This window comes from Empedobacter tilapiae, assembly GCF_004785645.1.
In the GTDB taxonomy this organism is placed as follows: Bacteria; Bacteroidota; Bacteroidia; order Flavobacteriales; family Weeksellaceae; genus Empedobacter; species Empedobacter tilapiae.
Genome location: NZ_SRPE01000008.1, coordinates 115,343 through 173,013, shown reverse-complemented (window position 1 = coordinate 173,013; position 57,671 = coordinate 115,343). Strand labels below are relative to the sequence as shown.

The 57,671-nt window shown below is 30.6% G+C and carries 59 protein-coding genes and 1 pseudogene (2 of these 60 running past the window's edge); 24 read left to right on the top strand and 36 right to left on the bottom strand.

Features of this window, described 5'->3' with window-relative positions; genetic code table 11:
• The 4 genes from E4J94_RS12470 to E4J94_RS12455 all read right to left on the bottom strand — a co-directional run.
• Positions 1-113, bottom strand: the 5' portion of a protein-coding gene (locus tag E4J94_RS12470) for an RNA polymerase sigma factor (RefSeq protein WP_168801873.1). The gene continues 451 nt to the left of window position 1, outside the view; the window shows 113 of its 564 coding nt (coding positions 1-113); its start codon is at positions 111-113; the stop codon falls past the left edge of the window.
• Positions 114-296: 183 nt separating this feature from the next.
• Complete coding sequence (locus tag E4J94_RS12465) at positions 297-1,319, bottom strand: AMP-binding protein (protein ID WP_135836127.1); 1,023 nt, start codon at positions 1,317-1,319, stop codon at positions 297-299.
• 1 nt (position 1,320) lies between these two features.
• On the bottom strand, positions 1,321-1,932 hold the full coding sequence (locus E4J94_RS12460) for a DUF1684 domain-containing protein (protein WP_246034326.1): 612 nt from the start codon (positions 1,930-1,932) through the stop codon (positions 1,321-1,323).
• On the bottom strand, positions 1,932-2,969 hold the full coding sequence (locus E4J94_RS12455) for an o-succinylbenzoate synthase (RefSeq protein ID WP_135836126.1): 1,038 nt from the start codon (positions 2,967-2,969) through the stop codon (positions 1,932-1,934). The genes E4J94_RS12460 and E4J94_RS12455 overlap by 1 nt, the downstream gene beginning before the upstream one ends.
• A 118-nt stretch (positions 2,970-3,087) precedes the next feature.
• Between E4J94_RS12455 and E4J94_RS12450 the strand changes: the two genes are divergently transcribed.
• From E4J94_RS12450 to E4J94_RS12440, 3 genes are all read left to right on the top strand, one after another.
• Positions 3,088-3,528 (top strand): RrF2 family transcriptional regulator, encoded by a 441-nt coding sequence (locus E4J94_RS12450; RefSeq protein WP_135836125.1) that lies wholly within the window; start codon positions 3,088-3,090, stop codon positions 3,526-3,528.
• A gap of 39 nt (positions 3,529-3,567) precedes the next feature.
• Positions 3,568-4,284, top strand: a complete 717-nt coding sequence (gene ric, locus E4J94_RS12445; RefSeq protein WP_135836124.1) for an iron-sulfur cluster repair di-iron protein — start codon at positions 3,568-3,570, stop codon at positions 4,282-4,284.
• A 458-nt stretch (positions 4,285-4,742) separates the two neighbouring features.
• Positions 4,743-7,127, top strand: coding sequence for an outer membrane beta-barrel family protein (locus E4J94_RS12440; protein WP_135836123.1), 2,385 nt, complete (start codon positions 4,743-4,745; stop codon positions 7,125-7,127).
• A gap of 57 nt (positions 7,128-7,184) precedes the next feature.
• On the opposite strand, the gene E4J94_RS12435 is transcribed toward E4J94_RS12440, so the two are convergent.
• Positions 7,185-7,682, bottom strand: coding sequence for a MarR family winged helix-turn-helix transcriptional regulator (locus tag E4J94_RS12435; protein ID WP_135836122.1), 498 nt, complete (start codon positions 7,680-7,682; stop codon positions 7,185-7,187).
• Positions 7,683-7,783: 101 nt separating this feature from the next.
• On the opposite strand from E4J94_RS12435, the gene E4J94_RS12430 reads away from it, so the two are divergent.
• Positions 7,784-8,161: a RidA family protein gene (locus E4J94_RS12430; protein WP_135836121.1), complete on the top strand. Its 378-nt coding sequence runs from the start codon at positions 7,784-7,786 to the stop codon at positions 8,159-8,161.
• 2 nt (positions 8,162-8,163) lie between these two features.
• Entirely contained in the window at positions 8,164-9,105 is a 942-nt protein-coding gene (locus E4J94_RS12425) for a threonine/serine dehydratase (protein WP_135836120.1), read from the top strand.
• A 61-nt stretch (positions 9,106-9,166) separates the two neighbouring features.
• Here the strand turns inward: E4J94_RS12425 and E4J94_RS12420 are convergent, their stop codons facing one another.
• The 7 genes from E4J94_RS12420 to E4J94_RS12390 all read right to left on the bottom strand — a co-directional run bounded on the left by E4J94_RS12420 (position 9,167) and on the right by E4J94_RS12390 (position 17,050).
• Positions 9,167-9,826: a YggS family pyridoxal phosphate-dependent enzyme gene (locus tag E4J94_RS12420; RefSeq protein ID WP_135836119.1), complete on the bottom strand. Its 660-nt coding sequence runs from the start codon at positions 9,824-9,826 to the stop codon at positions 9,167-9,169.
• Positions 9,827-9,831: 5 nt separating this feature from the next.
• Positions 9,832-11,079: a DUF1015 domain-containing protein gene (locus tag E4J94_RS12415; protein WP_135836118.1), complete on the bottom strand. Its 1,248-nt coding sequence runs from the start codon at positions 11,077-11,079 to the stop codon at positions 9,832-9,834.
• 30 nt (positions 11,080-11,109) lie between these two features.
• Positions 11,110-12,060 carry a D-2-hydroxyacid dehydrogenase gene (locus E4J94_RS12410; RefSeq protein ID WP_135836117.1) on the bottom strand — a complete coding sequence of 317 codons (951 nt, stop codon included), beginning with the start codon at positions 12,058-12,060 and terminating at the stop codon, positions 11,110-11,112.
• 88 nt (positions 12,061-12,148) lie between these two features.
• Entirely contained in the window at positions 12,149-13,219 is a 1,071-nt protein-coding gene (serC, locus tag E4J94_RS12405) for a 3-phosphoserine/phosphohydroxythreonine transaminase (RefSeq protein WP_135836116.1), read from the bottom strand.
• A 160-nt stretch (positions 13,220-13,379) separates the two neighbouring features.
• Entirely contained in the window at positions 13,380-14,639 is a 1,260-nt protein-coding gene (locus E4J94_RS12400) for an aminotransferase class I/II-fold pyridoxal phosphate-dependent enzyme (RefSeq protein ID WP_135836115.1), read from the bottom strand.
• A gap of 92 nt (positions 14,640-14,731) precedes the next feature.
• Entirely contained in the window at positions 14,732-15,769 is a 1,038-nt protein-coding gene (locus tag E4J94_RS12395; RefSeq protein WP_135836114.1) for a PLP-dependent cysteine synthase family protein, read from the bottom strand.
• Between the two features lie 132 nt (positions 15,770-15,901).
• Positions 15,902-17,050, bottom strand: a complete 1,149-nt coding sequence (locus E4J94_RS12390) for a GlmU family protein (RefSeq protein WP_135836113.1) — start codon at positions 17,048-17,050, stop codon at positions 15,902-15,904.
• 160 nt (positions 17,051-17,210) lie between these two features.
• Here E4J94_RS12390 and aroB point away from each other — a divergent pair, with 160 nt between their 5' ends.
• The 4 genes from aroB to E4J94_RS12370 all read left to right on the top strand — a co-directional run bounded on the left by aroB (position 17,211) and on the right by E4J94_RS12370 (position 20,561).
• Positions 17,211-18,263 carry a 3-dehydroquinate synthase gene (gene aroB, locus E4J94_RS12385; protein ID WP_135836112.1) on the top strand — a complete coding sequence of 351 codons (1,053 nt, stop codon included), beginning with the start codon at positions 17,211-17,213 and terminating at the stop codon, positions 18,261-18,263.
• Entirely contained in the window at positions 18,251-18,787 is a 537-nt protein-coding gene (gene msrB, locus E4J94_RS12380) for a peptide-methionine (R)-S-oxide reductase MsrB (protein WP_135836111.1), read from the top strand. Before aroB ends, msrB begins: the two co-directional genes overlap by 13 nt.
• A gap of 121 nt (positions 18,788-18,908) precedes the next feature.
• Positions 18,909-19,220: a hypothetical protein gene (locus E4J94_RS12375; protein ID WP_135836110.1), complete on the top strand. Its 312-nt coding sequence runs from the start codon at positions 18,909-18,911 to the stop codon at positions 19,218-19,220.
• A gap of 18 nt (positions 19,221-19,238) precedes the next feature.
• On the top strand, positions 19,239-20,561 hold the full coding sequence (locus tag E4J94_RS12370) for an MATE family efflux transporter (protein ID WP_135836149.1): 1,323 nt from the start codon (positions 19,239-19,241) through the stop codon (positions 20,559-20,561).
• Between the two features lie 244 nt (positions 20,562-20,805).
• Here E4J94_RS12370 and E4J94_RS12365 read toward each other — a convergent pair whose 3' ends face one another.
• The 9 genes from E4J94_RS12365 to E4J94_RS12325 form a co-directional block, all read right to left on the bottom strand.
• Positions 20,806-22,080, bottom strand: a complete 1,275-nt coding sequence (locus tag E4J94_RS12365) for a TolC family protein (RefSeq protein ID WP_135836109.1) — start codon at positions 22,078-22,080, stop codon at positions 20,806-20,808.
• Between the two features lies 1 nt (position 22,081).
• Positions 22,082-25,189 (bottom strand): efflux RND transporter permease subunit, encoded by a 3,108-nt coding sequence (locus tag E4J94_RS12360; RefSeq protein WP_135836108.1) that lies wholly within the window; start codon positions 25,187-25,189, stop codon positions 22,082-22,084.
• Between the two features lie 13 nt (positions 25,190-25,202).
• The gene (locus E4J94_RS12355; protein WP_135836107.1) at positions 25,203-26,333 is read right to left on the bottom strand and encodes an efflux RND transporter periplasmic adaptor subunit; all 1,131 of its coding nucleotides are present in this window, start codon (positions 26,331-26,333) and stop codon (positions 25,203-25,205) included.
• 41 nt (positions 26,334-26,374) lie between these two features.
• Positions 26,375-27,064, bottom strand: coding sequence for an MgtC/SapB family protein (locus tag E4J94_RS12350; RefSeq protein ID WP_246034325.1), 690 nt, complete (start codon positions 27,062-27,064; stop codon positions 26,375-26,377).
• Positions 27,065-27,315: 251 nt separating this feature from the next.
• The gene (locus E4J94_RS12345) at positions 27,316-28,686 is read right to left on the bottom strand and encodes a HAMP domain-containing sensor histidine kinase (RefSeq protein WP_135836105.1); all 1,371 of its coding nucleotides are present in this window, start codon (positions 28,684-28,686) and stop codon (positions 27,316-27,318) included.
• Positions 28,670-29,359, bottom strand: coding sequence for a response regulator transcription factor (locus tag E4J94_RS12340; protein WP_135836148.1), 690 nt, complete (start codon positions 29,357-29,359; stop codon positions 28,670-28,672). The genes E4J94_RS12345 and E4J94_RS12340 overlap by 17 nt, the downstream gene beginning before the upstream one ends.
• A 122-nt stretch (positions 29,360-29,481) precedes the next feature.
• Complete coding sequence (locus E4J94_RS12335) at positions 29,482-30,171, bottom strand: SDR family NAD(P)-dependent oxidoreductase (protein WP_135836104.1); 690 nt, start codon at positions 30,169-30,171, stop codon at positions 29,482-29,484.
• Positions 30,140-31,129 carry an ABC transporter ATP-binding protein gene (locus tag E4J94_RS12330; RefSeq protein WP_135836103.1) on the bottom strand — a complete coding sequence of 330 codons (990 nt, stop codon included), beginning with the start codon at positions 31,127-31,129 and terminating at the stop codon, positions 30,140-30,142. The genes E4J94_RS12335 and E4J94_RS12330 overlap by 32 nt, the downstream gene beginning before the upstream one ends.
• Positions 31,126-32,130 carry a FecCD family ABC transporter permease gene (locus tag E4J94_RS12325; RefSeq protein WP_135836102.1) on the bottom strand — a complete coding sequence of 335 codons (1,005 nt, stop codon included), beginning with the start codon at positions 32,128-32,130 and terminating at the stop codon, positions 31,126-31,128. The genes E4J94_RS12330 and E4J94_RS12325 overlap by 4 nt, the downstream gene beginning before the upstream one ends.
• An 85-nt stretch (positions 32,131-32,215) precedes the next feature.
• On the opposite strand from E4J94_RS12325, the gene E4J94_RS12320 reads away from it, so the two are divergent.
• The 3 genes from E4J94_RS12320 to E4J94_RS12310 are packed head-to-tail and all read left to right on the top strand — an operon-like array spanning position 32,216 to position 34,185.
• On the top strand, positions 32,216-32,578 hold the full coding sequence (locus tag E4J94_RS12320) for a hypothetical protein (RefSeq protein ID WP_125350607.1): 363 nt from the start codon (positions 32,216-32,218) through the stop codon (positions 32,576-32,578).
• Positions 32,579-32,629: 51 nt separating this feature from the next.
• The gene (locus E4J94_RS12315; RefSeq protein WP_168801872.1) at positions 32,630-33,604 is read left to right on the top strand and encodes a TQO small subunit DoxD; all 975 of its coding nucleotides are present in this window, start codon (positions 32,630-32,632) and stop codon (positions 33,602-33,604) included.
• Between the two features lie 2 nt (positions 33,605-33,606).
• Positions 33,607-34,185 (top strand): TlpA family protein disulfide reductase, encoded by a 579-nt coding sequence (locus E4J94_RS12310; protein WP_168801874.1) that lies wholly within the window; start codon positions 33,607-33,609, stop codon positions 34,183-34,185.
• 76 nt (positions 34,186-34,261) lie between these two features.
• On the opposite strand, the gene E4J94_RS12305 is transcribed toward E4J94_RS12310, so the two are convergent.
• The 5 genes from E4J94_RS12305 to E4J94_RS12285 all read right to left on the bottom strand — a co-directional run bounded on the left by E4J94_RS12305 (position 34,262) and on the right by E4J94_RS12285 (position 40,562).
• The gene (locus tag E4J94_RS12305; protein WP_185145644.1) at positions 34,262-36,511 is read right to left on the bottom strand and encodes a multicopper oxidase domain-containing protein; all 2,250 of its coding nucleotides are present in this window, start codon (positions 36,509-36,511) and stop codon (positions 34,262-34,264) included.
• A 13-nt stretch (positions 36,512-36,524) separates the two neighbouring features.
• A complete protein-coding gene (locus E4J94_RS12300; RefSeq protein WP_135836100.1) occupies positions 36,525-36,953 on the bottom strand; it encodes a hypothetical protein in 429 nt (142 codons plus the stop codon).
• A 63-nt stretch (positions 36,954-37,016) separates the two neighbouring features.
• The gene (locus E4J94_RS12295; RefSeq protein ID WP_135836099.1) at positions 37,017-39,149 is read right to left on the bottom strand and encodes a heavy metal translocating P-type ATPase; all 2,133 of its coding nucleotides are present in this window, start codon (positions 39,147-39,149) and stop codon (positions 37,017-37,019) included.
• Positions 39,150-39,154: 5 nt separating this feature from the next.
• Complete coding sequence (locus E4J94_RS12290) at positions 39,155-39,979, bottom strand: DUF3347 domain-containing protein (RefSeq protein WP_135836098.1); 825 nt, start codon at positions 39,977-39,979, stop codon at positions 39,155-39,157.
• A 10-nt stretch (positions 39,980-39,989) separates the two neighbouring features.
• Positions 39,990-40,562, bottom strand: a complete 573-nt coding sequence (locus E4J94_RS12285; RefSeq protein WP_114999350.1) for a helix-turn-helix domain-containing protein — start codon at positions 40,560-40,562, stop codon at positions 39,990-39,992.
• Between the two features lie 226 nt (positions 40,563-40,788).
• Here E4J94_RS12285 and E4J94_RS12280 point away from each other — a divergent pair.
• Together E4J94_RS12280 and murI are read left to right on the top strand one after the other, a co-directional pair.
• Positions 40,789-41,349 (top strand): annotated as a pseudogene (locus tag E4J94_RS12280) (DUF4256 domain-containing protein).
• Positions 41,350-41,619: 270 nt separating this feature from the next.
• Positions 41,620-42,429, top strand: coding sequence for a glutamate racemase (gene murI / locus E4J94_RS12275; protein WP_135836097.1), 810 nt, complete (start codon positions 41,620-41,622; stop codon positions 42,427-42,429).
• Positions 42,430-42,491: 62 nt separating this feature from the next.
• On the opposite strand, the gene E4J94_RS12270 is transcribed toward murI, so the two are convergent.
• The gene (locus E4J94_RS12270) at positions 42,492-42,869 is read right to left on the bottom strand and encodes a GreA/GreB family elongation factor (protein ID WP_135836096.1); all 378 of its coding nucleotides are present in this window, start codon (positions 42,867-42,869) and stop codon (positions 42,492-42,494) included.
• Between the two features lie 523 nt (positions 42,870-43,392).
• On the opposite strand from E4J94_RS12270, the gene E4J94_RS12265 reads away from it, so the two are divergent.
• From E4J94_RS12265 to E4J94_RS12240, 6 genes are all read left to right on the top strand, one after another.
• A complete protein-coding gene (locus tag E4J94_RS12265; protein WP_135836095.1) occupies positions 43,393-43,707 on the top strand; it encodes a hypothetical protein in 315 nt (104 codons plus the stop codon).
• A 49-nt stretch (positions 43,708-43,756) separates the two neighbouring features.
• On the top strand, positions 43,757-44,152 hold the full coding sequence (locus tag E4J94_RS12260) for a hypothetical protein (RefSeq protein ID WP_136527205.1): 396 nt from the start codon (positions 43,757-43,759) through the stop codon (positions 44,150-44,152).
• Positions 44,153-44,236: 84 nt separating this feature from the next.
• A complete protein-coding gene (locus E4J94_RS12255; protein WP_135836093.1) occupies positions 44,237-45,079 on the top strand; it encodes an MbnP family protein in 843 nt (280 codons plus the stop codon).
• A gap of 44 nt (positions 45,080-45,123) precedes the next feature.
• Positions 45,124-46,164, top strand: a complete 1,041-nt coding sequence (locus tag E4J94_RS12250; RefSeq protein WP_135836092.1) for a cytochrome-c peroxidase — start codon at positions 45,124-45,126, stop codon at positions 46,162-46,164.
• A gap of 10 nt (positions 46,165-46,174) precedes the next feature.
• Positions 46,175-47,140, top strand: a complete 966-nt coding sequence (locus E4J94_RS12245) for a hypothetical protein (protein ID WP_246034324.1) — start codon at positions 46,175-46,177, stop codon at positions 47,138-47,140.
• A 2-nt stretch (positions 47,141-47,142) separates the two neighbouring features.
• On the top strand, positions 47,143-47,370 hold the full coding sequence (locus E4J94_RS12240; protein WP_135836090.1) for a YHS domain-containing protein: 228 nt from the start codon (positions 47,143-47,145) through the stop codon (positions 47,368-47,370).
• A gap of 70 nt (positions 47,371-47,440) precedes the next feature.
• On the opposite strand, the gene E4J94_RS12235 is transcribed toward E4J94_RS12240, so the two are convergent.
• The 7 genes from E4J94_RS12235 to E4J94_RS12205 all read right to left on the bottom strand — a co-directional run bounded on the left by E4J94_RS12235 (position 47,441) and on the right by E4J94_RS12205 (position 52,266).
• Complete coding sequence (locus E4J94_RS12235; protein WP_135836089.1) at positions 47,441-47,749, bottom strand: thioredoxin family protein; 309 nt, start codon at positions 47,747-47,749, stop codon at positions 47,441-47,443.
• Positions 47,750-47,774: 25 nt separating this feature from the next.
• On the bottom strand, positions 47,775-48,044 hold the full coding sequence (locus E4J94_RS12230; protein ID WP_246034323.1) for a rhodanese-like domain-containing protein: 270 nt from the start codon (positions 48,042-48,044) through the stop codon (positions 47,775-47,777).
• A gap of 25 nt (positions 48,045-48,069) precedes the next feature.
• A complete protein-coding gene (locus tag E4J94_RS12225; RefSeq protein ID WP_135836087.1) occupies positions 48,070-49,464 on the bottom strand; it encodes an MBL fold metallo-hydrolase in 1,395 nt (464 codons plus the stop codon).
• 115 nt (positions 49,465-49,579) lie between these two features.
• On the bottom strand, positions 49,580-50,497 hold the full coding sequence (locus E4J94_RS12220) for a YeiH family protein (RefSeq protein WP_246034322.1): 918 nt from the start codon (positions 50,495-50,497) through the stop codon (positions 49,580-49,582).
• Positions 50,498-50,667: 170 nt separating this feature from the next.
• Entirely contained in the window at positions 50,668-51,297 is a 630-nt protein-coding gene (locus E4J94_RS12215) for a Crp/Fnr family transcriptional regulator (RefSeq protein WP_135836086.1), read from the bottom strand.
• Positions 51,298-51,299: 2 nt separating this feature from the next.
• A complete protein-coding gene (locus E4J94_RS12210; protein ID WP_135836085.1) occupies positions 51,300-51,713 on the bottom strand; it encodes a YeeE/YedE family protein in 414 nt (137 codons plus the stop codon).
• Positions 51,714-51,717: 4 nt separating this feature from the next.
• Positions 51,718-52,266: a YeeE/YedE family protein gene (locus E4J94_RS12205; protein WP_135836084.1), complete on the bottom strand. Its 549-nt coding sequence runs from the start codon at positions 52,264-52,266 to the stop codon at positions 51,718-51,720.
• Between the two features lie 128 nt (positions 52,267-52,394).
• Between E4J94_RS12205 and E4J94_RS12200 the strand changes: the two genes are divergently transcribed.
• On the top strand, positions 52,395-53,528 hold the full coding sequence (locus tag E4J94_RS12200) for an MBL fold metallo-hydrolase (protein WP_135836083.1): 1,134 nt from the start codon (positions 52,395-52,397) through the stop codon (positions 53,526-53,528).
• A gap of 162 nt (positions 53,529-53,690) precedes the next feature.
• Positions 53,691-54,902, top strand: a complete 1,212-nt coding sequence (lysA, locus tag E4J94_RS12195; RefSeq protein WP_135836082.1) for a diaminopimelate decarboxylase — start codon at positions 53,691-53,693, stop codon at positions 54,900-54,902.
• Positions 54,903-54,975: 73 nt separating this feature from the next.
• Here the strand turns inward: lysA and E4J94_RS12190 are convergent, their stop codons facing one another.
• Both E4J94_RS12190 and E4J94_RS12185 read right to left on the bottom strand, forming a co-directional pair.
• Positions 54,976-55,281, bottom strand: a complete 306-nt coding sequence (locus tag E4J94_RS12190; RefSeq protein ID WP_135836081.1) for a helix-turn-helix domain-containing protein — start codon at positions 55,279-55,281, stop codon at positions 54,976-54,978.
• Positions 55,282-55,292: 11 nt separating this feature from the next.
• Positions 55,293-55,718, bottom strand: coding sequence for a transposase (locus E4J94_RS12185; protein ID WP_135836080.1), 426 nt, complete (start codon positions 55,716-55,718; stop codon positions 55,293-55,295).
• A 148-nt stretch (positions 55,719-55,866) separates the two neighbouring features.
• Here E4J94_RS12185 and fabV point away from each other — a divergent pair, with 148 nt between their 5' ends.
• Together fabV and E4J94_RS12175 are read left to right on the top strand one after the other, a co-directional pair.
• A complete protein-coding gene (fabV, locus tag E4J94_RS12180) occupies positions 55,867-57,069 on the top strand; it encodes an enoyl-ACP reductase FabV (protein WP_135836079.1) in 1,203 nt (400 codons plus the stop codon).
• A gap of 309 nt (positions 57,070-57,378) precedes the next feature.
• A protein-coding gene (locus E4J94_RS12175) for an amino acid permease (protein WP_135836078.1) crosses the window boundary here: on the top strand, positions 57,379-57,671 show its 5' end (the start). Its footprint extends 1,117 nt past the window's final position; only the first 293 of its 1,410 coding nucleotides appear in the window; the start codon lies at positions 57,379-57,381; the stop codon falls past the right edge of the window.

The following is a 57,671-nucleotide window of genomic DNA, read 5'->3' as shown; positions in this document are numbered from 1 at the left end:
TTATAAACTTGTTTTGAATATTTTTGATAAAGTTTTGAATACCCCAACTCCTGACCTGCTTCGCACAAATCAAGTAATTCCTTATCGTTATATGGAGTATTTTCAATTTTCAAAATATATTAGTTTTCATGTGTTTCTATTCTAAAGACGCATTAAGTTAATCAATGTTGCAATCTTTTTTCATTTTTTATAAAAATACACTTCAAAAATTTCATAAACAGCCTATTTTTCAAGCTAATAACGATATAGATTAATAAAAAAATCATCAAACTAGTTTGATGATTTTCTTCTATAGATTAAAATTTTTGTCTTTTTATTTTTCCACTTTCAGTTCGAGGAAATTTATCTATAAAAATAATTTCCTTTGGATACTGATATTTTGTTAAGTTAGCAGAAGAAAAATTTAAGCTTCTCTCCTCGCCTTCTACAATCAATATAAGTTTTTGTCCTAACAGCTCATCTAATTTTGATGTAATATAAAATTCTGTATTAATAAAAGGCTTTAATTTCTCTTCTATTTGTTCTGGAAAAAGTTTTATTCCACCCGAATTAATCACATTATCTGCTCGCCCAATCCAGTTAAATTTACGTGAATCAATGATTTCAACGATATCATTCGTTACAACTTGCAAACCGTCATAAGGCGTATCAATCACCAAACAACCGCGATTATCTTGCGAAATCGTTACCTCATCAAAAGCTTCAAAAACTTGATCTGCATTCGGATATTTTTTATTCGCAACTTGCTTAAAAGCAATATGAGTAATAGTCTCTGTCATTGCATATGTTTCGTACACTTCATTGTCAAAAGCATATAATTCTTGTTTCACTTTCTCCGAAAGAGGAGCACCACCAATAATTAACTTCTTACATTTCGAAACAAATTTCAGAGAGTTCTCTACTTGCATTGGCGTTAATGCAACAAAATCAATCGAAGTAAAATCTTGAGAAATTCCATGATTGATTTCATCCAAAGAAATATGCGAAGTTGGTTGCATACAAATCAATTTTAAACCTATTTCTACTGCACGAACCAACATCAGTTTTCCCGCAATATAAGTTACAGGCATTGCCAATAATGCCAAATTTTCTTTTTCTAACTGCAAATATTTTCCTGTCATATTTGCACTTTTACGCATATTCTCTTTGGTCAAAATAATCTCTTTCGGAGTTCCTGTTGAGCCCGAAGTATGCGCAATCATTATCTCAGAATCAGAAAACCACTCAACTAAAAAATCTTTGACTGATTGCTCAAATTCATTCGTTGATTGAATTGAATTAACATCAAAAATAGGTTGAGAAAAATCTAAATATAACATCTTATTTATGATAACTTACACCTGCATTAATTTCTACATCCAATACATTATTCGCTGGTGGAATCGGACAATTGTAATGTTTACTATATGCACAATAAGGATTATACACCTGATTAAAATCTAATATAATTTCATTGACTTTTCTACCTAAATCCCTTGTGCTCAAATCCAAATATCTTCCTCCTCCATAAGATGTTACACCGTTCGTTTCGTCCATAAAAGGTAAAAACAAACTATCCTCATATTTCTCCATAATTGGGTAAGATTGATAAATCGTCAATGTTTGTTCTATATCATCTAATATAAAAGTTACAGTTCCGTATTCTTTATAATTTTTAATCTTCTTCGCTGAAGTGGGAAACGGAATTACTTTTCCATCTTTAATAGATGTAAATTTAGCTTTTACAATGTACTTTTCACTAATCGGAAAAAAAGTAATTCCTTTAAAATTAGTATTTTCTTCATCAACTAAAGGTGTCGTTTTAGGATCAGTGTAAAAAGTAGCTAATTCGGTTTGATATTTTTGAATCGCCACTAAATCAAAATTCTTTTTGGTTGTTTGACAACTCATTAAAATAATAGTTGTTATAATTGCGATAATTATTCTACTCATCATAATTTGTTTCTAAATAAATATTCTCCTCTTAATTCTAAACGGCTTGGGAAATTATTTGTAAATAAACCTCCTGTTCCCAACCCTTGGGGCATTTCTGGATATAAAATAGCCGTCCATTGTGCAATAGCATTCAGTCCTATGTTACTTTCCAAGGCAGAAGTTATCCAAAATGGAATTTCGTAAGTATCAGCAGCATTTATCCATTCTAGAGAACCTCTAATTCCTCCAACTAAACTAGGTTTTAAGATAATATATTGGGGTTTTATTTGTTCTAAAAGTCTGAATTTATCTTCTTGATGAACAATTCCGATTAATTCTTCATCCAATGCGATTGGTGCTGGTGTACTAGCACATAACTCTGTCATCAACTCGATTTGTCCAGCTTTGATAGGTTGTTCAATCGAATGTATTTTTAATTCAGCCAATTGTTGCAATACCACTTTTGCTTCTTCAAATGTAAAACCTCCATTCGCATCTACTCTCAATTCTAATTGATCCGCAGAAAAATCTTGTCTTAATTGTTGAATAATCTTGTGTTCATTTTCCCAATCAACGCCAATCTTGAATTTGATACATTTGAAACCAATTGCTAATTTTTCTTTGATTTGTTCGCGCATAAAATCAATAGAACCCATCCAAATTAATCCATTAGTCTGAATACCTTTATCTCCTGTAGAGAAAGCCGATTCGTACAAATCTGGATTCAATTTATCTGAATAACTATCATTATATCGATTAACAGAAAGATTCTGAAAAGCCTGCTCGACACCAAATTGAATAGAAGGCCATTCGCGTAATTCGCGCCATAATTCATCAACTCCTAACTCAATATGATCACAAACCCATTGTAACTTTTCTTCATAATCAGGTCTATCATCATAGCTTAATCCTTTAAATAGTCCACATTCACCAACATATTCTTTTCCATCTTCTTCTATTTTAAAAAGATAAGTTAATTTTTCTGTCAAAACTCCACGTGATGTTCCACTTGGATTTTTAAATTTTAATATATAAGGTTCAAAACTTGCTTTCATACTTCAAATTTAGTCAAATATGATTACCTTAAAAAGTAGATTTAGTATAAAAAAAATAAAACACCTATTACTCTTTTATTAAATATTAATGTATATTTGCCATGTTAATGAACACCAAATGTTATCAAAAACTTGCGAATATGCTATTAGAGCATTAATATATATTGCTCAACAAACAAAGGAAGGAAATAGAATTGGGATAAAAGAAGTTGCCAAAGGAATTGACTCTCCCGAATATTTCATAGCAAAAATTTTACAAGAAATGACAAAACGGAATCTATTACAATCAACAAAAGGTCCTAATGGTGGTTTTCATTTGAACGACACAAATTTAGACAACTCATTGGCTTTGATTGTAAGAGAATTTGATGGTGATAAAATTTTTAATGGATGTGCATTAGGATTAAAACAATGTTCAGAAAAGAATCCTTGCCCACTACACGATCAATTTAAAGGAATACGAAATAATCTAAAACAATTATTAGAGTCTACCACAATCAGAATGTTGGTTGATAAATTAGAAACAAAGAATGTTTTTTTAAAACTAAATATTGAGTAAAAAAATTTAAACCAATAAAGGACAAAAAAGTATTTTATTATGAACACAAAAACAGATTTAATAGGAGAAATGGTTGCAGAAGACTTTAGAACTGCTGCCGTATTCAAAAAATATGGTATTGATTTCTGCTGTCGAGGAGGAAGAACAATTGAAGAAGCCTGCGAAAGCAAATTAATAGATACTAAAAAAATCTACCAAGAACTGGAAAACTTACCTACGAAAACAGACAATAGCATTGATTTTAAATCTTGGCCTTTGGATCTTTTAACAGAATATGTTGAAAAAACACATCATTTATATGTTGAAGAAAAAACTCCTATTCTTTTAGCATTTCTAGATAAACTTTGCAAAGTACATGGAGAAAAACACCCTGAGCTTTATGAGATAAATAAACTCTTCAATGAAACAGCAAAAGAATTAAGTGCACATTTAAAAAAGGAAGAATTAATTCTTTTTCCATTCATAAAAAAAATGGCAAATGCAAAGAGAAAAGGAACAACTTTAGAACACGCTCCCTTTGGTACTGTGGAAAATCCGGTTCATATGATGGAGCATGAACATACTACAGAGGGAGATCGTTTTGCTAAAATCGCAAAATTAACTAACGATTATAATCCTCCTGCAGATGCATGTAACACTTATAGAGTTGCATTTGCAATGCTACAAGATTTCGAAAACGATTTGCATACACATATTCATATAGAAAATAATATTCTTTTTCCTAAATCAATTCAGTTAGAAAAAGAATTCAATTAACTTACATCACAGAAAATATTTTTCTTTAATCATATTAACAAACTGTATCTATTTCGTTAGTACTTAATCCCAATAAAAATATTAATTGGGATTTTGTATTTATAAAAATTATATCATTTTCCTGCTTTCTAAATACGCATACTATCCCTTCATTTATCCGATGGGCATCGGAGAGTTAACGGATGCCCATAGAATGATCGACGGATGGGCATCGGAGAAGTGACGGATAGGCATCGGATAAAAGTTCCCTCACTTTCCGCCATTTTTTCTATTTAATAATAAATTTTACACATCAAATCTTATCGCTTAAAACCTTTCTTTACTCTAGACGAACAAATTGTTTGTCAATAGAAAAGCAATAACCTATTGATATAAAACCTAATCTTTTTTGAAAAAAATAAAATTTGATGATGTAACTTTTCAATACGTCGCGCGTCTTAAAAGTAAAATAAGCTAATATGAAAAAAATATTATTTCCAATAATTTTCTGTGTTGCAGCTATTCAAACCTATGCTCAACAAGAAATAAAAGGAACTATTCTATATACTAATCAAACCCCTGTAGCTTTAGCTGATGTTGTAATTTTTCAAGATGATAAAATTATTGATGAGGTATCAACTAATGAGAATGGACTTTTTACTTCTACTTTAGAAAACGGTACATATGTACTAAAAGTTGAAGAATCTGGACTTCTTTTACATTCACAGCAAATCATTATTCAAGATAACCAAGAGATTGGAGTTATCATTGTTCCTATAAAAGAAACAGAAGTTTCGTTAAATGAAACTATTGTAACAGGACAAAAAAAAATGATTGAGAAAAAAGTTGATCGTCTTATTTTTAATGTTGATCAAGCTGAAGGTGCAAAAGGCGGTAATGCTTTAGATGCGCTAAAACTAGCTCCTCGTGTAAAAGTTGATGAAAATTCTGACGCTATATCTATCATTGGAAAAGGCTCGATTACAGTTATGATTGATGATCGATTAATGCAAATGAGTAGTGATCAATTAGCTAATTACCTAAAGACAATTCGTGCAGAAGACATCGAAAAGATTGAAATCATTACAAATCCTCCTGCAAAATATGATGCCACTGGAAATAGTGGAATAATCAATATTGTTCTGAAAAGTGCAAAAGGAGAAAGCTTGAATGGGTCTTTATCTTCAACTTATAATCAACAAAAATATCCAGGATACAATTTGAATGGAAACATCAATTTTAGAAAAGACAAATGGACTGTAACGGCAAATGTTTACAACGGATCAGGACGTTGGTATAACAAATCAAACGAGAAAACATATTATCCTGATGAAACATGGAAAAGCAACGGCGTTAATAAAAATAAAAACGCCTATATCGGAGGAAAAGTAGGTGTTGATTACCAGATAAATAATAAACTCATCACAGGTTTTAATCTTAATTTAGCAAAAGGAGATGGTGAATACAATAATTTTTCAACAACAAATGTTGTCAAAATTAATCAAGATCAACCTTATCGATATATAACAATGGATCGTAGTGGATCTAATTGGGATTGGAGCTACCTTGGTTTGAATTATCATATCATCAAGAAATTTGATACTGATGGAAAAAAATTAACGTTCGATTTTGATTACTCTAATAATCCTTTCTCAGAAGAATCGAAAACAATAAGTAAAGAGTATAACAGTTCTTGGGAAGAAACAACTAGTAAATACCAAAACAATATTTCTAATGCTGACCAAAAATCTAATCGTTATAACGCTAGTTTAGACATGGAGCATCCAATCAATTCATGGAAAATGAATTACGGAACGCGTTTACGTTGGGCGAAAGATGAGGCAGATAATAACCGTTTGACTAAAACAAATACAAATGAAACAAATAATATCAATGGATTTCAATACAACGAAAACATCTATGCCTTATATTATTCTATAGAAAAACAATTTGCAGAAAAATGGACAGCAAAAGCTGGTTTACGTTATGAACATGCAGAAGTAAAAGGATTAATGAAAAACGAAAATTTTGAGTATTCAAAAAAGTTTGACGGTTTATATCCTACAGCTTATTTAATGTATCAAGCAGCAGAAAATCATTCGTTTACTTTAAACTATAGTCGTCGAGTAGACCGCCCTTTTATTTGGTATTTAAATCCTTTTGAAACAAAAGAAAATGATTATAATATATCACTTGGTAATCCTAATTTAACACCTTCTAACTCGAATAACTTTGAACTTGAATATGCTTATAAGGATTTAACTGTTACAAGTATTTATTATAAAAATTCTAATGATATTTTTGAACAAGTAAGTATTTATGATCCAGAAACTAAAATAAATACCACTAAACCATATAATATTGGAAAATCATATAGTTTCGGATTGAGTGAAAACTTAAATATAAAACCTACAAAATGGTGGAAGTTGAATGCTACAGCAGATATTTACTATAGTAAAACAACTAGTTCTATTCCAGAAATGAAAGATATTGATGGTTTAAATTCAGAATTTAGGTTAACTAATAATTTGGATTTAAACAAAAAGAAAACATTGTTTGCTAATTATTCTTTCAATTACTACGCTAAAGGTTACGATAACTTGCAAACAACTGGAGACTTTATGCGTCATAATATAGGATTTCGCGCAATGGTTTTTGATAAAAAATTACAATTATCATTAAATATCAGCAATCTATTTGAAAATAAAAACCCATATTATTCTTCAATTTCAAATGATATAAAAAATACAAGAGAATATTCCGCTTATAGAATGTTTCGTTTCGGAATCACATATAATTTTGGAAAGCAATTTAATATAGAGCGTTCTAAATCTAACCAAGAACAAGGTGGAGGAAAAGGTTAGAATTTATTCCTGAAAAAAAACCTGAACGAGTTATGTTCAGGTTTTTTTTATAAAACTTTACTCATCTAATTCTATCAATAATTTTCTTAATAAAACTGATAAATCACTTCGTTCCTTTTTACTCAAAATTTTTATTGATTTTTTAGCTTCATCAAACCTTTTATGAATCGCATCATCTATAACTTCCTTTCCTTTTTCAGTAAGACCTGCTAAGCTAATTCGTCCATCATTTTCATCTGCTGCGCGATAAATTAATTCTAATTTTGTTAAGCGATTCAAAAGTGCTGTCATTGCTCCAGAAGTAATCACAACAGATTGCATCAATTGTTTTGGAGTTAATTGATAAGGAAATCCTGAGCGTCGAAGCGTTGCTAACACATCTAAATCAGTATAATAAATTCCATTGTCTTTTAAAGCCATACTTGCTCTATTTTCGAAAATCTTTCCTAATTTCATAATTCTACCTACAATCTGCATTGCATCAACATCCAACTCTGGGCGCTCCAAATTCCATTCTGTAATTAATACATCTATTAAATCTTTTTCTTTTTTCATCACAATTGATTGAAAAACAAATGTACAATTTATCTTGATGTAAAGATAAATTGTACATTTGTAATATGTCTTTATATAAAGATATATTTAAAACAATAAAAATGAATATAATTCACACTGAAAGTATGCCAATTGCAAACGGACATTATTCACAATGTATTGAGCACAATGGCATTTTATATCTATCTGGACAATTACCAATTGATCGCGAAACCAAGAAAATTCCAACAACAATTTCAGAGCAAACTAACTTAGTTTTAAAAAACATCGAAACTATATTACATCAAGCTAATAGTGATAAAAAGCATGTATTACAAGTTCGAATTTACATTCCGAATATTCAATTATGGGATGAAGTAAATGCTGCTTACAGTAATTTTTTTGAAGATCATAAACCAACACGATGTATTATTCCAACAAATGAATTGCATTATGATGCATTAATCGAAGTTGAAGTAACTGCAATCTCAAAACTATAAATATGTACAAACAGGCTATGATAGAAACACATCAACGTATTAAACCTTTTATTCACAATACACCTATTTTAACCTCTACTTTACTAAATGAAATACTTGGAGCGAATTTGTTTTTTAAATGCGAAAACTTTCAAAAAATGGGTGCCTTCAAAATGCGTGGTGCAACAAATGCTATCATACAACTTACAGACGAACAAAAGCAAAAAGGTGTAGTTACGCATTCTTCTGGAAACTTTGCACAGGCTTTAGCGCTTGCAGCAAAAAGCTTGGAAATTGAAGCTTTTATTGTGATGCCAACTACAGCTCCACAAGTTAAAAAAGACGCTGTAAAAGGATACAATGGACAAATAATCGAGTGTGATCCAACTTTAGAAGCTAGAGAAAAAGCAGCAAAACAAATCGAAATACAAAAAAGTGCAACGTTTATTCATCCTTCAAATGATTTCAATGTTATTCTTGGACAAGGAACTGCAGCGAAAGAATTATTAGAAATACATCCAGACCTGAATTATATATTTACTCCTGTTGGTGGTGGAGGCTTAATTGCTGGAACAACCATTGCTGCCGAAAATTTTGGTATAAATTGTAAAGTAATCGGTGGAGAACCTTTTGAAGCAGATGATGCCTATCGTTCGTTAGAAAGTGGTAAAATAGAATCTAACACTACAACAAATACAATTGCAGATGGTTTGAAAACAGAACTAGGTGATATTAATTTTCCAATCATTCAGAAAGGTGTAGAAAAAATAATTCGTGTAACGGAAGAAGAAATAATTGCAGCAATGAAATTAATTTGGGAACGTTTGAAAATTGTTTGCGAACCTTCTTCTGCTGTGGCTTTAGCCGCATTAATCAAAGAAAAAGAAAATTATCAGAATACAAATATCGGGATAATCATTTCTGGTGGAAATGTCAATTTAAAGACTTTGCCTTTTTCGAAATAATAAAAAAGTAAACCCCTAAAAACATAAATTTTAGGGGTTTTTATATTGTAAAAATATTCTGTTAAATCGAATAATTACGATGTCCAAAGATCGAACTTCCGATGCGAACCATTGTACTACCTTCTTCTATCGCGATTTGGTAATCACCTGACATTCCCATTGATAAAATAGAAATATTTTCATAAATAGATTTTAAAGAATCAAAGTTAGATTTTAAAGAACGAAACTCTTCACGAATTTGATTTTCATCTTCAGTAAACGTTGCCATTCCCATCAATCCTACAACTCTAACATTTGGTAAATGCTGAATTTCTTCTTGCATGATATGTTGAATTTCTTCTTTATCCAAACCAAATTTTGTTTCTTCATCGGCTATAAATTGTTGCAACAATACATCAATAACACGATTATTTTTTTCGGCTTGTTTATTAATTTCTTTCAACAATTTCAAACTATCAACGCCATGTATTAAATATACAAAAGGCGCCATATATTTCACTTTATTGCTTTGTACATGCCCAATCATGTGCCAACGAATATCCTTTGAAAGAACTTCATATTTATCGCACATTTCTTGAATCTTATTTTCACCAAAATCGCGAATTCCAGCTTCATATGCTTCTTGCAAATCTTCAACAGGTTTTGTTTTAGAAACTGCAACAAGTGTTACATGCTCAGGAATCGTATTTTTTATTATTTTTAAATTTTCTTGAATACTCATTTTATTTATTCTTTCAAATCAAATACTGCAAAACCACTCAAAGGTTTTGGTTCGATATACGTACTTTTAGGAGGCATTTTAAGTCCTAAATCAGCTATTAATTGTAGGTCTTTAACATCTACAGGATAAAAAGCAAATGCAGCAATATAGTCATGATGATCCACTTTATTCTTCAAGGCTTCTATTCCAACTTTATCACGTGTACCACATTCATAATGAACTCGCTTATCTTTTTTAGTATCTTGAATATTAAGAATTGGTTTCAAAACTGTTTCTTCAAAAATGTATGTATCCAATTCACTTAGGCCTTCTGTTTTTAGAATATTATTCTTTACGTAAAGACTATAAAATTGATTATCTAAATACATAACCAAATGATGTTTTTTCGTAGGAATAGTTAACTCTTCATTTTTCGGAATAATTTCGAAATAATCTTCTAAGTGTTGAATAAATTCTTTCGAAGATAATCCATTTAAATCTTTTATTAAACGATTGTAATCATTGATAATCAAATCTTCATTTGAAACCAAAAGCGCTAAAGTAAAATTAAATGATTCGTTTCCATAAACTTCATCTTCAGATGATTCTGTTGTGTATTTTGTATAACGTTCAGAACTTTCCATACGATGATGTCCATCTGCGATATATAAATCTTCTAATTTTTCGATAGAATCTTTTAATTGTTTTAAATTTAATCGATTATCAACTCTCCACAATAGATGCTGTGTTCCATTAGATTCATCTATTTTCAGAATTGGTTTTCGTTTCATTTCTGTATCTATTAATAAATCTACTCTTTGCGCAGGTTTATATGTTAATAATACAGGTTCAGCATGAAAATGAGATTCTTTTAAATATTCAGCAAACAATTCAACACGGCGTTCCAATGTTTCTTCGTGTTTTTTGATTTTATTGTTTCTATAATCTTCAATATTTACAAGTCCTAAAAGTCCTTTTGTTTCACGGCCATTTGGTTGAATAACTTGATAAATATAAAATGATGATTTATCTTGAACTAATATTTTCTTTTCAATAAATTCTTCTAAATTCTTCCTAACTCTTCTGAATTTTTCTTTTGGATCTTCAATAGAATCATCCCAAGTTGGTAAAATTATATGTAAAAAAGAGTTCTCTCTTGTATTAATATAATAATCTACTTCTTCTTTAGAATATTGATTAACAGCAAGTGTTACAAAATCTTGAGAGGTTTCTTCTGTTGGACGAATTCCTTTGAATGGTTTAAATTGTGGCATTTCAAGTAAATTTAAATAGAATAAAGCCGATTATTTTCCGTAAATCTCAACGATTTGTGTAGCTAATTCAGTTCCAATTCTGTCTTGAGCTTCATTTGTAGAACCTGCAATATGAGGGGATAATGACAAAGATTCGTTCATCAATAATCCCATTTCTGGAGTTGGTTCATTTTCGAAAACATCTAATGCAGCACCTGCAACCTTACCATCTTCAATCGCATCCACCAAGGCTCTTTCATCAATTACTCCACCACGGGCAGTATTTATTACAATTACTCCATCTTTCATTTTCGCAAATTCTTTTTCACCCAAAATATACCCATCTTGTGCTGGAACATGCAACGAAATAAAATCTGCTTTTGTAATAACTTCATCAAAATCGACAGAAGTAATGGTAAATGTTAACTTTTGACCATCGAAAAATTCTAATTCGATGTCACGCGTCGCTGGAAATTTATCATAAACTAAGATATTCATTCCTAAACCAATCGCTTCACGAATAACTTCTACACCAATACGACCAAAACCGATTACTCCCATTGTTTTTCCTCTCAATTCGATTGCTTTTGCATAAGCTTTTTTCAATCCATTGAAGTTTGAATCACCTTCTAAGGGCATACTACGATTAGCTTGGTGCAAATTACGAACGATAGAAAACAAATGAGCAATTACAAATTCTGCTACAGATTGAGAAGATGATGCTGGCGTATTAATGACTTGAATTCCTTTTTCGCGTGCGTAAGTAACATCAATATTGTCCATACCAACCCCACCACGACCAATAATTTTGAGATTTGTCGCATCTATTAAGGGTTGACGAACTTTAGTCGCAGAACGAACTAAAAGTACTTCAATTGCATTTTCGTTGATATAATTTTCTAATTGTTCTTGTGCTACGTGAGCAGTTATTACTTCGAAACCTTTTGCTTCTAAAGCGTTTTGTCCTGCTTTAGAAATTCCGTCGTTTGCTAATATTTTCATGTTATTATTATAGAAATTAAGATGTGAGATTTTAGATGTTAGATAATATATTTCTCAATACTAATATCTAGCATCTAATGTTTGCTGATTAACCAAATTTTTGTTCAAATTGTTTCATTACTTCTACCAAAACTTGAACAGATTCTAATGGTAAAGCGTTGTACATTGATGCACGGTATCCACCAACATCGCGGTGACCTGCTAAAGAAACAACTCCAGCTTCTTTTAACATTGCGTCAAAATCAGCTTTAAAATCTTCGTTATTTAAGACAAAAGTGGCATTCATTTGAGAACGATCTTCTGTTGAAGCTGTTCCTGTAAATAATCCATTACGATCAATTTCAGCATAGATTGCATCCGCTTTTGCAGTATTAATTTTTGCAATTGCTTCCACTCCTCCTTGTTCTTTTAACCATTGTAAATTTAACATGACACCGTAAATTGCAATTACTGGCCAAGTGTTAAACGATGATTCTTTTTTGATATGCGTTTCGTAATTTAAATAATCAGGAATATTACGTTCTGTTTTACCTAATAAATCTTTTTGAACAATTGCGACAGCAGACCCCGCAGGTCCCATATTCTTTTGAGCTCCAGCATAGATAACTCCAAATTTAGAAACATCTATTGTGCGAGATAAAATATCCGAAGACATATCGCAAACCATTGGTACTGGAGAGTTTGGAAACTCTTTCATTTGTGTTCCAAAAATTGTATTGTTTGATGTACAATGGAAATAATCGACATCAGAAGGAACAGTGTATCCTTTTGGAATATAATTATAATTTTGATCTTTTGAAGAAGCAATAACTTCGATTTCTCCGAAACGCTTTGCTTCTTTGATAGCATTTTCTGCCCATTTTCCTGTTTGTGTATAAGCTGCTTTTCCACCTTCTTTCAATAAATTGTAAGCAACTGTAGGAAATTGCAATGAAGCTCCGCCTTGCATAAAAACTACGTCATGCGTTTCTGGAACATTCATCAATTCTTTTACCAACGCTCTTGCTGTATCAATCACTTCTACTGCATCTTTGCGACGGTGAGAAATTTCTAAGATTGATGTTCCTGAATTGTTGAAATCTAAACAAGCTTGAGCCATTTTGTCGAAAACAACTTGTGGTAAAATGCATGGTCCTGCACTAAAATTGTGAATTTTCATAATTAAAATTGTTGTGTGTTTGTGTGTATTAAATTGTAACAAATATACTAAATCAATTGTCTAAATTAACTATTATAGCCTTTACTTTTAAACAGAAAACAAACAAAAAACCCTAAACTGAATAAGTCTAGGGTTTTTATATCATTTGATTGAATATTTTTTAGTATTGAACGAAATCAACATTCAATTCTTCTGCTTTACGTTTGTAATATCCATCCGCTAATTTATTTTTAATCTCAGCAAATGAGTTAAGCGTATATTCAATATGCTCATCTTCGTGGGCTGCTGTTGGTATAATACGGAAAATAATCATTCCCTTTGGAATAACTGGATAAACCACTACAGAAACGAAAATACCATATTCTTCGCGCATTTCTTTTGCTAATACAGTTGCTTCAATAGGAGAACCATTCAATACAATTGGTGTAACACACGTGTTAGAACCTCCGATATCAAATCCTCTTTCTTCTAATCCTTTCTGAATTTTTTCTACATTGTGCCATAACTTATCTTTAAGTTCTGGTTGAGAACGTAATAATTCAAGACGTTTTAAACCTCCGACAACCATTGGCATTGTCAATGACTTCGCAAAAATTTGAGAACGTAAATTATATTTTAAAATACGAATAATATCTTTGTTTCCTGCAATAAATGCTCCGAAACCAGCCATAGATTTTGCAAAAGTAGAGAAATAAATATCTATTTTATCTTGACATCCTTGCTCTTCTCCAGCTCCAGCTCCAGTTTTTCCTAATGTACCAAAACCATGAGCATCGTCTACTAGTAAACGGAATTTGTATTCGTCTTTGAAAGCTGCAATTTCTTTCAAAATACCTTGTTTACCTGTCATTCCAAAAACACCTTCTGTAATCACTAAAATCCCACCTCCTTGTTTATCAGCTAATTTACGTGCACGAATAATTGTTTTTTCGAAACTTTCGATATTGTTGTGTTGATAAATAAAACGTTTACCAAAGTGTAAACGAACACCATCAACAATACAAGCGTGACATTCAGCATCATAAACGATTACATCATTTTTAGATACTAAAGCATCAATTGTAGATAACATTCCTTGGTACCCAAAGTTCATTAAATAAGCAGATTCTTTTTGAACAAAATCAGCCAACTCTTGCTCTAATTGAGCATGGTAATCTGTTTGACCAGACATTGCACGAGCTCCCATTGGATAAGCCATACCATATTCTGCCGCAGCATCTGCATCTGCTTTACGAACTTCCGGGTGGTTAGCTAAACCTAAATAGTTATTGATTGACCAAGTAATAACTTTTTTACCTTGAAATTCCATTACTGGTCCAATTTCTCCTTTTAACTGAGGAAAAACGTAGTAACCTTCACCATAATCAGCAAATTGACCTAATGGTCCAGGGTTTTGTTTTAAACGCTCAAAAATGTCCATTTTATTCTAGTTTAATTTTTTTATTATTGAAAAAAAGTAGAAAGTGAATTAACACTACCTACTTTATTATTAATTTTTTACAAATATACATATTATTTTATACGCTCTACAGTAGCACGAGCTTCTAAGCCGTTGAGTCTACTATTTGTGAAGCCTTCTTCTGCCATCCAATCATCACTAAAGACTTTTGTCATATAACGAGATCCATGATCAGGATATAAAATAACAACTAAAGAATTCTCATTAAACTCTCCTTCTCCTGCTAATTGTTTGTAGGCTTGCGTTGCAGCTCCAGATGTATAACCTGCCATTATTCCTTCTTTCAAAGCAATTTCTCTTGTACGATAAGCAGCTTCTTCGTCTGTAACTTTAATAAATTTATCTACCATATCAAAGTCTAAGGCTCCAGGTACTAAGTTTTTCCCCATTCCTTCTATTCTATAAGGATAAATTTCATTTGGATCTACTTTTCCAGTTTCATGATAACCTTTTAAAATTGATCCATATGCGTCCACCCCAATGATTTTAACATTAGGATTTTGTTCTTTGATATAACGAGCACTACCTGTCAAAGTTCCTCCTGTTCCTGTACAACCAATTAAGTGTGTTATCTTACCTTCGGTTTGATTCCAGATTTCAGGACCTGTTGTTAAATAGTGAGCTTCTGTATTCCCTTGATTAAAATATTGATTTATATAAAGAGAATTTGGCGTTTCTGCAGCAATTCGTTTTGCCACTTCGTAATAAGATCTAGGATCATCAGCAGGTACATTCGCAGGGCACAAAAACACTTTTGCTCCCATTGCTTTTAAGAATGAAATTTTTTCTGCTTTTGTTTTATCCGATACCGCTAAGATACATTTATATCCTTTTACGATAGCAACCATAGCTACAGCAAATCCAGTATTACCTGAAGTTGTTTCTACAATAGTAGCACCAGGTTTTAATAGACCTTTATTTTCAGCCTCTTCTATAATATGTAAAGCTATTCTGTCTTTTGTTGAATGTCCAGGATTGTAACATTCTAACTTTGCATAAACTTCGCCTGGAATGTCTTGGTTAATTCTGTTTAATTGAACTAATGGAGTATCTCCAATTAACTCTAAAACGTTTTTATATTTACCAGTCATTTCACAAATATTCTTTTCTAACAAAAAGCAAAATTAAGGATTTTTTAATTAATTGTTAAAAGATTAACATGTAAAATTAATCATATAACAATTTTTACCTTTAATTCTTAATATTTCTCTTTATTAAATTAGTTAGTTATTTAAATTAAAAATATGTTCTAAAATCTTCTTATCAGTAGAAGTAAATTCTACTTTTCTTCTTTCCATCATTTTCTCTGCAGCTTCACAAGCTCTTTCAAAACTAAATACTGGAGCATCTGATTGTCCACCCCAACTATAATGTTTAATCATGTTTGGAGGAAACCCTGATTGAAAAACGTTGGCACAAACACCAACAACCGTACCAGTATTAAATTGGCTATTAATTGCAGATTTAGCATAGTCTCCCATAATTAAACCACAGAATTGTAATCCTGTTTTTACAAATCTTTTTTCTTTGTAACTCCATAATTTTACTTCTGCATAATTATTCTTTAGATTAGAGTTATTTGTATCTGCTCCCAAATTACACCATTCTCCAATCACAGCATTCCCTAAAAAACCATCGTGACCTTTATTAGAATAAGCCATTAAAATTGCATTATTTAACTCTCCTCCTACTTTACAATATGGTCCTATAGTACAGCCAGAATAAACTTTTGCTCCCATGTTAATTTTTCCATGCTCACATAAAGCTAATCCTCCTCTAATCATACAACCTTCCATTATTTCAGCATCTTTACCAATATAAATAGGACCTTCTGTTGCATTTAAAATAGAAAATTCAACTTTTGCTCCTTCTTCAATAAAGATTTTTTCAGGATGTAAAACTTTATTTGTATCAGAAATAGGCTGAGAAATTCTGTCTTTAGTTAATAATTCAAAATCAAATTCAATAGCTTGGAAATTATATGTAAATAAATCCCATGAATTTTTAATATGAATTATTTCTTCAAGTTGAATTGTTCTTGATGTAACACTAGGAGTTTTTTCAGAAGTTTTAACCGCTACGAGTTTATTTTCAAAAAGAATAGATTCATTCAATTCTAATTCTTTTATAGTATCAATTAGCTCTTTCGTTGGGAAAAATGAAGGATTAATGAATATATTTTCTAATTGAAAGTCTGTTGAAAATTTTTCTTCTAAATAGGGCTGAGTTTGGTAAGACACTGTTGTATTTAGAATTTTTTTCCAACGTTCGGCAAAACTTAAAACTCCCATTCGTAACGATGCCACAGGCTTTGTAAACGTAAGAGGCAAAAGATGTTCCCACTCCTCACCATCAAAAAGGATTATATTCATTAGTTAAGAATTTGTGCAAATTTAAAATAATTATTCTATAAGCTTATAAGATCAATAGAGTTTTATCTTTTTAAATGCCTAAAATAAATCATTCAAAATATTTGGTTGATGTAAAAAGGTCGCCGTAATTTTAGGCACATTTTAATAAAATATTTTCATTTTGAAATCAGCCCCGATTCACTTTGGGTCAATCGCATACATATTAGACGATTACCTTGAAAAAAACACTTTTTCTTCTATCTTCTTTTTGGTAGACGAGAACACTCATGTTCATTGTTTGCCAATTTTGTTAGCCGATTTAGACAATATTTCAGCTTATGAAATTCTTGAAATTGATTCAGGAGAAGATAATAAAAACATTGATACAGTAAATAATCTTTGGTTAGCTTTGAGTGAACTAGGTGCTGATCGTCACTCTTTAGTAATAAATGTTGGAGGTGGAGTTTTAACTGATATGGGAGGTTTTATGGCTTCCACATTTAAACGTGGAATTAAATTTATTAATATTCCAACAACTTTATTATCACAAGTTGATGCTTCTGCTGGAGGAAAAAATGGAATTGATTTAGAAGGAATGAAAAATATGGTTGGAACATTTACTCAACCCGAAATGGTTTTAGTAGATCCAAAATTTTTATTAACCTTAGAACAACGACAAGTAAAATCTGGATTAGCTGAAATGCTAAAACATGGGTTAATCAAAAATCGTGATCATTGGGACAATCTAGTTCAATTACCTTCCCATAATGCAGAAACTTTAGCTCCATTTATAATGGATTCTATTCATATTAAAGAAAATGTTGTAAATAATGATCCTTACGAAAAAGGAGAACGTAAAATCCTAAATTTCGGACATACAATTGGGCATGCTATTGAAAGTGAATCATTGGAAACTGATTTTCCCCTTTTACATGGAGAAGCAATTGTAATCGGAATGATTATTGAGACATTCCTTAGTTATGATCAAGAATTAATTTCTAAAATAGATTTAGAAGAAGTTTGTGAGAGTTTTTCTTCAATGTATGCATTAAATACAATTGATATGAAAATTTTTCCCAACTTAATGGAATGGATGAAACACGACAAGAAAAATCAAAATAACTCAATCAACTTTAGTTTGATTAATAAAATTGGACATTGTCGATATGATGTAGTTTGTACTGAAGAAGAAATCAGACAGGCTTTTGAAAAATATAATAAATGGATTGCCTAAAAAAATACCACTCTTTTTTCGTTGTTGCGATATTATTTAGCTTAATTGCTTCTTGTACGTCACAACACAAAAAAGAAAATGGAAAAATAGTTGAATCTTCAAATACAATTGCAATGACTGAGAAACCTCAATTTAAAGTAAACAAATCTGAAGAAGAATGGAAAAAAGAGCTTTCTTCAGAACAATACTATGTATTAAGAGAAGCAGGAACAGAACGCCCTTTTACAGGAAAATTTAACATGCATTTCGAAAATGGTATTTATACATGTGGTGCTTGTGGAGAAGAATTATTTTCTTCTGACTCTAAATTTGATGGACATTGCGGTTGGCCTAGTTTTGACAAAGAAATTGAAAAAGATAAAATTATAGAACGTATAGATACTTCTCATGGAATGAAAAGAACTGAGATTTTATGCGGTAATTGTGGAAGCCATTTAGGTCATGTTTTTGATGATGGTCCTACACAAACTGGATTACGCTATTGCGTTAATTCACTATCATTAGATTTCAAACAAAAAAAATAATCATAAAAAGCTGTTCTAACAGCTTTTTTAATATCATATAATTTTCATGAAATTATTTCGTATCATACTTATTCTAATTTTATTATTGTTAATTTACAATGGTATTTATAATTACAATCTAATGATTAATGTAAGAACAACAGATCGCCCAATCAATCCGTTACGTTACATTTTTTTTGGATTTTATTTTTTCTTAATCTTTATTAATCTAATCGAGTTTATTCGAGGAAAATTCACTTACGGATCATTCAAAAAAGTAATCTATTATTTGATTTTTGCTGGATATTTAGGTTGTATTTTCATGTTCAAATACAACGATTATAATGTTCCAACTTTACCTCTTTTAGGCTATTTTTCTTTGGTTGGAATTACATTATTTATGTTCAATCAAATCGTTAAAAACAAACCTCCTTATAAACGTGTAAAAAAATAATTGCTCGAAATGAGTTCAATTTCGGATAGAATTACATTTAAACAAATTAACCAATTAGCCATTCCAGCTATTTTCTCTGGAATAGCGGAATCATTAATTACATTAACTGACATTGCAATGGTAGGAAATGTAAAAGAATATTCAGTAGAAGCACTTGCTGCGACTGGTTTGGTTGGTTCTTTTCTTTCTGGAATAATTTGGATAGTTGCTCAAACCAAAACCTCTATTTCATCATTAGTTTCTCAGAGTTTTGGTGCAAATAAATTAAATAGTCTAAAAACATTAGTTCCACAAGCTTTATACTTCAATATCTTTTTAAGCTTACTTATTTTTGTTCCAACCTATTTTTTTGCTCAAAACTTATTCGAACTATACAATGCAAAAAATTTGGTTTTACAATTTTCTGTCGATTATTACAAAATTAGAGCATTTGGTTTTCCATTAACACTTATTTCTTTAACGCTCTTTGGTACATTCAGAGGAATACAAAATACAATTTGGGCAATGAAATGTAGCTTGGCAGCTGCTATTATTCACGTTGTATTGGATTATATTTTAATTTTTGGAATTGATGGATTTATTCCTGCTTACCATATAAAAGGTGCTGCTTATGCAAGTCTTATTGCACAACTGATTATGGTTATTATGGCATTTTATTATTATTTCACTAAAACCACTTTCGGATTAAATCCAGGCAAAACCATTCATCCACTTTTTAAAAAATATGTCAACTTAAGTTTCAATTTTATTTTACGAACAGCTTCGTTAAATGTTGCATTTTTTCTTGCCAATTCTTATGCTACAGATTATGGAAAAGATTACATCGCCGCGCAAAGTATTTTGATGAATATTTGGCTGTTCTTTTCATTTTTTATCGATGGATATGCTGGCGCTGGAAATGCTATGGCAGGTCGTTTACAAGGCGAACGAAATTATCCTAAACTTTGGATTTTAAGCAAAGATATTTCCAAATATTCTGTTTTAATTGCGTGTATTTTAATTGCTATTTGTTTCATTTTTTACAATCAAATTGGACAAATTTTTAATCAAGATCCAAATGTTTTGACCATTTTCAATTCTGTATTTTGGATGGTTTTATTGATGCAACCAATCAATACGTTAGCTTATATTTTTGATGGATTTTTCAAAGGAATGGGTGATGCAAAACTCTTGCGAAACAACTTAATTATCGCAACATTTCTTGGGTTTCTACCAACCATTTATCTTGCAGATTACTTTGGTTTAAATATTTATGGAATCTGGATTGCATTTGGCATTTGGATGTTCTTGCGTAGTTTTCCATTGATGTATATTTTTAGAAAACGAGTTTTTAATCATTAATATTTCAATTACTTAAAATTTCTTAATCCACAATTGTAAAGATTTGATTACAAACAAATCCATTTGTAATGTCTGTAAGTTTACATTTATCTAAATCATACCTATTTATAATGTCTGCCGATAGAATTTTATTATAAATAGGGCTGTTTATCTTTTCCCGAGTCCTCGGTTTATTATAAATAGGTTATTATATCTGAAATCAGTCAATTGAGATAATTCATAAATCTTTAGAATTAGCCAAGATTTAAAAATCAATATCCCAAATCCCTACTACTCTTTCTAAATCAATAAGACTTGAAGCGCAATTATATAGAGTTTCCAAATATTGATTTTGAGTTTCATTATAAGTTCGTTGAGCATCTAGAACCTCTAACAAAGACGAATTTCCTCTTTTGTAACTGTACTTTTTAGCCTCTAATATTAAATTCGCATTTTTTAATATTTCAATATCAAATTGTTTCAACTGCTTTTTATAACCTTCATACAACTCATATGCTTCTTTTACTTGAGATTTAATCTCTAATTCTGTTTGTTTATAATTTAGCTCCTCTTGTTTAAATTGCATTTTAGCAACCTTCAATTCATTATTATATTTATTCGAAAATTTCAATGGAATACTTATTCCTCCTTTAATTTGTGTGAACTGAGGAGTTTCTGCTTCCAAATTTCTAACAGCTGTTGAATGCTCTAATCCTAAAATCAATCCCAAATCTATTGCACGATTTGCTTTAGCCAACTCAATCATTCTTTGACTAACATCTTTACTTTGCAAGGCAACTAATAAATCTGTTCGATTACTTAAGGCCATTTCAGTCAAATTGATTAAATCAAAATCACGTTGAAACGTCTTCAAATCTCCTACTGTAGAAAATAAATCTGCATATTGATCAATTCCCATAAAAGTTGATAATCGAATTTTTGATGTAGCAAAATCTGTTTCTGCTTGTATTATTTCATTTTTTAATGATTGAGTTTCTAATCGACTTTGTCTTGCATCAGTTTCAGAAATCTCTCCTAATTTGAATCTTATTTCATCCGAATTTGCTAACTGATTCATCATGTTATAAGAATTCTCTTTTACATTCAACATCTCTTTCTGATAGATTGTTTGAAGAAATCCTAATGTTGCGTCTGCTTTTAAATTTTTGAAATAATCTAAAAGAATTAATTTCGTTAATTCAAATTCACTTTTAGCTAAATTAATTCGAGCTTTTCTTTTTCCTCCTAATTCTAAAACCCATCCAACTTCCGCTGAATATCCAAGTCCCATTTTTCTTTTGGCTTCTCCATTATCAAAATATTCAAATTGAAGTTCGGGATCCGCAAATGCTTTTGCACTTAAAATTTCTGTTTCGGCAATATCTACATTAAAGCGCTCTGCTGTATAAGAAATATTGTTTGCTTGAACTGTTTCTATAAATTTTTTATAATCTAATTCGCTTTCATTTGTTGTTTGAGCAATTAATTTAGTATTTACTATAAATAAACTACACACAACTAATAACCAATATTTTTTCATTTTAATCTTGTTTTTGATTAACTGATTTTTCTACTGAATCTTTTCCCCATTTCTTTTCGATCATATAATACAAAGCTGGAAGGGCAAAAAGTGTAATGATTGTTGAGAATAATAATCCGTATACGATAACCGTTGCTAATGGACGTTGAACATCTGATCCTATTCCTGTTGCTAATGAAGCTGGTAATAATCCTAGAATCGCAACTGTGGCTGTCATCAAAACAGGTCTGAAACGATTTTTTGTTCCTTCTATAACAGCTTGAGAAAGTTCCATTCCTTTATTTTTCAGTAAATTGATTTGAGAAATCATAATCACTCCATTCTGAATTGCAACTCCGAATAATGCAATAAAACCAACTGCTGAAGATACATTCAAAGTCATTCCTCTTACATTTAAAGCTAACATTCCACCGAATATCGCCAAAGGAATAATTCCTATTAAAAGCAGAGCTTGTCTCAATTTACCGAATGCTGCATATAAAAGTATAAACATGACTAATATTGCAATTGGAATAATAACTGAAAGTCTTGTATAAGCTCTGTCTTGATTTTCAAACTGTCCACTCCATTTAATATGATATTGACTATGATCATAATCAATATTTTGTTCTATTTTATTTTGAGCTTCTTTTAGGAAAGAACTTAAATCGCGGTCTCTCAAATTCAGTTTTATTGTCAAATGACGTTTATTCATTTCACGCGTAATTGTACTTTCTCCTGTATTTAGTTTTACATCCGCAACTTGCGCTAATGGTATTTTTACACCATCTACATTTGTCAAAGTTAATTGTCGTATTTTTTCTGGTGTATTTCTACTATCTTCTTTATATCTACAAGTAAAATCATACACTCTATCATCTGAAAATATTTGAGAAATAGCTTTTCCTCCAATTGCAACTTCTATTAATTCTGAAACATCAGAAACATTCAATCCATATTGTGCAATTTTATCTCGATTAGCATGAATTTGAAGTTGAGGTAAAGGCGGTTCTTGATCTATTGATACATCAACAGCTCCTTTTACCATTTTTAATTCTTTCATGACATTCTCAGCAATTTTACGTGTTTCAGTAAAATCTTTCCCATATATTTTTACAGCCAACTCACTATGTGCTCCTGAAATTTTATCCATAACTCCATCAATCATTGGTTGAGAAAAACCAACTGTATATCCAGGCATACTAGTATACTCTGATTCTAATTCTCGAATCAAATCATTCTTAGTTTTTCCTCTAGGCCATTCTTTATATGGTTTCAGTCCTATTGAAACTTCAAAATGAGATGCTGTCCATGGATCTGTTCCGTCATCATTTCTACCAGCTTGAACCATTACGTAAGTAACTTCGTCATATTTCATTGTATGTTCTCTCAATACATCGCTCATTTCTTTTGACTTCTCTACCGATAATCCTGGAGGTAATTCTACTTGTAACCAAATAGAACCTTCGTCTAATGTTGGTAAAAAATCTTTTCCAACAGAAATAGATAATACTGTTGCGCTAGCAAGAATTAGAAGTAATGGTAGAGTAACTTTTTTGGGTTTAACAACTATTTTTTTGATAACCTTTGAATAAGACTTCGTTAGCTTTTCCAACCATTTATTATGATAAATTTTTCTTGGTTTTTTATACATCACAAATGCTAATCCTGGGATTAATAAAAGTGCAACTGATAAAGCTCCAAGTAATGCATAACCAACAGTAAAAGCCATCGGAGTAAAAAGTTTACGTTCTACTCTTTCAAAAGCAAATAATGGTAAATAAGCTGTTATAATAATTAGTGTTGCAAAAAATATTGGTTTTGCTACTTGTTTCGCGATCGTTGAAATAGTTTTCTCCTTTAATTCTTCTTTTGGATTTTCCTCTCTTTTTTTCAAAACGGTTTCCATCATCACAATAGCTCCATCTACAATAATTCCGAAATCTATAGCTCCTAACGAAAGTAAATTGGCTGGAATAGATGTAAAATGCATTAATATAAATGCGATAAGTAATGAAATAGGAATTGTTATCGCTACTAGAAGAGCTCCCCTCCAACTTCCAAGAAATACAATTAGTACAATAATGACTAAACAAATACCTTCCATTAATGTGTACGAAACAGTATTAAGTGTTGTATCGACCAAATCTGTACGATCTAAAAATGCATGTATTTTTACATCTTTTGGCAATAAATCATTATTCAATTCAACTACAGCTTCATGAATACCTTCTAAAACTACAGAAGTATCTTCTCCTTTTAACAATAGAACTATTCCTTCAATTCCATCACTATGATTTCGGCTTTTATCGCTGTAGCCTAAAATTCCTTTTCGCTCTAAGTTTCCATATTTTAATTCGCCTATATCTGATAATAAAACAGGAATACCTTTTTCTGATTTAATAACAATCTTACCAAAATCTTCTAAATCTTTTACAAGACCTATTCCTCTAATCACATAACCTATATCTCCTTGAGGTAATGTACTTCCTCCTGCATTGATGTTATTTTTTTCTATTGTTTCTACAACATCATTTAACGATATATTATATTGAGTTAATTTATTTGGATTTATTTCTATTTGATATTGCGTTGTGATTCCTCCAAAATTTGTTACTTCTGCAACTCCTGAAACTTGATTAATTCTTGGTACAATAACAAATCGTTGTAAATCTGTTAATTCTCTTAAACTCTTTGTGTCACTTTCAATAATATAACGAAATACTTCTCCAATAGGAGATGTTAAAGGATCTAATTCTGGTTCAGCTCCATACGGCAACTCAATATCATTCAATCGTTCTTGAATTCTCATACGAGCCCAATAATCATCTACCCCATCTTTAAATACAATCGTAATTATGGATAATCCAAATGTACTTTTGCTACGCATAACATGCATACCTGGTAAACCATTTAGCTCTCTTTCTATTGGAATTGTTATTTGTTGTTCTACTTCTTCCGCAGCTAGCCCAGGAACTTGAGTTACGACTTGTGAAGTTACATCAGCGATATCAGGATAAGCTTCGATAGATAATTGTTTCCAAGAATAATATCCAAATAATGCAGCCAAAGAAAACAAAGCCAACATTAACCATTTTTTGGCAATCGACATTTCTATTAGTTTATTCATCACAATAGCTTATTTATTTTGCTCCCATTAAAAAAACACCTCCTTCAATCACTACTTTTTCTCCTACTTTTAAACCATCTGTAATACGAACAAAATCGTTGTTTTCTGAAGTTCCAATTGCTTTTACTTTTGCTTTTCGATATTTTCTATCACCTGTTTTTACAAAAATATATTGACTTTCATTTTCTTGAAAAACAGCTTTAGCCGGAAGAATTATCTCTTCTTTATCTAGACTATTCAATGTTACGTTAACATACATTCCTGGTTTTAAAACAAATTGATTATTATCCGTTTCTATAAGCACATCAACACTCCTCGTTTCTTCATTTAATAATTGTCCTATATTAATTACCTTCCCTTCGAATATTTTTGATGGAAAAGCATCAACTGTAAATGTTATATATTTTAACTCTTCTAAGAAACCTAAATTATGTTCTTTTACTTGTGCCAAAATCCATACCTTGGATAATTCTGCTACTGTAACTAAAGCTTCATGATCTTCTTTTAAGAATTGTCCAACAACTAAATCACTGCTTACAACTCGTCCAGAAATAGGAGACCTAACAATTAAAGATTGCCCCATTTCTACTCGAGAAGATGAATTAAAAACTTTTAATGATGCAGCAGTTTGATCTGTTGCTATTTTCTTTAACTTGTAATCTGTCTCAGCTTCCTCTAATTCTCTTTTAACACCTACAGCATGATTGTATAAATCTTTTTGACGTTTCAAATTCATTTCAGCTTGTTTTAACTCTTGTTGAGCTGAAAAATATTCTTGTTGAGCTGAAAAATATTCTGAAGATTTTATCTCAAAAACAGGAGAGCCTTTTTGCACATACTGTCCTAATGTGACAAAAGATTTTACTATGCGTCCTGCAAAAGGTGATGCTACCTGAGCAAATCGTTCAGGAATTGCTTTTACAACTCCTGCCGAACCTAACTCCGATTCTATCGTTTGAAGTTTTGTTGTTTCTAATTTCAATTTAGACTCTATTGGAGAATTTTCTGATAATTCTATTTCATTATTTACCCAATAAAAATCTGGATTATCAGTTTGCTCTGTTTTATTCTTACAACTATTCGTCAAAAGCATTGTACTTCCTACTAAAAGCAGTATAAAATGAGTTAATCTTGTTATTTTCATGAGATATTTTTCTGTATATTCTTATTACTGTTTTATTATTTTCACACTTCGTTACTTATAATTTCCCAACGAATTTTTTGGACATCTTTTTCAATTGTTAATCGACTTGCTATTTTTTCTAAAAGACTATCTTGTTGATTTAAAGCTGATATTTCTGCTGAAATCATTACAGAATCATTTATTAAATCATCATCACTTGAAAGAGATTTCATCATAAGATTTTCATTATTCTCAATTGATCGCATTAGTAATACTCTCAAATGATTTTCTACCTCATTTCTACATTTTATAACCAATAAATATTCAGTATCCTTGTGGTTTTTATTTTTGAAAGAGTAACGATAAATGTGATTGCTGATTGGTCTTAATAATAGATGTGCTAGCATTATAATTGAAGTAAGTATAACTGCTTCTATTGAAAGTCCAGAACCGGCAAACAACCCAATTGCTGCTGAACACCAAATCGTTGCGGCAGTATTCAATCCTCTTACACTTAATCCATCTTTCATGATTACTCCAGCGCCCAAAAAACCTATTCCGCTGATAACATATGAAGCTATTCGTCCTACTGCATCACCTCCGATAGAATAAGACATTAATATAAACGCTGCTGAACCAATACATACTAAAGTATTTGTTCTTAATCCAGCACTTTTTTGACGATATTCTCGCTCTAAACCTATTGCAGCTCCTAATAGAAAAGCTAATCCTAGCTGCATTGTAAAATTCATTAAATTCATTTTATTTCCTTTCTTAAGACAAACCAAAGTTTCAATTATCTCAAAAGCAGTTATAAATGAATCTTAGGTTTATTGTTCGACAAATTGGGAATCTGTTTCCATTATATTTTTTTTCTGGTGCAAATCTACAATACATCAAAAAGTACTACTGTTAGAAACCCTTTAGAAGAATGTTAGAATTTTATTAGAACAAAAAAAGCCTGCTAAATAGCAGGCTTCCATTATTTTTTATGATTTAACTTTTATTTTGATTTCTTCAACACAATCTGAAAAATAGTTTCTTTTCCTTCTTCAGAATATAATTCTAAACGAGCATCATGTAAATCGACAATTTTCTTTGTCAGAGGTAACCCTATTCCTTGTCCTTGAATATTTTTATGTTTATCACTTCTAAAAAAAGGTTTAAAAATCAATGCTAATTCTTCTTGATCAATTTTATCTCCTTTATTAATAAAATTAATTTTCACTTCTTTATCATCAAAATCTACCTGAACAATGCAACTATTATTAATTGAATATTTGCAAGCATTCTCTATTAAATTAGTAAAAGCAACCTTTAATAAATACTCGTTTCCTATAACTGCAACTTCGTTTTCTTCTTCTGGTATTCGAATAAAATTTAAATCTATTTTATACTCTTTGTTGTTTTTTTGAATTTGCGCAACAGAATCTAAAAGTATTTCATCAATCCGAATCATTTTAAAATTTATTTCCGAAGGATCATAACTTGCTTTTGCCATATCAAACAGACTATTTGAAAAGCGAACAATTCTTTTCGTATCATTCAATGCAAATTGGATTAACTGTTGATATTCTTCGTTGGTATGCTCTTTATCTACAGCCATTTCTAGCTCTGTTATAATTGCAGCCAAAGGTGTACGAAGTTCATGCGCAATATTAGAAACAAAGCTTTTTTGTGCATCAAAAGAATTTTCTAATCGTTGCAACATTTGATTAATTGTTGTTGTTAATTCTGCTAATTCATCTCCTTTTGATTTCAATTCAATCCTCAAATCTAAATTCGAAGCAGAAATTTGTTTGGCTTTATTTGTTATTTCTTTTACTGGATTGATTGCTTTATTTGTAAAAAAGAAAGCAGATAAAATAATTAATAGCAAAGAAAGAATATAAATCAGTATAATGTTTTTCAATAAATTATTCATTTTACTGTATCCATATTCATCTAAAGCAGCCGCAGTTACAATGTAATGATTACCATCTACAACATAATTCATTCCAACTACTTGCCATTTATCTTGATAAAAAATCACAAATTCTTTTTGTTTTATTTCATCAAATAATTCGTCAGTTTCTTTTACAAAATCTATTTCAACTGCATCATGATAAAGTAGTTTTTTGTTTTGATTATAAACCGCTACTTCTACTTCATTGATTGTTTGTCTATTATTATGATAAATATTATGTAAAACTTCTGAAGGAACTTTAGCTTTAAGAAAAAGATTTGATTTTGTAATTGCTTCTTTTTTCAATAATTCAAAAAACTCTTTTTCTCTATCTTTTTTAGCTGAATAATAAATAATAAAAGCAAAAAAGAAAAGTATTGCAGCTGTAAGCAAAGTGAATAGAATAGTCAGTCTAACTCTTATTTTCATCTTTTTTAAATATAAATCCCTGACCTGTTTTTGTGTGAATTAGTTTTGTAGAAAAATGTTTATCAATTTTATTTCTTAAATAATTTATATAAACATCAATAAAATTAGTTCCTGTATCAAAATGTGTGTCCCAAACATTTTCTGCAATTTCATTTCTAGATAAAACGCGTTCTTTGTTTTCTAACATATATTGAAGCAGTCGAAATTCTTTAGGAGTTAAATCAATTTCTTTTTCTTCTCTTTTTATAATTTTAGTATGAAGATTCATCTCTAAAGTATCATATTTTAATAAAAAAGATTGCGAATTATGATTAAATTTTCTTTTTGATAAAACACCTATTCTTGCAACAAGTTCTCTCATTTCAAAAGGTTTCACCATATAATCATCTGCCCCAGCATCAAATCCTTCTACTTTATCATCTGTTGTCCCTAGAGCTGTTAACATAATAATAGGAAGAAAAGGCTTCTGCTTTTTAATTTCTTGACAAAAATCTAATCCACTTAATTTGGGTAAAATAATATCAGATACAATTAAATCATACTCTTCGCGAAGAGCTAATTTAAGTGCCATTTCACCATCATAAACTACAGTTATTTCAAATCCATTTTCTACTAATCCTCTTCGAATTAATTCAGACATTCTTTGATCATCTTCTACTACTAAAATATGCATACTACAAAAATAAGGTTTTAGTTTTAAGGATATTCCATTTATATCAAATAAAAAAATCTGCATAAAAAACCTTATTTTTTATGCAGATTATATCTTTTTTAAAGATTCTTATTACGTTTTTTTTATGGTGTAGAAATAGAAGCTTGTTGAATTTTACCGTTAAAATATTTCCAACCATTCAATCCAAAATCGACCAAATATTCGGCCATTTCATCTGGCTGTAAAGGTGCAATATATCCTGGAAACGCTTCTTCTAACATTTCTGTTTGCACCGCTCCCAAAGCTACTGCATTTATTCTTGGACCAAGTTCATTCAATTCTTCTGCTAACAATTCTGTTAAATTAACCGTTGCTGATTTTGAAGATGAATAAACAGATAATCCAGGAAATTTTACTGAACCTTGTACGGCTCCCATTGTCGATATATTTACAACATGAGAAGAAGTATCAAATTTTGGCATTAAAACTTGTATTAAGCGATAAGGCGCCATAAAATTAATCTGCCAAGAAGTTAACAAATCCTCTTGTTGCATTTCTATAAATGGTTTGTTGATACAAATCCCCGCATTGTTATACAAAACGTCTACTTTATTCCAAGATTCCACAGCCTTCAAAACTTCTGAAATCTCATCAAAATTAGCCAAATCAACACCAATAAACTGATATTGATTTTCTTTTGCAAAAGCTGTTAATTCCTTCAATTTATCTATATTTCGAGAAACTGTCAACACTCTATTTCCTAACTCTAAATGTTGTTTTGCCAATTCAAAACCAATTCCTCTACTCGCTCCCGTTACAATTATATTTTTCATAGTATTGTACAAAATTTACAATTTCTTCTATCGTTTCAAACTTTATTCCATCAAAGATGATGTTATTTTCTGTGATTTCAATATGATTTTCCGCATTATTTACAACAGAAATTCCATTACGAATTAAGGCATTTTTTACCCAAAAAGCCAATTCTGAATTTCCTTTTACACCAATCGTTTTAGAAAACGATTTTTGTGTTGAAAAGCGATTATTTTTTTCATCATACATCAGATTTTGGTTAGATAATTTCTGAATAATTTGATGCTCAAAAGCCATTTGTTCTGGAATATTTTCGAAAAGGTTTCCATTTTCAATCCACCAAATTTTATCCGCTTTTTCCAATGCAAAATCAACTTCGTGCGTGATCATTAGAAATGATTTATCCGTTTTCAATTTTAACTCAGTCAATAAATTGAAAATTCGATATTGATTCGCTAAATCTAAATTAGAAGTAGGCTCATCCAAAATTACCAATTTAGCATCTTGACATAATGCACGTGCAATCATCACCAATTGTAATTGACCTTCGCTAATTTCATTCGCAAATTGATTTGCTAAATTTGTAATTCCAACCAATTCTAAAACCTCATCAATTAAGTTTTGTTCTTCGTTAGAAATCTTTTTCAAAACCTTGTGATAAGGCAAACGTCCCATGGCAACCAATTCCGAAACTTTGATTTTTGGAACAATCGACAAACGTGGTAAAACAACTGCTATTTGCTGTGCTATTTCTTGAGAAGATAATTTTTTGATTGGCTTATTTTCTAAATAAATTTCTCCATTCAATGTTTTCTGAAAACCTAAAATAGAATTAATCAATGTTGATTTTCCTGCTCCATTTTTTCCTAAAACAGCAACTAATTCATTCGAATTTATAGTCGCATTTATAGCCGAAACAATTTCTTTTGAACCATATCCAACTGAAACATTTTCTAATTTCAAAACGGTATTTTTCATCGCACTTCGTTTTTATTATTCAACAAAATACTAATGACAATCGGCGCTCCAAATAATGCTGTAATAATATTAATTGGTAATGTTCCAAACGGAAAAACTTCTGTCAAAATCGAAAATAATAACATAAAAAATATTCCAGAAACAAAAATCCATCGGTACAAAATTTTCATATCACCTGTTCGTAATAATGTTCTACAAATATGTGGAACTGCCAATCCAATGAAGCTAATTGGTCCTGCAAAAGCCGTAGCTGATGCCGTTAATAAAGCTGTCGAAACTAAAATCGTGAAACGTAATTTTTTGATATTAATTCCTAATGATTGTGCATATTTTTCGCCCAATAATAAGGCTGTAATTCCACGTAAAGTAAATAATGAAACAATAATTCCGCTCAAAATAAATAAACCAAAAACGCCTAATTGTTCCCAAGACAATCCGCTTAATGAGCCAAATCCCCAAACTAAATACGTTTTTATTTTATCGGAAGGAGCAAAATATTGCATCATGCCAATTAATGCACCTGCTAAACCTGCAACCATAAATCCGATAATCACCAAAGATGCAGATGATTTAACACGAAATGATAATGAAATAACCAAAAACAACGCGACAATTGCACCTAAAAATGAAGCAATAATTGTAATCCAAGGATTGTTAAGAAATTCTTCTAAACCAATCATCGAAAAAAGAAAAATAACAATAGCAACGCCTAAACTTGCCATCGAAGTTATTCCCAAAACAGAAGGTTCTGCCAACGGATTTTTAAATAATTCTTGCATTAAAAAACCTGAAATTGGCAACGAAATACCAACCAATAAAGCAGTTAATGATTTTGGTAAACGAAAATTAAGGACAAGATTATGCAACATTTCGTCTGAATGACCAGAAAATACATTAAAAATTTCGGTGAAAGAAATCGAGACTTTTCCAACACTTAAACTCAAAACGAAAAGTAAAAGTGTTAGAATTATTAAAACAAAAAATAGTAGTTTTTCTTTCATCAAGACAAAGATAGAAATTCTAATAATTTCTTAAAGTTTAATTGTGAATTGGTTTTTATTGAAAATTAATGATTAGTTTCGTTTCATGAATTTTAGAAGTTTCATTTTAATTATCTCTTCGATTTTTGTGCTACTTACGCCATGTAGCATCAAAGCTTCTATTCATACGATTTTGGAAGTAGAAAATGTTCATCAAACAAAAACTTCTCAAGTCAAAATCAATCAAAATCATTCGAATTCATGTTCTGTTGTTAAGTTTGAAACTATTAAAAAATCAACAAAGAATCTTGATGTTCCGAATTTCGATTTACCAAATTCACCGATTCATTTCATTGGGTTAGCACGTTCTTCATTAATTGAAGAAGATATTGATTCGAATGAAATTCAATCACCAAAAATACCTTTTTATCTGTTGTATAAGCAATTGAAGTATTCGTTGATATCTTAATTTTTCACAATTAATTTAGACAACAATATTCAATCACTTATATAAAAATTCATGCAAAATAAATCTGTTTTATCAATGGGTAATGCTGTATTGGCGTTACGTTTAGTCATTGGTTGGACGTACTTTTCTGCCTTTTGGAGGCGTTTAATTTTAGAAAATAAACTTGATCCAGAAGCTGCGGGTTATATTGGCGAAAAATTCAATCATTTTTTACCAAATGCCCTTTTTATCAAGCCACTTATTCAATATTTAGTCGAAAATCCTGAAGCGTTGCTTTGGAATATGTGGATTTTCACCATCGTAGAAGGCGTTGTTGGCTTACTTTTAATACTTGGTTACAAAACACGAATCATGAGTATTGCTGTTTTCTTTTTGGCAATGGGAATTTTACTTGGTTCAGGCTGGATTGGTACAACTTGTTTAGATGAATGGCAAATTGGCGTTTTAGGATTAGCTGGAGGTTTTACGCTATTTCAGGCTGGTTCAGGAAAAATTTCGTTGGATTATTTCTTTAATAAAAATCAATTTATTCAACAAGAAAATATTTGGAATTCAATTTCAATCAAAAGATACAGACCTTATTTTGTAGGTTTTAGTTTTTTTATTTTATTCGTTACTTTGTTTACAAATCAGGTTTTTCATGGTGGAGTTTACGGGACTTTACACAATAAATCTGTCAAACCAAAAGTGGAAATATCTAATTTGAAACAATATCAAAACAAGGTTTCATTTGATGTAATGCGAATAGAAGGTGCTGATGTTTATGGCTCTTTTTTGATTCAAATAGATTTTCATAATCATCAAAATGAAATAATTGAAAGTTTGGATATGAAAGAGTTATCCAATTTGGACAAACAACAAATTTCGAATTATTATGTAGCAAAAGTTACACCGCACAAACACAGTTTAGTGTTACCTTTGGGTGCGAAAGCAAATCTGAATTTTGATATTTCAGACAAAATTCACAAAGTAGTTTTAACCGATATAAGCGGATTACAATGGGAACAAACAATAACAAATTTATAGCAATGTTAAAAAGAAATTATTCAACGATTATCATAGGAGCACTAGCTTTGGTCTTACTTCTTGTGCCAGAAGCAAAAGCAATGATGCAACAAGGTTTAATGAAATTAGGCTTATTTGAACCGAAATTAGAAAAAGTTGAACCAACAACTCAACCAAAATCTGAAGCAAACTATACGTTCGAAATGGTGTATGCTGATGGAAAAGCAATTAATATGGAAGATTTGAAAGGTAAAGTTGTTTTCATGAATTTTTGGGCAACTTGGTGTCCTCCTTGTATTGCGGAAATGCCATCAATTCAAAAACTTTATGATAAAGTAAAAGATGATAAAGAAATCGTTATTTTGACGGTTGAAGTAGAAGGAAAACGTGATAAAGTGACAAAATTTATGGAACGTAAAAAATTATCGTTGCCTGTAGTTTACCCAAATTCATCTATTCCAACTGAATTTTTTAATGGTTCGTTACCAACAACTGTTATTTTGGACAAGAAAGGAAATATTGCACATACAACAATGGGTATGGCAGATTATTCTGGACAGGATATCGTCGATTTTTTAAATGAGCTGAAAGCGATGAATTAATCATTCAAGAATTATAAAACATAAAAAAGCTTCGAGAATTAATCTCGAAGCTTTTTGTTTTGTACTATTTATATTTCTAATATACCAATCGCAATCCTACACCGAATCCCATATCGCTATCGTAATGTGTTCGGATATGCATATTTCTGTTTAAGATATAGCTCAACTCGCCCATATATTCTTTGTCTGTATTCCACATAAAACCTGCGCGAATTCGTTTTGAAATTGGAATATCTTCTCGCATAAATTGCAAACGAACTTTTCCTGTGTGGTAAATCTCAGTCTGAAAATCAATTAACATTGGTAATTTATACACAAATCCCGCACTGAATAATCCTTTGTTTCTATCTGTTTTTTGACCAAAAATATTTTTTTCTATATTTCCGTGTTCTGCCAACATTTTATGCTCATTCCAATCAAAACCTACAAAAACCTGAAACCATTGATTTCGATCGATAAATCTTCCTAAATGTGTCTCAACTTCATAACCATGTTCAGGTTTGTAACCTATACTCCATTCTGAAGTTAGTGCCCAACGTGCATCTTGTACCATCATTGCACCGTCTAAACCGTTTGTAGCAAAATCGTTTTCTACCATCAAGTGCTTCATGTTACTTTCCATTTGCAACATTTTATATGCATGTTTTTTATTTCGTAAATTAGGATTTTGATAATCTCCGACTTCAAAAACGCGGTTCATTCCAGCCATCATGTGATACAAAATATGACAATGGAAAAACCAATCGCCTTCTGTATTTGCTTCAAATTCGATGACATTTGTTTCCATTGGCATAATATCCAATACATTTTTCAACGGAGAATATTCGCCATTTTTATTGATGACACGAAAATCGAATCCATGTAAATGCATCGGATGACGCATCATAGAATTATTATATAAAGTAATACGTAGAATTTCGCCTTTCTTGACTGGAATTTTATCGGTTTCTGAAAACACTTTGTTATCCATACTCCACACATAACGATTCATATTCCCTGTTAATTCAAAACGCATTTCTTTTATTGGAGCATCTTTCGGAAGTGTTGTATTTTCAGGTGATTTTAGCATTCCGTAATTTAAAGTGGTAATGTTTGAGGATGTATTTCCGTGTGAAGAATGATCCATTTCACTCATTTCTGAATGATCTCCAGTAAAATCTTTCTTTGATTTTTTGGATTTCTTTTTCGCTTCGCCAGAAATTTCAGGATACATCACAGTGTTCATGTCCATTTGTTGCAAGCTCATTTTCATGCCCATATCGTTCATTGTTCCGTCCATATTCATCATGTCGTTCATCATCTTCATTCCTTCAAAATACTTCAATTTCGGAAGTGGTTCCATCAATTGTTTCTTTCCTTCACCAATGAACAACGAAGCCGAACCCGTTCTATCCTCAGAAGTTGCCTGAAATTCGTATGATAAACCACCTTCGGGAATCGTTACTACAATATCATAGGTTTCTGAAACGCCAATAATTAATCGATCAACCTCTAAAGGTTCTACGTCATTTCCATCATTTGCTACAACAGTGATTTTTCCACCTGCATAACGCAACCAAAAATAAGTTGATGCACCACCATTCGAAATTCGTAAACGTACTTTATCACCAGCTTTGAATTGTTTAAGTTGACTTTCGTTTGCTGCATTAATCAAGAATTTTTCATAGTAAACATCACTCACATCCATTGCTAACATACGTTTCCATTCGTTGGTAAGTTTTGTTTTAAAATGCCCCTCACGAATTGCTTCTGCATAACTTTGCGTTGAACCTTTTTTGATTCCCGCCCAATCGTTTGCATTGTGTAACATTCGTTGAATATTTTCAGGTTTCAAGTCGGTCCATTCGCTCAACATCACAGGAATTGTAGGTAAATCATCAATTCCTTTTCGAAAAGTTGGATCATTTTCGCGTTTCTTTAAAATCATAGAACCATACATTCCAATTTGTTCTTGATAACCCGAATGACTGTGATACCAATGCGTTCCGTTTTGAATAATCGGAAATGAATACGTGTACGTTTCACCTGGCTTGATTCCCATCTGCGTCAACATCGGAACACCATCTTCTTTATTTGGTAACCACACACCATGCCAATGCAATGAAGTATCTTCCTTCAATTTATTATGCACACGAATAACCGCCGTATCACCTTCCGTAAACTCTAAAGTTGGCATCGGAATTTGACCATTTACTGAAATAGCTCTTTTATCCTTACCAGAAAAATTAACAATGGTATCACGTACATATAAATCATATTCTACACGTTTTTGCGCATGTAAAGCAATCGTTGATGGAACAATAAATAAACAAAGTAATTTCCTCATGTGAATGATTATATTATAATTGACTAAACTTCTTATAATTCTCCTCGTTTTCGAAATAATCAACATTTCCTTGCTGATCTTTCAAAACGATATATGCATTCGCTTTATCAATTTCCTTTCCTGTAAAAGGATCCGTTGCTTTCCGTGCAGTTTCATCATTCGGAATACGTTCCACACACATATTACAACATCCATAATACGTTTTTCCATCATAAGGAACTTCGAACTGATCTTTGCCCATATACGCATTATTTACCATACAAACTTGTTTATTCGGAACCTTATCTCCAACATTGTAAGCCATTGTTTGCGAAGGTTGCATCATATCTGACATCTGTTCTTCGTGAGCAGTAACTGTTGGTTCTTCTTTTTTATTTTGACAAGATGTTAATACAAAAATACTTAATATTGAAACGCCTAAAACTATTGTTAACTTTTTCATTTTATTTATATCTTCTATTCTATTTCTTTACTTCATTTATTCGTGAAAATTTAATCTCGAAATTTATTTGTTTAGTTTTAGTAAACTTCCATTAATCGCTACGATTATTGTACTCAAACTCATTAAAACTGCACCTAATGCAGGACTCAACATAAAATGTGGATACAAAACACCTGCTGCCAACGGAATCGTAATAACATTATAACCAACTGCCCAAAAAAGATTTTGAATCATTTTGTTATACGTTCTTTTTCCGAAATTAATTAGTTTGCTAACATCCAATGGATCACTATTCACCAAAATAATATCTGCAGTTTCAGCTGCTACATCTGTACCTGAACCAATTGCAATACCAATATCAGCTTGTGCCAACGCTGGTGCATCATTCACTCCATCGCCCGTCATAGCAACTATTTTTCCTTCTTGTTGAAATTCTTTTATTTTTTCTAATTTTTCGTGAGGTAAAACATTGGCAAAATATCCATCCATTTTCAACTTATTCGCAACAGAAAATGCTATTTTTTCATTATCTCCTGTCAATAAATAAGTTTTGATTCCCATATTTTTTAACTCTTCGATAGCTTGATAAGAATTTTCTCTGATTGTATCAGCCATACTGATTACACCTACAACTTCATCATTAATCAAAACATAAGAAATTGTTTCTGTATTAACATCAATACTTGAAGGTGTATTTGGAATTTTAATTACTTTTTGAGTAAAATAATTAGATCCAGCAGCAATAACTTCTTTACCTTCTACTTTTCCTTTTACACCCATTCCTTGCATATACTCAAAATTCGTAGAAAGTAATAAGGGTAATTTTTCTTCTTTTAATTTTCTCAAAATACCTTTCGCAATATGATGTTCTGAGTTTTGTTGAACTGCTGCAACATTTTGTAATAATTCGTTTGCCGTGTATTTATCTGTCAAAGGAATAATTTGCTGAACAGCATGCGATCCTTCAGTTAAAGTTCCAGTTTTATCGAAGATAATTGTTGTTAAATTTCTTGCTTGTTCAAATGCTTTTCGATTACGAATTAATAAACCACTTGTTGCTGATTGTGTTGTCGAAATTGCTACTACTAAAGGTATTGCAACTCCTAGTGCATGCGGACAAGCTGTTACCATAACAGTTACCATACGTTCTAAAGCAAAAGCAATATCTTGACTTGTTATATACCAATATATAAATGTTGATACGCCAGCTATTAAGGCTATATACGTCAACCATTTTGCCACTTTATCTGCTAAGTTTTGAGTATTTGATTTTACTTGCTGAGCAGATTGAACCAAATCAATTACTTTATTCAAGTAACTATCCTTTCCAATTCCTAAAGCTTCAACTTTCAGCATTCCATCCCCATTAATAGATCCAGCAATTACTTTTTCACCAATATTTTTTTGAACTGGTACACTTTCGCCTGTCAACATACTTTCGTTCACTGATGATTTACCTTCAGAAACAACCCCATCAACTGGAATTTTTTCTCCTGGTTTAATCATTACATTCTCTCCTCGCTGTAGATCTTCTAAAGGAATTTCAGTGTAAGATCCGTTACGCTCAACTGCTACGGTAGATGGTAGTAATGCTACTAATGATTGCAAAGCCTTTGATGCAGACATTTGTGAACGCATTTCTAACCAATGTCCTAAGAGCATAATATCTATTAATGTAGCAAGTTCCCAAAAGAAATCCATTCCTTTTAGACCAAAAACAACTGCGATACTATATAAATATGCGACAGAAATAGCCAATGCAACTAACGTCATCATACCAATAACTTTCGCTTTTATTTCACCTACCATTCCTTTAAAGAAAGGCATTCCTCCATAAATAAAGATAAATGTACTTAGCAACAGTAAAATCCACTTATCACCTGCAAAATGAATTGAAAAACCAAGCCAATGCTGAATCATTTCTGACAACAATAGAATGGGAATAGTTACAATTAAACTAATCCAAAATCGTTTAATAAAATCGTTCGTATGATGCCCTTTATGCTTATCATGCACATGAGAATTTTTATTTTCTTCTCTGTGATGATGTACGTCTTTGCTATGATTGTGGTGTTCGTAACGAGCTTCTGTTTTTTGCTCATTTCCTAAAGTAACTAAACGCATACCACAAAGCGGACAATTTTCTGGTTCATCTTTAATAACCTGAGGATGCATAGGACAAATATGCTTACTCATTGTTTTTATTTTAAAGTTTCAATTGTACCTCCACACGTCAACATTATATTTCCGTAAAATGGATTTTTAATATCTGAATCTTTACTTAACCAATTCGAACCACCATTAAACATTGGACAATTTTGATAATAAATGGTATAACCAAGATTTGCTTTTTGAGCTAATTTGTACATTGGTGATGATAATTTTGCAAAAAATGCACGCTGTTTATCAATATTTTTTTCTTGAACTAATTGTTTTGAAGTTGTTTCTAAGTCTTTAAAAACTTCCATCCAAATCGTATGTGATTCATGTGAAAGTTTACCCATCTCTACAGCAGAAATTGATTTCGAAAAAGCAGTGATTTGTTTCGAGATTTCACTTTCATTTGTTTTTACAAAAGCATCTTTTAATGAAAAGTAAGCATCAAAAACGAGTGACAATTGATTTTGTTGTTGAGAACTTTCATTTGAAGTATGATTGGAATTATTCATTTCCTTATGGTTCATCGTCATTTTTTTATCACGAGAATATTGACAATCTTTCTCCAATTTCGCGTAAGCCTCATCTGGTGCCATATATTCTGCATTATCAAAACCCGCCAAAGCAACTTTCTTCAAAATTTCGTTCGAATTTGTTTTTGCTTTATTATATGTAATCAAAGCTATTTGAGTCGATGCATCAAAATCCACTTTAGAAATTCGAGGTTGATTACCAGCTTTTTCAATTAATTCTTTCGCATTTACACAATTTCCTTTTACTTGAAATTGTTTTGTTTCTTGATTTTTAAATTGTGCATTTGCTGTAAAAGCAAGAAAACTTCCGATAACTAAAAAACTATATTTTTTCATAATTTTTGATTTATATTTTATCAATTGCTCGACGCGTATGTTTGCTCAATTGTTTGAAAACAGAAGGCGTTAACCCAGTTACTTTTTTGAATTGTGCACTAAGATGTGCCACACTCGAATAATTCAATTGAAACGCAATTTCACTCAACGATAATTCGTCATAAATCATTAATTCTTTGACCTTTTCTATTTTTTGCTGAATAAAATATTTTTCAATAGTTTGTGCTTCCATTTCTGAAAATAGATTCGAAATATATTTGTAATCCAAATTAGTTTTCTCACTCAAATAATCAGATAAATTGACTTTAAGTTCGTTATTTTCCTGATGAACCAGCTGAATAATCAATGTTTTTATTTGTTCAATCAACTTACTTCTTTTATCATCAATCAACTCAAAACCAACTTCTTCTAATTCATTCCGAACCAATTCTAATTGTTCATTATCAATAGGATTTTTCAATTCAACTTCTCCCAATTCGATATGATTTGTTTCAATGTTATTCATCTTCAAAATTCGTCCTACTACTACTTTACAGCGATGACAAACCATATTTTTTATAAATAATTTCTTTGTATTTTCCATGTTATATTTTCGAATTTGAGCGATTTACTTCATTTAAATTTACAAAATCTTCTGTTACAAATTTCGTACAACTTCATTTCAAAAGATTATACAATTTGGAAGATGATGTATATAATTTTCAGATTCACCTTTTCCTACTAATCTATTATCGATAAATCAGTTAACAAGTTCATCTTTTTTTGAATATATTTGATTAGAAAATTAGTTTCTCAAAGCAATAAATTCTATGATCAAAGACAAATTAACTATAATAGAACAACAAAATTGTATTCAAATTTTGAAACAACGGTTTGAGAAGAATATACAGAGGCATCAAGGTTTGGATTGGCAAAAAATAGAAGAAAAGATCATCAATCAACCTGAAAAAATTTGGTCTTTGTATCAAATGGAAATTACTGGAGGTGAACCTGATGTTATTTTTTATGATGATAAAACTGACGAGTATTATGTTGTAGATTGTTCGACGGAAAGTCCGAAAGATCGTAGAAGTTTGGCGTATGATTATGAAGGACAAACATCTCGAAAAAAACATCAACCAAAAAACAACGCAATAGATTTCGCCAAAAACATGAAAATTGAGTTACTTACTGAAGACGAATATCGTTTATTACAATCTGTAGAAATTGTCGATCAAAAAACGTCAAGTTAGTTAAAAACTCCACAACTAATTAGAGAGTTAGGAGGTGCTATATTTGGTGATTATCGTTACGGAACTATTTTTGTTTATCACAACGGCGCCCAATCATATTATGCTGCACGTGGTTTTAGAGGGATTTTAAAAATTTAGAAAATTATGAGATTTATATTTCCACTTATCATTTTTCTTTTTGGTTCAATTCTATTTATAATTGGCATTTTGTGTAAAATCACCCATTTTCATTTTATTATTTCTACCAATTTGATGCTATTTTTAGCTTCTATTATTCAAATTACAGGAATCATATTATTTATTTTTAAATTAATTATGACTCCTAAAAAGGATCATTTTTTGAATTTATAATTTCATTTTTATTTGCAATACATTTTGTAATTTTATCATCAAATTAAGACAGCTAAAATGCAAGGACCAATTGGTGTTTTTGATTCTGGTTATGGAGGTTTAACCGTTTTCAAGGAAATTCAGAAAAAATTACCACAATATGATTATATTTATTTAGGTGATAATGCACGTATTCCATACGGAATTCGTTCGTTTGAAACAGTTTATGAATATACAAAAGAATGTGTTTTCAAATTGTTTGACTTAGGTTGTAATTTAGTTATTTTAGCCTGCAATACAGCTTCTGCAAAAGCTTTAAGAACAATTCAACAAAATGATTTACCAGAAGGTAAAAAAGTTTTAGGTGTAATTCGTCCTACAACTGAATCAATAAATGAATACACAAAAAATAATAAAGTTGGGGTTTTAGCAACACAAGGAACTGTTTTATCAGAATCTTATAAAATTGAAATTAATAAGTTTCATCCTAATATAAAAGTTTTCCAACATGCTTGTCCGCTTTGGGTTCCACTAGTTGAAAACAATGAAATTAACAGTAAAGCAGCTAATAATATCGTAGAAAAAGATATTGAACATTTATTTTCTTTATCTTCTGAAATTGATACTATTGTTTTAGCTTGCACTCACTATCCTTTATTATTACCCGTAATTAAAAATTACACTCCTAAAAACGTCACTATTCTATCTCAAGGAGAATTAGTTGCAAATAAATTAATAAAATATTTACAACATCATACTGAAGTTGAGACACAATGTTCTAAAAATGGTTCATTAACTTTTCATACAACTGATAATGCTAAAAATTTTGAAGAAAATGCCACTATATTTTACGGAAAACCTATTATAGCTTCTCATATAGATGTGTAATTTTAAAAAAATATAAATAAAAACCGAGCAAACTTGCTCGGTTTTTCTATTCAATTAAGAAACTAAGCTACAGTTTCTACATTCAAAATTTCATACTTTTTTGTTCCTTTTTCTGTTGGCCACTCTACTACATCACCTTTTTTGTATCCAATAGTTGCCAAACCTTCATCCATCAAAATAGAATGGCGATTTTTCTTAGGTTTAGCTTTTTCTGGACTTACAAAATTTAATTGATATTCTTCATTTGAAGTTAATTCTTTAATTGTAACTTTCTTTCCAACTGAAACAATATCTTCTGATAAATCTCGACGAAGAATTTGCTCTGCATGTCTCAATTCATTCGTTAAAATATCTTCTTGATCTTTTGTTACTCTTTTTCTTCTTAAATGATCTTTAATTAAATCATATAAACCTGTTGTTAAAATTATATTCGTTGTCATTATGATAAATTCTTCGTTAACTTTTCAATATTTTGGAGTAGATTTTTAAGATCCAAATATCAAATGACATGAAATTCTAAAACGCTACTATTTGATACAAATCTCTTTCCAGAAAATTGAAATAATTGATAATTAAATAAATCGAAGGTTCCCTGCTTTGGATCGTAACAGGGATTAGTTGATAAACTCTTTTGAGCTTCTTAAGAAAGTATCATCATGCAAATATGCCAACGACAAAGACAACCAAGATTGGTTGTTTCTTCTGTATATGTCGATATAATTAGTCATAATTTTCATGAAAATGATATAACAAAGCTACGATATCTTTCTCAATCTAAAAAATATAACCCTTTTAAGATTATTTTCCTAATATTATTTTAAAAGCAACTTGAATTCAATTTCTGAGAAAAACTGATAATCTTCATTTTCTAATTAAATAAAAATTGTCTAATTTTATAAAAATTTTAAGGAATTGAAATCTTACCTTTTCATAATAACTGTCGTTTTAATAACTTGTAGACCATTGCTACCTGTTATTGACTATTTAGTGAATTATGATAAGATTTCTAACGAATATTGTATTAACATAGAACGTCCAGAGTTGATGTGTAATGGAGTATGTTATCTTAAAGAACAGATTTCCAAAACTATTCATGATGAACAAAATGATGATAATAAAATTCAAGTTTCTTTACGTACTATAGATTATTTTATTTATCAAGCTAAATTAGAAATCTATACATTTACCTTTATAAAACCTATTAACAAAGTTTCGACTTTCGAATTAGCTTTCGAAACTCAATATCAATTGGATCAACAACTTCAGCCTCCTATTTGATAAATAATCCCTATTTATCAAATTATTATCTCATTAACATTTAATCAAATTGACATTTCATATAAGATTTGTCAAAAGTTTCAATTGTTTATTGATTGCATTGTTCGTGCTTTTAATTGGTTTTCGATCATTAATTCCTTTTACTGTATTCATTAGTACTCAGGAGAAGATTATTGATGAATATTGTATCAATAAAGAGCGACCAGAAATGCAATGCAATGGAAAATGTTATTTATCGAAGCAACTAAAAGAAACAGAACAACAATCTGATTCAGTTTTAGTAAAGAATATTCGATTTGCAGAAATTTATATACATTTCGAATGCTTAGATATTCCATTTATTCAAGATTTTATTGTAAAAATAAAACATCGATTCTTTTGGCAATCATCCTATTCTATCGATTGGGTTTTTAAATATCTAAAACCTCCAATTGCAATTGTTTAATTAATATAACAAATATCTAGTATTGGAGAACAATAATTGTTTTCCAACAGCATTTTTATTCAAAAAAATTAAACAATTATTACAATGAAAACATTCAAATATTTTTTAAACTTATCATTTATCGCATTATTTACTTTATTTACTTCCTGCAACAACGATGATGATTTCTCTGAAATTAAATCAACTGAAACAGGTAAAATTCAATTAAAGTTTGAAAATGGATTTGATAATTTAGGAGGAATTGTTCTAGATCAAACAACACAAACCTCATCAAGTGGACAAAAACATAAATTAACAACATTAAAATATATCATTTCTAACATCACATTAATTGACGAAAAAGGAAATGAATTTGATTATCATAAAAATGATCCAGACAAAGGCGCTTTTGTTATTAATCAAGATTCTGCAATAGCTAATGTCGTTTATTTAAATTTGGATAATATTCCTCAAAATAAATATACAAAAGTACGTTTTGGACTTGGTGTATCTCAGAAAGCTTATTTATTAGGCCAGACTGGACAAGCTACTTTTTGGGAAAAAGCAAAGAAAAATGGAATGACTTGGGCTTGGGCTGCTGGTTATGTTTTCTTTAAAATAGAAGGTCTTTATGGGAAAACTACTACTGATACTTTCTTCTTAACTCATACAGGAAATATGGGAGATATTAACAAAAATAATGTTCAAGATTTATATAGAGAAGTAACATTAGATTTACCTACATCTGCACGAGTGACTTCTAAAATTAAGCCATCTATTCATATTATGGCAAATTTGAATACCTATTTAAGTGGTGATCATAAATTGACATTAGATGAGTCGAACAATAATATTATGGGATCTTCCAACTTTGCACAATTGGTAACAGAGAACATACAAAATATGTTTCGAGTTGATCATGTACATAACGATGAAAAAAATCAATAAAGTTTATAGCGGTGTTTATAAAACACCGCATAATTCTACAAACAATGAATAAAATAATAACAATTATATTCAGCTTATTCATCTTATTAAGTTGTAATGATGATGATATTGATTATGGACAGATCGTTGATGAACCTTATCAATTAGAAACTCCTTCTTATTTTCCTAAAATAACATTTGATACAGATAAATATCCGTTAACTAAAAATGGTGTTGAGTTAGGAAAAAAACTATTCTATGAAGGTCGATTATCTAGAAATAATACTATTTCATGTGCTTTTTGCCATATTCAAGAAAATGCCTTTACTCACCACGGACATCCTGTTAGCCATGGGATTGATGATCGATTAGGAATTCGAAATGCTCCTCCTATTCAAAATTTGGCTTTTCTAAATCGATTTATGTGGGATGGCGTTATTCATGATTTAGCTCAACAACCAATTTCTCCTATTACAGCTGAAGAAGAGATGGATACAACTTTTCCCGAAATCATTAAGAAATTATCATCAGATTCTTCTTATCGAAAAATGTTTAAAAATGCTTTCGGAGATGATAAAATCGATGCAAATCGTATTCTCAGCGCATTAGGACAGTTTATGGCTTCAGTTGTATCGAAAGATTCTAAATATGATCAATTTTTAAGGAAAGAGGCGAATTTAATCGAAACCGAAAAAAAAGGTTTACAACTTTTTCAACAGAAATGTTCAAGCTGTCATAAAGGAACACTTTTTACAGATGAGTCTTTTCGAAATATAGGAATGTATTATAATAAACAATACAAAGATGGAGGTTTATATCGTGTCACATTAGATTCTACTGATTTTATGAAGTTTAGAGTTCCAAGTTTAAGAAATGTTGAAATAACCAAACCTTATATGCACGATGGACGATTCTATAGTTTAGAAGCTGTTTTGAATTTTTATTCAGAAGGTGTACAAAATGATAAAAATTTGGATTCACAACTCAAACAAAATAATCGAATTGGAATTCCTATGACAGAAGAAGAAAAAAAAGCAATTATCTCTTTTCTAAAAACATTAACTGATTACTCATTTATTAATAATCCTGCTTATGCAGAATTTTAAATCTATTCAAATGAAATTATATATCAATTTATTTTTCGTTATATTGTTTACACCCATTTCATTATTTGCTCATACAGAAAATGATTCTATTGTAGTCTCTCATTTATATGATTTAGAATTAGATTGTGATGCTTGTGGTTGTTCTGCGACTTCAACCTCAAATGGAATTGAAAATCTTATAAATTCAAATTTCATTGGTATTCGTTATCTTCATCAATATTATAAAGCTAAAGAAGATGCTTTTTCTAATAAAAGAACACAAAAGCAACAATTCAATACTATTCAATTATGGGCGAGAATTCCAATAAATAATAGAATTGACATCAATGCTAGTATTCCTTACCATTTTCATAATAAAGAAGGTAAAAACTCTTCTTCTATTTCTGGTATTGGAGATTTAAATATGATGGGAATAGTTAAAGTCATTAAATCAAATACAAGTTCTAATGAGCTAAAACATGGATTAAGTGCTGCAATAGGTTTAAAAATTCCAATCGCAAAATTTAATCAAGCAAATGCTGAAACAACCAATCCTAGTTTTCAATTAGGTACAGGAAGTTGGGATACTCAGTTTGCAATAAATTACCAATTAGCTTATAAGAATTCGACTTTACAATTAGTAACAGACTACAACTTGAAAGGAGAGAATAAGAAGAAATATAAATTTGGAGATCAATGGAATCAATTAATTCAATTACAACATCTTTTCATTAACAATGAATTAAAATTACTTGGAAAAGTCGGTTTTCAAAATGAACTTTATTATAAAAATGAACAATTTGGGGAGACGATTCCAAAATCTAAGGGAAAAGCTCAATTTGCGAAATTAGGATTAGAAGTAGCTGCTCGAAAATTTAATTTTGGTATAGAATATTTTCAACCTATACTTTCTGATTTAAATTCGGGAGAAATCGAAGTAAAAAACAGAATAGGTTTCTTTTTTAATTACAATTTATTTCAATCTAAAAATCAATAACAATGAAAAAAATATTAATATTAACATTCTTCATCATCTCTTTTTCAATTTTTGCTCAACAAAAACTAAAAGTAAAAGTTTTAAACGAGAAAGATCCTATTTGTGGAATGAATACTGCACAATTCTTAACAGATACTGCAATTTATCAAAAGAAAATTTATGGTTTTTGTAGTAAAAGCTGTAAAGTTGAATTCAAAAAAAGTCCAAAAAAATACGTGAAAAAAAAGTAAGAGTAAGAAAATAATTTGACAGTAGTTGCACTTGATTCTAAGAAGAATTATTAAGCAACTACTGTCTTTTTTATATCAAAAATTGTTTCACAATTACCTGTAAATCATCTTCAAACTTTACTCCATAATGTTTCCAAAGTAGCTTTCCTTGATGAAAAAGCATCAAAGTTGGTACTCCATTTACTTGATACATTGCATCAAATTGAATAGTACTTACTTTGTCTTTATCTACATCTATTTTTATAATTTCTACATTTTCAGGAAATTTTTCTTTCAATTTTTCTAAAAACTGAAGTTGTAATTGACATGGAGCACACCAATCTGCATAAAAATCAATCAAATAATAACCATTTCCTTGTATTTTATCCAATAAATCCATTTTTAAAATTTAGATATTATTACACTTATTTTATCGTTTGCCAAGGACCGCCGTTTATTACATCAAATCCATTTTTATTTAAAATTGTTGCTGCTTGCGCACTACGAGCTCCACTTCTACAAACTGTTATAATTTTTTTGCTTGGTAATTCCTTTAATCTTACTTCTAATTCTTGTAACGGAATATTCATCGCATCTGCATGATGTCCCACCAAAAACTCTGCTTTTGTACGAACATCTAACAATAAAGCACCTTCTTGTAAATAATTTTCTACATTCGAATTTGATGTCAACATTTTTAAAATCTTTTTGAAAAACATATTATTTCACTAATGGTTTTTGATTCAATTTCCAATCAGCAATTCCTCCACTATAATTTTCAATTTCAAAACCTTTCGATTCCAAAAAACTTTGTGCAATCGTTGCTCGATCTCCAGCTTGACAATGCAAAGCAATTTTTTTAGTTGGATCTAATTCATTGTATCTTTTTGGTAAATAACCGACAAAAATATGCTTCGCTCCTTCGATATGACCTTCTTTAAATTCTGCTTCTCCTCTAACATCTAAAATCTGAACCTCATCATTTCCAATGTAATTTTCCATTGTATCTGCGTCGATTAAAATAGAAGATTGTAAAGAACTAAAATTACTCAACATATCTGTTGGAGTGATATAACCATAGACATTATCCAAACCTATTCGCATTAATTTTCGCGTCATTTCTTCTACTTCGTCCTCTTCTACAATCAACACAATTGGTTCTTGATAATTTACCATCCAACCCATCCAAGTATTAAACGTTTTATTATTTTGAATATTAAATGTACCAGGTAAATGTAATTGAGAAAAATCTGTTTTGATACGCGCATCAATCACTTTCATTCCAAAATCTTTCGCTTTTTCAAATTCGATGTATGTTAACTTTGTCCATTTCGGAACTTCGATCAACAAAGGACGTTTTGTTTTATTCAGCTTTTTCATCATTGCAAAATATGCTGGCGCTTCGGGTTGATCTGCCAATAAATAATCAACAAATCCTTTTTCATTCGAATTAAATTGCAACGCCCAATTTCTGATTTTCTCATAACCAACCGTTGTACTTGCCACAGCTCCCAAAGCTTTTCCGCAAGCAGAACCTGCTCCATGTGCTGGCCAAACTTGTAGATAATCTGGCAATGCTTGAAATTTTTTCAACGATTCAAACATCTGCTTCGCTCCTACTTCTTTAGTACCAATTAATCCAGCTGCTTCTTCTAATAAATCTGGACGACCAATATCTCCTACAAAAACAAAATCTCCAGTAAAAATCATAACTGGTTCTTTCGTTGCAGGTGTATCTGTTAATAAGAAACTAATACTTTCTGGCGTGTGACCTGGCGTATACATCACCTCGAAAATTAGATTGCCAACTTCTATTTTATCGCCATTTTTTAATGCAATATGTTCAAAATCGTATTGCCAATCTTCTCCTCCTTCATCAGACAAATACATCTTTGCACCTGTTACATAAGCTAACTCTTGGCTACCAGAAAGATAATCAGCATGAATATGCGTTTCGGCAATATGCGTAATTTTTAGCTTATTTTCTTCTGCTATTTTTAAGTATGTATCAATATCTCTTTTGGGATCGATTACAATTGCTTCTCCTTTTGCTTGACAACCTACAAGGTAACTTGAATGTGCCAAAGACTTTTCAAAAATGTGTTGAAAAAACATATGATAATATTTTTATGGTTTAACCTTTTCTAATTTGTTGAAGCAAAGTTAAGTTTCTAAAACACAATCGACAGTAACCAATGTTACAGAACTAAAAATAGAGAGAATAGAGATTTTAAAAACAATTTAAAACCAAAACCAAAGATAAAATGGAGATAAAAATCCAAAGCAGGGTTCCGTATGATAAGGTTTTAAAACCTGCTTGTTTGATGGATTGTAAGTTAATCAACGAGCCAATCATAAATAAAGCAACAACCATTAATTGTTTCGAAATTCCTTGTAAAATATGATATACTTTTTCGCCTTGAGGAAAATAAGTAGCGATAAGCATTGTTGCAATAAAACCAATAATAAAATAAGGAAATTTGTAAGAAGAATTCTCTTTTTTGTTAAAATAACCAATTAATAAAGCCAACGGAAAAATCCATAATGTTCGGCTCAACTTTACAGTTGTTGCAACTTCTAAAGCTTGCTCACCATATTGTTTAGCTGCACCGACCACTGAACTTGTATCATGAATTGCAATTGCTGACCACAAACCAAATTGGTATTGCGACAACTGAAAATAGTGTCCAATAAACGGAAAAATCATTAACGCAATCGCATTCAACACAAACACAACTGCCATGGCAATGGTAATTTGATTGGCTTTTGGTTGTAGAACCGAAGAAATTGTAGCAATAGCACTTCCTCCACAAATAGCAGTTCCCGAAGTAATCAGCAGCGATGTATCCTTGTTGATTTTTAATAATCGGTAGAATACAAATCCTAATGTAAAAACACTTAACACAGAAATAAAAGTGAGAAAAAATCCATCTTTACTTACCGAAACTGCTTCGTGAAGATTCAAACCTAACCCTAAACCAATGATTGCAATATTCAATAATTTCTTTGAATATCGTTTTGAGATTTCCCCAAATTCATTCTGAAAAATTAAACCATAACCAATCCCTAAAAGTAACGCCACAGACGACTCTACAAAAGGAAAAAAAGTAAATAGCAATAATCCAAAATAAACTATACGGGCAATCATTTGTTTTATCAAATACAAAAACAAAAGTAATTGACCGTATCAAAATAGATTGTAACATTTGTTACAAATGATATTATTTTTAGAAAATTTTTCTACTATAAATTGTTTTCTCGTACAAAAAAAGGAAGCTCTCTACTTGAGCTTCCTTTTTATATTTTTTTAATAATTTCTTACTTTATCGTAATTTCGTTTCGGTTTAGTTGAAGGAAACCTTCTTTTTCTAAAGCTTTCAACAAACGAGAAATAACAACGCGAGAAGTATTGAGCTCGTAAGCAATTTCTTGATGTGTTTTTACCACAACTTTACCTTTATTGATACTTGCAACATCCAACAGATATTTTTTCAAACGTTCGTTCATATCATTAAAAGCTAAATTGTCAATCGCTACTAACATTTCCTCCATTCTATTATTGTAACTATCAAAAATAAAACGTCTCCATGAAGGATATTTTGCCAACCATTCGTCCATTTTTACAATCGGAATCATTACCAATTCTCCATCAGTTTCTGCTACAGCACGTATTTTACTTTGTTTATCACCCAAACAACACGCAATCGTCATCGCACATGTATCACCTTTTTCGAGAAAATACAACAATAGTTCTCCTTCATCAAAATCTTCACGCATAATCTTGATTGCACCACTCAAAAGAATTGGCATTCCTTTGATAAATTGATTTAAATCAATCATCACATCATTTGCTTTAAATTCTATCAAAGATCCTAGATCATCAATTTCATTCAATAATTCATCTTCAAATTGATATGGATAAGTTGCTTCTATTTTCTCTTTTATCATGTTTAATGTGGGATTTTGTTTCTAATTTTTCCGTAAAGAAAAGTACCAATTAATGCGCCTACAATTGTAATTAAAATTGGATAAACTCCTGCTCCTAATAGTACAAATATTGGTCCAGGACAAGCGCCAACCAAAGCCCAACCTAATCCGAAGAAAATTCCTCCAATTAAATAACGTGCAATTGATTTTGTTTTGGGTTGAATCACAATTTTTTCTCCATCAATATCTTTTGCTTCTTTCTTTTTCATCCATTGTATTCCAATCAAACCAACAACCAAAGCCGAACCGATAAATCCGTACATATGGAAAGATTGAAAATTGAACATTTCGAAAATGCGGAACCAAGAGGCCGTTTCTGCCTTGTACATGGTTACACCAAAGATAACACCTAATATGATATAAACTAAACTTCTCATAAGATTAAAAAATTAAAGGAAACAAAACGTGAACCATCAAAAGTCCACCGATAAAAAAGCCGATAACAGCAATTAATGATGGTAATTGTAAGTCACTTAAACCCGAAATCGCATGCCCAGATGTACAACCTCCTGCGTAGCGCGTTCCAAAACCAATTAATAATCCACCAACAAATAATAACGCAATATTTTTAACAGACATCGTTTCGAAAATTTCGGTTGGAGAATATACTTTCCCTGCACTTTCGAATCCCATTGCATTCAATTTAGCAATTGTAGCATCTGAAATTTCAGGAATTTGATTATCTGATAAAAAATGTACCGAAACAAAACCTCCGATTACTGCGCCAACTAAGAATAATAAATTCCATTTTTGAGCTTTCCAATCAAACGAGAAAAAATCACATGATTTTCCTCCTCCCAAAGCAGAACAAATCGTTCTGAAATTTGATGAAAATCCAAAACTTTTTCCGAAATAAATCAATAAAAGCATTACAATCGCAATTATTGGTCCGCCAATATACCATGGCCAAGGTTGTAAGATAAATTCCATTTTGTATTTTTTCTAAAACGTGTACAAAGTTGATAAATCTAAATTAGAATGAAAGTTACAAATGTTACAATTTACTTAAGATATATTATTTCAAAAACAATCCAAGAATTTTATAAATTTGACCATCAATGAAAAAAATTAATAAACGAAAAGTTTTTAAACGAATGCTTTACTTCCTATTAGGCTTGATTTTAATTCTTGTAATTGCAACTTTTGCTATTCTACAAATGGATACTTTTGGTGCTGATGCAACTGGAAAACGATTGGAACGAATGAAACAATCGAAGTTATACAAAGATGGACAATTTCAAAATATACATCACACGCCAGCTATGGCAGAAGGTTATAGTATGCAAAAAGAAATGATTTCGTTTTTATTTGGTGCAAAAAATCCGAAACTCAACCCAAAAGATTCTATTCCCCATGTTCAGACGGATATCAAATCTATTGATAAATCTGAAAATGTGTTTATTTGGTTGGGACATTCGTCTTATTATATTCAATTAGATGGTGTTAATTTCCTAATCGATCCTGTTTTTAGTGATTATGGTTCACCTTTACCCATTTTCAATAAAGCGTTTAAAGGAGCAAATACGTATCACGCAAAGGATTTTCCAAAGATCGATTATTTGGTTATTTCACACGATCATTACGATCACTTAGATTATGAAACGGTGAAAGAATTACGCTCAAAAGTAGATAAAGTGATTCTACCTCTTGGAGTTGGTGCGCATTTCGAGAAGTGGAATTATTCGCCTGATCAATTAATCGAAGAAGAATGGAACACAAGTGTAGCTTTAAAAAATAATTTAAAAATTACTTTTACACCAGCACGTCATTTTTCTGGTCGAAAATTTAAGCGAAACACAACACTTTGGACTTCTTATATTTTGGAAACATCTACTAAAAAAATATTTTTGGGTGGTGATAGTGGTTATGACACTCATTTCAAAAAAATTGGAGAACAATATGGTCCGTTTGATTTTGCAATTCTCGAAAATGGTCAATATAATGATGCATGGAAATACATTCACGCTTTACCATCAGATTTACCTACAATTATCAAGGATTTGAAAGCTAAACATATAATTCCTGTTCATGCCGCAAAATTTGCTTTAGCAAAACATGCATGGGACGAACCTTTGGAGAAAATTATGGTAAACGGTAAGCAAAATCACTTCGATATTTTAACACCTATGATTGGTGAACCACTAAATTTGAACGATTCGGTCTTCAACTTCAAAGAATGGTGGAGGTATTAAAACACTCTTTAATGAATAATATTCAAAATATATTTCACAATTCAAAACAACATTCAAAAAAACCATTTTATAATAAGTTTATTTTGAATTTTCTTCAGAAAACCATTTGTATTCCGTAATTTTGGCAACTGAAATTTAACTTTAAACAAAAAAATAAACAAAATGGAACTGAATAGAGAACGTCTATTGGAATTGGTGCAAAAATATGGTGCACCATTATATGTATACGATGCGAACAAAATTAGATCGCAATATGAAAAGATGACGAATGCATTTTCTACAGTCAAACGTTTAAAGTTAAATTATGCATGTAAGGCAAATACAAATCTTAATATTTTAAAGTATTTCAAATCACTTGGTTCAGGATTGGATACAGTTTCTATTCAAGAAGTAGAATTAGGATTAATGGCAGGTTTCAAGCCAAAAGAAATCATTTATACGCCAAATGGTGTTTCGTATACAGAGATTAAAAAAGCAATTGATTTAGGTGTTCGTATCAACATCGATAACCTTTCGGTTTTAGAAACATTTGGTCAAGATTTTCCTAAATATCCAGTTTGTGTACGTATCAATCCACATATTATGGCAGGTGGAAATGCAAATATTTCGGTTGGACATATTGATTCAAAATTCGGAATTTCTATTCACCAATTACCACATATCAAACGTGTTGTAGAAAATACAGGTCTGCATTTAGACGGTGTTCACATGCACACAGGTTCTGATATTTTGGATATTGATGTTTTCTTGCAAGGTGCTGAAATTTTATTTGAAGTTGCAGCAGAGTTCAAGAATTTATCTTACATTGATTTTGGATCAGGATTTAAAGTTCCTTACTATCCAGGAGCAGACGAAACGGATATTGAATATTTAGGTGAGCGTTTATCAGCTCGTTTCAATGAGTTCGAAAAAGCCTATGGAAAGCCTTTGACATTAATGTTTGAGCCAGGAAAATATATGGTTTCTGAAGCAGGATCTTTCTTAGCAACCGTAAATGTTGTGAAACAAACAACTTCTACTGTTTTTGCTGGAATTGATACAGGTTTCAATCATTTAATTCGTCCAATGTTTTATAGTGCTCATCACGAAATTGAAAATATTTCGAATCCAGAAGGTCGTAGCCGTTATTATACAGTTGTGGGATACATTTGCGAAACAGATACGTTTGGATCAAATCGTAAAATAAATGAAATTAGTGAAGGAGACGTATTGTGTTTCCATAATGCAGGAGCATATTGTTTCTCGATGGCTTCGAACTACAATTCGCGTTTCAAACCTGCGGAAGTCTTGTTAATTGACGACAAGGATTATTTAATTCGTCGTCGCGAAACAATCCAAGATTTAATCGCAACTACAGAAGATATTAAATTCTAATCGAATTTTTTATATAGTTTTTTTAAAGTATTTTAAAAGCTCAATCTTTAGATTGAGCTTTTTTTTAAAAAACTTAAAATCCGTAAATTTTTCTCCATTTAGAAACAGTATTTCTACTAATTCTATATTTTTCTGCTGTCAATGTATTAGTGTAATTATTATTTTTTTGAAAAGTTAAAATCTTTAAAATGGAATTCAAATCGTATGATCTATGTTTTTTATTTTCAGAAATCTGTTCAGAGTTTAATATTTCTGAAATTTTAATTACATCTAAAACATTCATTTCTTTTTTTAATAATTTTTTAGTTTGTCCTAATTTATCAGGAAATTTTTTTTCAATAATATCTTGATAGATTTTTTGATAGTTTGGTTTTTTCATAAGAGTTAGATTTAATTTTTAGGTAAATATTTTTTTATCCAATTATGAATGGTATTTTTAGGTATATTATATTTATTTGAAATTTCTTGAATTTTCTTTTTTTCATTCACATATAAATCCAAAACAAAATCTATAATCTCTTTTGTATATAAATTTTTACGGTAATTAGGTAAAGCTGAACTTTTAATAGAATCTATTTTTTTGGTTTTACTTATTGGAGCAAATAGAATTATATGTTGGGTATAAATTCTAAAAAAGTCATATTCTAATAATTTAGACCATTTTAACAAATCATCTGTTTTTATAGATTGGCTTTTGTACTGTTTTTTTATTTCGCTTTCTGTATAAGATTTAAAGAAAGTTAAAATCCTAAAAGTATCAATCTCCCGTTCATCAACTCTTTTTTTTATTAAAGAGCCTATATGAATATCTTTCATAGGTAGTAGGTTTTTAGTAGATTCGTAAATATAACAAAATGAAATCATAATTCCTAATCGAGGAACTTTATTTTTTTCTCAGCTATGAAACAGAACTTTTCGTTATATTGAATTTATTTTATAATTTTATGCGACTAAATTAAGTATAATGATTATTCAACCAAGAACAAGAGGTTTTATTTGCATTACCACTCATCCTGAAGGGACTGCTAAAAATGTTCACAATCAAATTGAGTACATAAAATCAAAAAATATTTCAACCGAAGGACCAAAAAAAGTTTTAATTATTGGTGCTTCGACAGGTTTTGGACTGTCATCTCGTATTACAGCAGCATTTGGATATAACGCAGCTACAATTGGAGTTTTCTTTGAAAAACCAGCTGCTCAAAAAAAACCAGGAACTGCTGGTTGGTACAACACTGCAGCCTTTGAGAAAGAAGCACACGCTGCTGGTTTGTATGCAAAAAGTATTAATGGTGATGCTTTCTCAGATGAAATAAAACAACAAACGATTGATTTAATCAAGAAAGATTTAGGTCAAGTAGATTTAGTTGTGTATAGTTTAGCTTCTCCTCGTCGTACTCATCCTAAAACAGGAGTTGTGCACTCTTCGGTTTTAAAACCTATTGGAGAGCCTTTTACAAATAAAACAGTAGATTTCCATACTGCAAACGTTACTGATATTACTATTAATCCTATTGACTCTCAAGAAGACATTGATAATACAATTGCTGTTATGGGAGGTGAAGATTGGAAATTTTGGATGGAAGATTTAAAAGCCGCTGGTGTTTTAGCAGAAGGTGTAAAAACAGTTGCTTATTCATATATCGGACCAGAATTAACACATAGAATTTACAAAGATGGAACTATTGGTATGGCTAAGAATGATTTAGAAAAAACAGTTCCTGTTTTGAATGAATTATTAGCTGATTTGAATGGTGTTTCTTACGTTTCTGTCAACAAAGCATTAGTCACTCAATCTAGTTCTGCTATTCCTGTGGTACCTTTATACGTATCATTATTATACAAAGTAATGAAAGATAAAGGCATTCACGAAGGAACAATTGAGCAAATGCAACGTTTATTCGAAGAACGTTTATATACAACTAACGGACAAATTCCTTTAGACGAAAATGGACGTATTCGTATTGACGATTTAGAAATGCGCGAAGATGTTCAAAAAGAAGTTGACGATTTATGGAAAATTGTTACATCTGAAAATATCAACGAGATTTCTGATATCAAAGGTTATCGTGATGAATTTTTCCAATTATTTGGCTTCAACTATGACGAAATTGATTATGATGTGGAAACAGATGAATTGGTAACAGTTCCAAGTATTTCTGAATAATAAATATATTCAATCAAATAATTATAAACCTCGAAAGAATTTTCGAGGTTTTTTTGTCTCAATAAAATAAGTGAAAATACATTTTATTCGTATTTATTTAAATTATTAAACTTTATTTTAGCAAAAAAATAAGTTTATTTCTATCAATATAAAAAAAACAAACTAGAACAACCCAACTAAATTATATTATTCCTAATAATTAAACTTCATTTTATATATATATATAATTTTAGTGAAATTTATTTTTCGATTATTAAAAATAAACTCGAAATACTTTACATTTCATCAAGTTTTAACACATGTATTTTTATGTCTATTTGGAAAATTAAACCATTAGCGAAATTAATAGAAGATTCGCAGGAAACAGAAGGTGGTTTAAAAAGGTCTCTGTCTTCAGGAGCATTGGTTGCTTTAGGTATTGGTGCTATCATTGGTGCTGGCTTATTTAGTTTAACAGGAATAGCTGCAGCTGACCATGCTGGTCCAGCAGTTACTTTATCATTCGTATTAGCAGCTGTTGGTTGCGCGTTTGCAGGACTTTGTTATGCAGAGTTTGCTTCTATGATACCTGTTGCAGGAAGCGCTTACACCTACTCTTATGC

Coding starts and splice junctions, on each gene's coding strand:
- E4J94_RS12295 (WP_135836099.1), bottom strand. CDS start 39,149: ATGAGTAAGCATATTTGTCCTATGCATCCTCAGGTTATTAAAGATGAA.
- E4J94_RS12325 (WP_135836102.1), bottom strand. CDS start 32,130: ATGAAAGAAAAACTACTATTTTTTGTTTTAATAATTCTAACACTTTTA.
- murI (WP_135836097.1), top strand. CDS start 41,620: ATGCAAGGACCAATTGGTGTTTTTGATTCTGGTTATGGAGGTTTAACC.
- E4J94_RS12205 (WP_135836084.1), bottom strand. CDS start 52,266: ATGGAATTTATCTTACAACCTTGGCCATGGTATATTGGCGGACCAATA.
- E4J94_RS12390 (WP_135836113.1), bottom strand. CDS start 17,050: ATGAATATAATCCTTTTTGATGGTGAGGAGTGGGAACATCTTTTGCCT.
- E4J94_RS12375 (WP_135836110.1), top strand. CDS start 18,909: ATGATTAATGTAAGAACAACAGATCGCCCAATCAATCCGTTACGTTAC.
- E4J94_RS12185 (WP_135836080.1), bottom strand. CDS start 55,718: ATGAAAGATATTCATATAGGCTCTTTAATAAAAAAAAGAGTTGATGAA.
- E4J94_RS12460 (WP_246034326.1), bottom strand. CDS start 1,932: ATGAGTAGAATAATTATCGCAATTATAACAACTATTATTTTAATGAGT.
- E4J94_RS12465 (WP_135836127.1), bottom strand. CDS start 1,319: ATGTTATATTTAGATTTTTCTCAACCTATTTTTGATGTTAATTCAATT.
- E4J94_RS12230 (WP_246034323.1), bottom strand. CDS start 48,044: ATGTTGACATCAAATTCGAATGTAGAAAATTATTTACAAGAAGGTGCT.
- fabV (WP_135836079.1), top strand. CDS start 55,867: ATGATTATTCAACCAAGAACAAGAGGTTTTATTTGCATTACCACTCAT.
- E4J94_RS12210 (WP_135836085.1), bottom strand. CDS start 51,713: ATGAGAAGTTTAGTTTATATCATATTAGGTGTTATCTTTGGTGTAACC.
- E4J94_RS12455 (WP_135836126.1), bottom strand. CDS start 2,969: ATGAAAGCAAGTTTTGAACCTTATATATTAAAATTTAAAAATCCAAGT.
- E4J94_RS12250 (WP_135836092.1), top strand. CDS start 45,124: ATGAATAAAATAATAACAATTATATTCAGCTTATTCATCTTATTAAGT.
- E4J94_RS12200 (WP_135836083.1), top strand. CDS start 52,395: ATGAAAAAAATTAATAAACGAAAAGTTTTTAAACGAATGCTTTACTTC.
- E4J94_RS12270 (WP_135836096.1), bottom strand. CDS start 42,869: ATGACAACGAATATAATTTTAACAACAGGTTTATATGATTTAATTAAA.
- E4J94_RS12340 (WP_135836148.1), bottom strand. CDS start 29,359: ATGCATATTTTAGTAGTAGAAGATGATCAAAGAATGTCTGAATTAATT.
- E4J94_RS12355 (WP_135836107.1), bottom strand. CDS start 26,333: ATGAAAATAACAAGATTAACTCATTTTATACTGCTTTTAGTAGGAAGT.
- E4J94_RS12345 (WP_135836105.1), bottom strand. CDS start 28,686: ATGAAAATAAGAGTTAGACTGACTATTCTATTCACTTTGCTTACAGCT.
- E4J94_RS12450 (WP_135836125.1), top strand. CDS start 3,088: ATGTTATCAAAAACTTGCGAATATGCTATTAGAGCATTAATATATATT.
- msrB (WP_135836111.1), top strand. CDS start 18,251: ATGGATTGCCTAAAAAAATACCACTCTTTTTTCGTTGTTGCGATATTA.
- E4J94_RS12245 (WP_246034324.1), top strand. CDS start 46,175: ATGAAATTATATATCAATTTATTTTTCGTTATATTGTTTACACCCATT.
- E4J94_RS12225 (WP_135836087.1), bottom strand. CDS start 49,464: ATGTTTTTTCAACACATTTTTGAAAAGTCTTTGGCACATTCAAGTTAC.
- E4J94_RS12305 (WP_185145644.1), bottom strand. CDS start 36,511: ATGAGGAAATTACTTTGTTTATTTATTGTTCCATCAACGATTGCTTTA.
- E4J94_RS12430 (WP_135836121.1), top strand. CDS start 7,784: ATGAATATAATTCACACTGAAAGTATGCCAATTGCAAACGGACATTAT.
- E4J94_RS12255 (WP_135836093.1), top strand. CDS start 44,237: ATGAAAACATTCAAATATTTTTTAAACTTATCATTTATCGCATTATTT.
- E4J94_RS12190 (WP_135836081.1), bottom strand. CDS start 55,281: ATGAAAAAACCAAACTATCAAAAAATCTATCAAGATATTATTGAAAAA.
- E4J94_RS12235 (WP_135836089.1), bottom strand. CDS start 47,749: ATGGATTTATTGGATAAAATACAAGGAAATGGTTATTATTTGATTGAT.
- E4J94_RS12365 (WP_135836109.1), bottom strand. CDS start 22,080: ATGAAAAAATATTGGTTATTAGTTGTGTGTAGTTTATTTATAGTAAAT.
- E4J94_RS12215 (WP_135836086.1), bottom strand. CDS start 51,297: ATGATAAAAGAGAAAATAGAAGCAACTTATCCATATCAATTTGAAGAT.
- ric (WP_135836124.1), top strand. CDS start 3,568: ATGAACACAAAAACAGATTTAATAGGAGAAATGGTTGCAGAAGACTTT.
- E4J94_RS12425 (WP_135836120.1), top strand. CDS start 8,164: ATGTACAAACAGGCTATGATAGAAACACATCAACGTATTAAACCTTTT.
- E4J94_RS12285 (WP_114999350.1), bottom strand. CDS start 40,562: ATGGAAAATACAAAGAAATTATTTATAAAAAATATGGTTTGTCATCGC.
- E4J94_RS12315 (WP_168801872.1), top strand. CDS start 32,630: ATGCAAAATAAATCTGTTTTATCAATGGGTAATGCTGTATTGGCGTTA.
- E4J94_RS12350 (WP_246034325.1), bottom strand. CDS start 27,064: ATGAATTTTACAATGCAGCTAGGATTAGCTTTTCTATTAGGAGCTGCA.
- lysA (WP_135836082.1), top strand. CDS start 53,691: ATGGAACTGAATAGAGAACGTCTATTGGAATTGGTGCAAAAATATGGT.
- E4J94_RS12360 (WP_135836108.1), bottom strand. CDS start 25,189: ATGAATAAACTAATAGAAATGTCGATTGCCAAAAAATGGTTAATGTTG.
- E4J94_RS12240 (WP_135836090.1), top strand. CDS start 47,143: ATGAAAAAAATATTAATATTAACATTCTTCATCATCTCTTTTTCAATT.
- E4J94_RS12310 (WP_168801874.1), top strand. CDS start 33,607: ATGTTAAAAAGAAATTATTCAACGATTATCATAGGAGCACTAGCTTTG.
- E4J94_RS12420 (WP_135836119.1), bottom strand. CDS start 9,826: ATGAGTATTCAAGAAAATTTAAAAATAATAAAAAATACGATTCCTGAG.
- E4J94_RS12335 (WP_135836104.1), bottom strand. CDS start 30,171: ATGAAAAATATAATTGTAACGGGAGCGAGTAGAGGAATTGGTTTTGAA.
- E4J94_RS12440 (WP_135836123.1), top strand. CDS start 4,743: ATGAAAAAAATATTATTTCCAATAATTTTCTGTGTTGCAGCTATTCAA.
- E4J94_RS12320 (WP_125350607.1), top strand. CDS start 32,216: ATGAATTTTAGAAGTTTCATTTTAATTATCTCTTCGATTTTTGTGCTA.
- E4J94_RS12395 (WP_135836114.1), bottom strand. CDS start 15,769: ATGACTGGTAAATATAAAAACGTTTTAGAGTTAATTGGAGATACTCCA.
- E4J94_RS12415 (WP_135836118.1), bottom strand. CDS start 11,079: ATGCCACAATTTAAACCATTCAAAGGAATTCGTCCAACAGAAGAAACC.
- E4J94_RS12290 (WP_135836098.1), bottom strand. CDS start 39,979: ATGAAAAAATATAGTTTTTTAGTTATCGGAAGTTTTCTTGCTTTTACA.
- E4J94_RS12400 (WP_135836115.1), bottom strand. CDS start 14,639: ATGGACATTTTTGAGCGTTTAAAACAAAACCCTGGACCATTAGGTCAA.
- serC (WP_135836116.1), bottom strand. CDS start 13,219: ATGAAAATTCACAATTTTAGTGCAGGACCATGCATTTTACCACAAGTT.
- E4J94_RS12220 (WP_246034322.1), bottom strand. CDS start 50,497: ATGATTGCCCGTATAGTTTATTTTGGATTATTGCTATTTACTTTTTTT.
- E4J94_RS12330 (WP_135836103.1), bottom strand. CDS start 31,129: ATGAAAAATACCGTTTTGAAATTAGAAAATGTTTCAGTTGGATATGGT.
- E4J94_RS12410 (WP_135836117.1), bottom strand. CDS start 12,060: ATGAAAATATTAGCAAACGACGGAATTTCTAAAGCAGGACAAAACGCT.
- E4J94_RS12435 (WP_135836122.1), bottom strand. CDS start 7,682: ATGAAAAAAGAAAAAGATTTAATAGATGTATTAATTACAGAATGGAAT.
- E4J94_RS12300 (WP_135836100.1), bottom strand. CDS start 36,953: ATGAAAAAGTTAACAATAGTTTTAGGCGTTTCAATATTAAGTATTTTT.